The 57,671-nt window shown below is 67.9% G+C and carries 48 protein-coding genes, 1 pseudogene and 1 riboswitch (2 of these 50 cut by a window edge); of the genes and pseudogenes, 34 read left to right on the forward strand and 15 right to left on the reverse strand.

Annotated features, from left to right (window positions below; translation table 11 throughout):
* A protein-coding gene (mnmE, locus tag VEW47_03530) for a tRNA uridine-5-carboxymethylaminomethyl(34) synthesis GTPase MnmE (GenBank protein ID HYS04242.1) crosses the window boundary here: on the forward strand, positions 1 to 235 show its final stretch. 1,208 nt of this gene lie to the left of the window's left edge; only the last 235 of its 1,443 coding nucleotides appear in the window; its start codon lies beyond the left edge, outside the window; the stop codon is at positions 233 to 235.
* Complete coding sequence (gene mnmG / locus VEW47_03535) at positions 232 to 2,184, forward strand: tRNA uridine-5-carboxymethylaminomethyl(34) synthesis enzyme MnmG (protein ID HYS04243.1); 1,953 nt, start codon at positions 232 to 234, stop codon at positions 2,182 to 2,184. Before mnmE ends, mnmG begins: the two co-directional genes overlap by 4 nt.
* On the opposite strand, the gene VEW47_03540 is transcribed toward mnmG, so the two are convergent.
* On the reverse strand, positions 2,114 to 3,001 hold the full coding sequence (locus VEW47_03540) for a hypothetical protein (protein HYS04244.1): 888 nt from the start codon (positions 2,999 to 3,001) through the stop codon (positions 2,114 to 2,116). The two genes, mnmG and VEW47_03540, sit on opposite strands and share 71 nt — an antisense overlap.
* Positions 3,002 to 3,037: 36 nt before the next feature.
* Between VEW47_03540 and rsmG the strand changes: the two genes are divergently transcribed.
* The 4 genes from rsmG (at position 3,038) to VEW47_03560 (ending at position 5,976) form a co-directional block, all read left to right on the forward strand.
* A complete protein-coding gene (gene rsmG / locus VEW47_03545) occupies positions 3,038 to 3,682 on the forward strand; it encodes a 16S rRNA (guanine(527)-N(7))-methyltransferase RsmG (GenBank protein HYS04245.1) in 645 nt (214 codons plus the stop codon).
* Positions 3,683 to 3,862: 180 nt separating this feature from the next.
* A complete protein-coding gene (locus tag VEW47_03550; protein HYS04246.1) occupies positions 3,863 to 4,663 on the forward strand; it encodes a ParA family protein in 801 nt (266 codons plus the stop codon).
* Positions 4,617 to 5,483, forward strand: a complete 867-nt coding sequence (locus tag VEW47_03555; protein HYS04247.1) for a ParB/RepB/Spo0J family partition protein — start codon at positions 4,617 to 4,619, stop codon at positions 5,481 to 5,483. The genes VEW47_03550 and VEW47_03555 overlap by 47 nt, the downstream gene beginning before the upstream one ends.
* A gap of 46 nt (positions 5,484 to 5,529) precedes the next feature.
* Positions 5,530 to 5,976 (forward strand): polymer-forming cytoskeletal protein, encoded by a 447-nt coding sequence (locus VEW47_03560; protein HYS04248.1) that lies wholly within the window; start codon positions 5,530 to 5,532, stop codon positions 5,974 to 5,976.
* A 30-nt stretch (positions 5,977 to 6,006) separates the two neighbouring features.
* On the opposite strand, the gene VEW47_03565 is transcribed toward VEW47_03560, so the two are convergent.
* Positions 6,007 to 6,564 (reverse strand): PEGA domain-containing protein, encoded by a 558-nt coding sequence (locus VEW47_03565; GenBank protein ID HYS04249.1) that lies wholly within the window; start codon positions 6,562 to 6,564, stop codon positions 6,007 to 6,009.
* Positions 6,565 to 6,994: 430 nt separating this feature from the next.
* Here VEW47_03565 and atpH point away from each other — a divergent pair, with 430 nt between their 5' ends.
* The 13 genes from atpH to pdxA all read left to right on the forward strand — a co-directional run bounded on the left by atpH (position 6,995) and on the right by pdxA (position 21,500).
* Positions 6,995 to 7,576 (forward strand): ATP synthase F1 subunit delta, encoded by a 582-nt coding sequence (gene atpH / locus VEW47_03570; GenBank protein ID HYS04250.1) that lies wholly within the window; start codon positions 6,995 to 6,997, stop codon positions 7,574 to 7,576.
* Between the two features lie 40 nt (positions 7,577 to 7,616).
* Positions 7,617 to 9,143 (forward strand): F0F1 ATP synthase subunit alpha, encoded by a 1,527-nt coding sequence (atpA, locus tag VEW47_03575; GenBank protein HYS04251.1) that lies wholly within the window; start codon positions 7,617 to 7,619, stop codon positions 9,141 to 9,143.
* A gap of 20 nt (positions 9,144 to 9,163) precedes the next feature.
* Positions 9,164 to 10,066: an ATP synthase F1 subunit gamma gene (atpG, locus tag VEW47_03580; GenBank protein ID HYS04252.1), complete on the forward strand. Its 903-nt coding sequence runs from the start codon at positions 9,164 to 9,166 to the stop codon at positions 10,064 to 10,066.
* A 29-nt stretch (positions 10,067 to 10,095) separates the two neighbouring features.
* Positions 10,096 to 10,743: a PH domain-containing protein gene (locus VEW47_03585; GenBank protein HYS04253.1), complete on the forward strand. Its 648-nt coding sequence runs from the start codon at positions 10,096 to 10,098 to the stop codon at positions 10,741 to 10,743.
* Positions 10,744 to 10,756: 13 nt separating this feature from the next.
* Positions 10,757 to 12,172 carry a F0F1 ATP synthase subunit beta gene (gene atpD / locus VEW47_03590; GenBank protein ID HYS04254.1) on the forward strand — a complete coding sequence of 472 codons (1,416 nt, stop codon included), beginning with the start codon at positions 10,757 to 10,759 and terminating at the stop codon, positions 12,170 to 12,172.
* Between the two features lie 16 nt (positions 12,173 to 12,188).
* Entirely contained in the window at positions 12,189 to 12,611 is a 423-nt protein-coding gene (locus VEW47_03595) for a F0F1 ATP synthase subunit epsilon (protein ID HYS04255.1), read from the forward strand.
* Between the two features lie 54 nt (positions 12,612 to 12,665).
* Positions 12,666 to 13,454, forward strand: coding sequence for a dolichyl-phosphate beta-glucosyltransferase (locus tag VEW47_03600; protein HYS04256.1), 789 nt, complete (start codon positions 12,666 to 12,668; stop codon positions 13,452 to 13,454).
* A complete protein-coding gene (gene rfaE2, locus VEW47_03605) occupies positions 13,451 to 13,945 on the forward strand; it encodes a D-glycero-beta-D-manno-heptose 1-phosphate adenylyltransferase (protein HYS04257.1) in 495 nt (164 codons plus the stop codon). The genes VEW47_03600 and rfaE2 overlap by 4 nt, the downstream gene beginning before the upstream one ends.
* Before the next feature lie 46 nt (positions 13,946 to 13,991).
* On the forward strand, positions 13,992 to 17,582 hold the full coding sequence (mfd, locus tag VEW47_03610; GenBank protein ID HYS04258.1) for a transcription-repair coupling factor: 3,591 nt from the start codon (positions 13,992 to 13,994) through the stop codon (positions 17,580 to 17,582).
* Positions 17,579 to 18,610, forward strand: coding sequence for a peptidyl-prolyl cis-trans isomerase (locus tag VEW47_03615; GenBank protein ID HYS04259.1), 1,032 nt, complete (start codon positions 17,579 to 17,581; stop codon positions 18,608 to 18,610). Before mfd ends, VEW47_03615 begins: the two co-directional genes overlap by 4 nt.
* Positions 18,558 to 19,757 (forward strand): peptidylprolyl isomerase, encoded by a 1,200-nt coding sequence (locus tag VEW47_03620; protein HYS04260.1) that lies wholly within the window; start codon positions 18,558 to 18,560, stop codon positions 19,755 to 19,757. The genes VEW47_03615 and VEW47_03620 overlap by 53 nt, the downstream gene beginning before the upstream one ends.
* A 263-nt stretch (positions 19,758 to 20,020) precedes the next feature.
* Positions 20,021 to 20,413, forward strand: a complete 393-nt coding sequence (locus VEW47_03625; GenBank protein ID HYS04261.1) for a hypothetical protein — start codon at positions 20,021 to 20,023, stop codon at positions 20,411 to 20,413.
* Between the two features lie 37 nt (positions 20,414 to 20,450).
* A complete protein-coding gene (gene pdxA / locus VEW47_03630; GenBank protein HYS04262.1) occupies positions 20,451 to 21,500 on the forward strand; it encodes a 4-hydroxythreonine-4-phosphate dehydrogenase PdxA in 1,050 nt (349 codons plus the stop codon).
* Position 21,501: 1 nt separating this feature from the next.
* Here the strand turns inward: pdxA and VEW47_03635 are convergent, their stop codons facing one another.
* Together VEW47_03635 and VEW47_03640 are read right to left on the reverse strand one after the other, a co-directional pair.
* Positions 21,502 to 22,509 carry an inositol monophosphatase family protein gene (locus VEW47_03635; protein ID HYS04263.1) on the reverse strand — a complete coding sequence of 336 codons (1,008 nt, stop codon included), beginning with the start codon at positions 22,507 to 22,509 and terminating at the stop codon, positions 21,502 to 21,504.
* The gene (locus VEW47_03640) at positions 22,490 to 23,491 is read right to left on the reverse strand and encodes a tyrosine recombinase XerC (GenBank protein HYS04264.1); all 1,002 of its coding nucleotides are present in this window, start codon (positions 23,489 to 23,491) and stop codon (positions 22,490 to 22,492) included. The genes VEW47_03635 and VEW47_03640 overlap by 20 nt, the downstream gene beginning before the upstream one ends.
* 197 nt (positions 23,492 to 23,688) lie before the next feature.
* Between VEW47_03640 and VEW47_03645 the strand changes: the two genes are divergently transcribed.
* The 4 genes from VEW47_03645 to VEW47_03660 all read left to right on the forward strand — a co-directional run bounded on the left by VEW47_03645 (position 23,689) and on the right by VEW47_03660 (position 27,154).
* Entirely contained in the window at positions 23,689 to 25,305 is a 1,617-nt protein-coding gene (locus VEW47_03645) for a phosphoenolpyruvate carboxykinase (GenBank protein HYS04265.1), read from the forward strand.
* 113 nt (positions 25,306 to 25,418) lie between these two features.
* On the forward strand, positions 25,419 to 25,670 hold the full coding sequence (locus tag VEW47_03650) for a hypothetical protein (GenBank protein HYS04266.1): 252 nt from the start codon (positions 25,419 to 25,421) through the stop codon (positions 25,668 to 25,670).
* 135 nt (positions 25,671 to 25,805) lie between these two features.
* A complete protein-coding gene (locus VEW47_03655) occupies positions 25,806 to 26,366 on the forward strand; it encodes a DUF488 domain-containing protein (protein HYS04267.1) in 561 nt (186 codons plus the stop codon).
* Between the two features lie 35 nt (positions 26,367 to 26,401).
* Entirely contained in the window at positions 26,402 to 27,154 is a 753-nt protein-coding gene (locus VEW47_03660; protein ID HYS04268.1) for an HAD-IIA family hydrolase, read from the forward strand.
* Positions 27,155 to 27,190: 36 nt separating this feature from the next.
* On the opposite strand, the gene VEW47_03665 is transcribed toward VEW47_03660, so the two are convergent.
* From VEW47_03665 to trmFO, 4 genes are all read right to left on the reverse strand, one after another.
* Positions 27,191 to 27,784: a hypothetical protein gene (locus VEW47_03665; GenBank protein ID HYS04269.1), complete on the reverse strand. Its 594-nt coding sequence runs from the start codon at positions 27,782 to 27,784 to the stop codon at positions 27,191 to 27,193.
* Positions 27,768 to 29,543, reverse strand: coding sequence for a hypothetical protein (locus tag VEW47_03670; GenBank protein HYS04270.1), 1,776 nt, complete (start codon positions 29,541 to 29,543; stop codon positions 27,768 to 27,770). The genes VEW47_03665 and VEW47_03670 overlap by 17 nt, the downstream gene beginning before the upstream one ends.
* The gene (locus VEW47_03675; GenBank protein HYS04271.1) at positions 29,513 to 30,169 is read right to left on the reverse strand and encodes a HEAT repeat domain-containing protein; all 657 of its coding nucleotides are present in this window, start codon (positions 30,167 to 30,169) and stop codon (positions 29,513 to 29,515) included. Before VEW47_03675 ends, VEW47_03670 begins: the two co-directional genes overlap by 31 nt.
* 166 nt (positions 30,170 to 30,335) lie before the next feature.
* A complete protein-coding gene (trmFO, locus tag VEW47_03680; GenBank protein HYS04272.1) occupies positions 30,336 to 31,673 on the reverse strand; it encodes a methylenetetrahydrofolate--tRNA-(uracil(54)-C(5))-methyltransferase (FADH(2)-oxidizing) TrmFO in 1,338 nt (445 codons plus the stop codon).
* Positions 31,674 to 31,797: 124 nt separating this feature from the next.
* Between trmFO and VEW47_03685 the strand changes: the two genes are divergently transcribed.
* Complete coding sequence (locus tag VEW47_03685; protein HYS04273.1) at positions 31,798 to 32,520, forward strand: SDR family oxidoreductase; 723 nt, start codon at positions 31,798 to 31,800, stop codon at positions 32,518 to 32,520.
* A gap of 82 nt (positions 32,521 to 32,602) precedes the next feature.
* Positions 32,603 to 33,262, forward strand: a complete 660-nt coding sequence (locus VEW47_03690; GenBank protein HYS04274.1) for a hypothetical protein — start codon at positions 32,603 to 32,605, stop codon at positions 33,260 to 33,262.
* Between the two features lie 35 nt (positions 33,263 to 33,297).
* Here the strand turns inward: VEW47_03690 and topA are convergent, their stop codons facing one another.
* Both topA and dprA read right to left on the reverse strand, forming a co-directional pair.
* Complete coding sequence (gene topA / locus VEW47_03695; GenBank protein ID HYS04275.1) at positions 33,298 to 35,757, reverse strand: type I DNA topoisomerase; 2,460 nt, start codon at positions 35,755 to 35,757, stop codon at positions 33,298 to 33,300.
* Between the two features lie 67 nt (positions 35,758 to 35,824).
* Positions 35,825 to 36,952: a DNA-processing protein DprA gene (dprA, locus tag VEW47_03700; protein HYS04276.1), complete on the reverse strand. Its 1,128-nt coding sequence runs from the start codon at positions 36,950 to 36,952 to the stop codon at positions 35,825 to 35,827.
* Between the two features lie 236 nt (positions 36,953 to 37,188).
* Between dprA and VEW47_03705 the strand changes: the two genes are divergently transcribed.
* From VEW47_03705 to VEW47_03725, 5 genes are read left to right on the forward strand one after another with little or no spacing between them, the layout of a single operon-like run.
* The gene (locus tag VEW47_03705) at positions 37,189 to 40,023 is read left to right on the forward strand and encodes a tetratricopeptide repeat protein (protein HYS04277.1); all 2,835 of its coding nucleotides are present in this window, start codon (positions 37,189 to 37,191) and stop codon (positions 40,021 to 40,023) included.
* Positions 39,966 to 41,753, forward strand: coding sequence for a tetratricopeptide repeat protein (locus VEW47_03710; protein ID HYS04278.1), 1,788 nt, complete (start codon positions 39,966 to 39,968; stop codon positions 41,751 to 41,753). Before VEW47_03705 ends, VEW47_03710 begins: the two co-directional genes overlap by 58 nt.
* 31 nt (positions 41,754 to 41,784) lie before the next feature.
* Complete coding sequence (locus VEW47_03715) at positions 41,785 to 42,177, forward strand: response regulator (GenBank protein HYS04279.1); 393 nt, start codon at positions 41,785 to 41,787, stop codon at positions 42,175 to 42,177.
* A gap of 14 nt (positions 42,178 to 42,191) precedes the next feature.
* Entirely contained in the window at positions 42,192 to 43,436 is a 1,245-nt protein-coding gene (locus tag VEW47_03720; GenBank protein ID HYS04280.1) for a HEAT repeat domain-containing protein, read from the forward strand.
* On the forward strand, positions 43,433 to 44,872 hold the full coding sequence (locus VEW47_03725; protein HYS04281.1) for a glycosyltransferase: 1,440 nt from the start codon (positions 43,433 to 43,435) through the stop codon (positions 44,870 to 44,872). Before VEW47_03720 ends, VEW47_03725 begins: the two co-directional genes overlap by 4 nt.
* 1 nt (position 44,873) lies before the next feature.
* Here VEW47_03725 and VEW47_03730 read toward each other — a convergent pair whose 3' ends face one another.
* From VEW47_03730 to accD, 3 genes and pseudogenes are all read right to left on the reverse strand, one after another.
* Positions 44,874 to 46,226 (reverse strand): folylpolyglutamate synthase/dihydrofolate synthase family protein, encoded by a 1,353-nt coding sequence (locus tag VEW47_03730; protein HYS04282.1) that lies wholly within the window; start codon positions 46,224 to 46,226, stop codon positions 44,874 to 44,876.
* Between the two features lie 67 nt (positions 46,227 to 46,293).
* Positions 46,294 to 47,673, reverse strand: coding sequence for an MFS transporter (locus tag VEW47_03735; protein HYS04283.1), 1,380 nt, complete (start codon positions 47,671 to 47,673; stop codon positions 46,294 to 46,296).
* A 223-nt stretch (positions 47,674 to 47,896) separates the two neighbouring features.
* Positions 47,897 to 48,739: pseudogene (accD, locus tag VEW47_03740) on the reverse strand (acetyl-CoA carboxylase, carboxyltransferase subunit beta).
* Positions 48,740 to 49,178: 439 nt separating this feature from the next.
* Positions 49,179 to 49,253: riboswitch (cyclic di-GMP riboswitch) on the forward strand.
* Positions 49,254 to 49,297: 44 nt separating this feature from the next.
* On the opposite strand from accD, the gene VEW47_03745 reads away from it, so the two are divergent.
* The 4 genes from VEW47_03745 (at position 49,298) to VEW47_03760 (ending at position 56,145) form a co-directional block, all read left to right on the forward strand.
* Complete coding sequence (locus VEW47_03745) at positions 49,298 to 51,286, forward strand: S8 family peptidase (GenBank protein ID HYS04284.1); 1,989 nt, start codon at positions 49,298 to 49,300, stop codon at positions 51,284 to 51,286.
* Between the two features lie 28 nt (positions 51,287 to 51,314).
* Positions 51,315 to 52,028 carry a hypothetical protein gene (locus tag VEW47_03750; GenBank protein HYS04285.1) on the forward strand — a complete coding sequence of 238 codons (714 nt, stop codon included), beginning with the start codon at positions 51,315 to 51,317 and terminating at the stop codon, positions 52,026 to 52,028.
* A 421-nt stretch (positions 52,029 to 52,449) separates the two neighbouring features.
* Positions 52,450 to 54,720: an HD domain-containing phosphohydrolase gene (locus tag VEW47_03755; protein HYS04286.1), complete on the forward strand. Its 2,271-nt coding sequence runs from the start codon at positions 52,450 to 52,452 to the stop codon at positions 54,718 to 54,720.
* A gap of 120 nt (positions 54,721 to 54,840) precedes the next feature.
* Positions 54,841 to 56,145, forward strand: a complete 1,305-nt coding sequence (locus VEW47_03760) for an alkaline phosphatase (protein HYS04287.1) — start codon at positions 54,841 to 54,843, stop codon at positions 56,143 to 56,145.
* A gap of 46 nt (positions 56,146 to 56,191) precedes the next feature.
* Here the strand turns inward: VEW47_03760 and VEW47_03765 are convergent, their stop codons facing one another.
* Positions 56,192 to 57,055 carry a metal ABC transporter permease gene (locus VEW47_03765; protein HYS04288.1) on the reverse strand — a complete coding sequence of 288 codons (864 nt, stop codon included), beginning with the start codon at positions 57,053 to 57,055 and terminating at the stop codon, positions 56,192 to 56,194.
* Positions 57,052 to 57,671 carry the 3' portion of a metal ABC transporter substrate-binding protein gene (locus tag VEW47_03770; GenBank protein HYS04289.1) on the reverse strand. It continues 307 nt past the right edge of the window, so only the last 620 of its 927 coding nucleotides appear in the window; the start codon falls outside the window, past its right edge — the gene reads right to left on this strand; the stop codon is at positions 57,052 to 57,054. The genes VEW47_03765 and VEW47_03770 overlap by 4 nt, the downstream gene beginning before the upstream one ends.

Below are 57,671 nucleotides of genomic sequence, written 5' to 3' on the forward strand. Positions count from 1 at the left end.
AGGGGTCGTCGGGCGCGAGGAGACCTTCGTCACCAACGTGCGGCACCGCGATCTGCTGGTGCGGGCGGCCGCGGCGCTGGCGCGCGCCGAGGAGGGGGCACACCGCGGCGTGTCGGACGAGTGTCTCCTCCTGGACTGCCGCGAGGCGCTCGACCGGCTGGGGGAGATCACCGGGGAGGTCGGCATCGACGGGATCTACGAGCGCATCTTCCTGACATTCTGCATCGGCAAATGAGCGAGACCGGACGGGACCGTTTCGATGTCGTCGTCATCGGCGCCGGCCACGCCGGCTGCGAGGCGGCGCTCGCCGCGGCGCGCCTGGGGTGCGAAACGGCGCTCGTGACGCTCGATGCGGACGCCGTGGCGCGCATGTCGTGCAATCCGGCGATCGGGGGCCTGGCCAAGGGACACCTGGTACGCGAGATCGACGCGCTCGGCGGCGAGATGGGGCGCGCGATCGACGAGACCGGCATCCAGTTCCGCCTGCTCAATGCCAGTCGCGGCCCCGCCGTCCAGGCGCCGCGCGCCCAGGCCGACAAGGAGGCCTACTCGCAGAGGATGCGGCGCGTGGTCGCGACGACGGATCGACTCAGGCTGGTCGAGGGAGAGGTCGTCGACCTCCGTGTCGAGGACGGCATTCTGCGCGGTGTCGTCATGGCCGCCGGCCGGACGCTCGAGACCGGCTGCGCGGTGGTCACGACCGGCACGTTCCTGCGCGGTCTCCTGCATGTCGGTCTCGAGAACCGAGCGGGCGGCCGCGTGGGCGAGGGGGCCGCCGTCGGCCTGTCGGAAGCCCTGGCCAGGCTGGGCTTTCCGATGGGGCGGCTGAAGACCGGCACGCCGCCGAGGGTCCTGAGGAGCTCGGTCGATTTCGACGTCCTCGATCGGCAGCCGGGCGATCCGGAGCCGGTCCCGTTCTCCTTCGAGACCGACTCGATCACGACGACCCAGGTCGATTGCCACATCACCTTCACGAACCCTGGAACGCATGCCATCATCCGCGGGAGTCTCGACCGATCCCCTCTGTACACCGGGCGGATCACCTCGACCGGTCCGCGCTATTGCCCGTCGATCGAGGACAAGGTCGTGCGCTTCGCCGACCGCGACCGGCACCAGATCTTCGTCGAGCCGGAGGGACGCGATCATCCGTGGATCTACCTGAACGGCATCTCCACCAGTCTGCCGGCCGAGGTGCAGCTCGAGATCGTGCGCTCCATCCACGGCCTGGAGCATGCCGAGGTGGCGCGCGCCGGCTACGCCGTCGAGTACGACTTCGTGCAACCGACCGTGTGCCGGCACACGCTCGAGACGAAATCGGTGCGCGGCCTGTTCCTGGCGGGGCAGATCAACGGCACGACCGGGTACGAGGAGGCCGCGGCTCTCGGTCTGATGGCCGGGATCAACGCGGCCCTCCTGGTGCGGCGCGAACCGCCGCTCGTCCTGTCGCGCGGGGAGGCCTACATCGGGGTGCTGGTGGACGACCTGGTCCTGAAAGGGACCGCCGAGCCTTACCGGATGTTCACCTCGCGCGCCGAGTACAGGCTGCTGCTGGACATCGACAGCGCCGATCTGCGTCTCACGGGGCACGGCCGTCGCGTCGGCCTCGTCGGCGACGAGCGCTACGCCCGCTTCGAGGCGCGGCGCGACGGTGTGCGTTCGTTCGAGCGCCTGCTCGAGACACTCACCCTCACGCCGAAGGAGGAGACGCGACGGAGGGCGGAGGAGACGCTCGGTGTCCGCATCCTCGAGCCGACGACGCCGGCCCTTCTCCTCCGCCGCAGCGACGTGAGCATCGAGGCGATGGAGCGTTTCCTCGGTGACGCGGCCCCGCAGGGGCTGCGGCGGCGCGACCGTCTCTACGTCGCCAATCGCATGCGGTACGGCGGTTACATCGAAAGACAGCAGAAGGACCTGGAACGGCTCCGGCGGGAAGAGGGACGTTGCATCCCGTCCGGCTTCGAGTACGAAGGGATCCCCGGTCTGTCGCGCGAGGTGGTCGAGAAGCTGCAGCGCGCACGCCCGGCAACCCTGGCCCAGGCGGCCCGCATCTCGGGAGTCACGCCGGCCGCGCTCAGCCTGATCAATATCTATCTGGAGAAGGGGCGAAGGGCGGCTACTTGCGAGGCTGGAACAGGTCCTTCACGTCCACCCCGAAGAACTGATAGCCGCTGTACCTCAATATAGTCTGGCTCTCCCATTCCTCATCCCCCTGAAGATCGAGAGTGAAGCGGCGAACCTCGACCTGGTCGGGCAGGGAAATATCGTGTAATTCATTGAGAAAAGTGATGTTATACCTCGAGCCGCGGGGCTTCTTGCCCATCGGATAGATGAGGAAACGGGGGCCCTGGCGATAGGCCTTCAGCTCCTCCTTCAGCCTGTCGGTCTGGTTGCCCGGCTCGGCCTCGACCTTGAGAATGTTCGAATTCTCCGCATCCACCCAGATCCTGCCTCCCCATTCGTAGATCGTCTTTCCCGCAGTGAACGGCAAGGGGGCCGAGAACGCCAGGATGTACGCCTGGCGGAGCGAGAACCACTCCTCGCCGGCGTATTTGAATCGGAACAGGTGCTGGCGGTCCGGCGCGAACATCAGGGTCCAGGAGTAGGCGTCCGGGAAGTCGAAGTCCAGGCTCGCCTCGGCGACCGTCTTGCCGAGACGTCCGGTGTGGATCTGGCGGTACGGCCTGTAACGCTGCTCTTCTGCCTGGACGTACATGTAGTCGAAGCGCCGCTCGTTGCGCTGATCCTCGGTCGTGCGGATCGATTCGATGCACACGAAGCGCAGGGCGATCGCCTCGTAGGCGTGGGCCCTCTCACCGAGGCGCCGCAGGAGATCGTCGAGGTCGACCGTCGCGGGGACCTGCTCCGGTACCGACATGGGGGGCGTGCGGCCCGGTGCGGGCGCCGGCGTCCGCGAGGGGGCAGGCGCCGCGGCCCCGGCGGCGACCACGAGCGGGGACAACGAGACGAGGAGGACAAGACTGGCCGGACGACCGACGCGCATGCGCCCCTCCGGTGATGATGCTACCCTTCCGCGGGTATGGTAGCCGCATTCACCGAAACTCTCCTCAAAATTGCCCGCGCGGCGGGCCGGTCCCTGTCGGATCAGGAGCTGAGCCGATTCGAAGCCCACCATCGCCTCTTGAAAGCGTGGGGCCGGCGGATGAACCTGACCGGGCTCAAGGACGAATCGATGATCGCCAGGCGGCACTTCCTCGAGCCGATTGCCATCGCCGACCTCCTGGATGACGAGGGGAGGCTCGTCGATCTTGGATCAGGCAACGGGTTTCCGGCCGTGCCGCTCAAGGTCCTGCGCCCGGGGCTGGAGCTGGTCCTCGTCGAATCGTCGGAGAAGAAGTCGGCGTTCCTCTGGGCCGTCATCCGGGAACTCGGGCTGAGGGAGGCGCGCGTCGAAACGAGGCGCGTGCGACGCCTCGCCGACCTCGCGGATCTGCTTCCCTGCCGTTACCTCACCCTGCGCGCCGTCCGTGCGGACGATCTCCTGAAGGGGAAGGGGATCCGTATCCTCGTTCCGGGGGGCAAGGGTCTCTTCTTCGTGACGACGGACGAGGTGGAGCGCCTCCGACGGCACACGCCGTTCCAGGGGCTCCGGCTCTCGGAGACGAGACCCCTGCCTTCGGATCCTCGCTCTGTCCTCGCGATCTTCGAGCCCGGCCCGGCCTGAGGGCTCTCCCGGCAGGAGATCGTGGGGCGGATGCCGGGATGTTCCACGTGGAACATGCCGGGACCTGTCCACCCACGCTTGGGACCGGCGGCGATGTTCCACGTGGAACATCTCGAAGAGGCTCGTCGACCCGATCGACCGGTCCGGATCGCGTGGCGCGTGTGCTAACCTGCGCGCCACATGGGACGAATCATCGCCATCGCGAACCAGAAGGGGGGGGTCGGCAAGACCACGACCGCGGTGAGCCTGGCGGCCGCTCTGGCGATCGCCGAGCGCTCGACCCTTCTGGTGGACATGGATCCGCAGGCCTCCTCCACGAAGGCCCTGGGGTTGAAGCCGAACCCGGGGGGGGAGATGTACGGGGTCATGTCCGGCGAGGGAGGAATCGACCAGGTGCTGCTCCGCACGGAGCTCGAGTTCCTTTGGGTCGCTCCGGCCAGCCGGGACCTGGTCGGAATCGAAGTCGAGCTCATCAATGTCGCCGGTCGCGAGTTCCGCCTCAGGGAAGCGCTCGCACCGGTGCGCGACCGGTTTCAGTACATGCTGGTGGATTGTCCCCCGTCGCTCGGCCTTCTGACGATCAACGCCCTGGCCGCCGCCGACGGAATCCTGATTCCGGTTCAATGCGAGTACCTGGCGCTCGAAGGTGTCTCGGAGCTCGTGGAGACCCTCTACCGGATCCGGGCCTCGCTCAACCAGGGGCTCGAACTGGACGGTGTCCTGCTCACCATGTACGACGAGCGCACCAACCTGTCCCGTCAAGTGGTCGCGGACATACGCTCCTTCTTCAAGGAGAGGGTGTACCGGACCATCGTCCCGCGCAACGTCAGGCTGGGGGAAGCGCCCAGCTTCGGCAAACCGATCATGCTGTACGACATCCGGTCCAAGGGTTCGGAGTCGTACCTCAACCTCGCCCGCGAGGTCATCAGGCGCTATGAAAAGACAGGCACTCGGCAAAGGACTGAGCAGTCTCATCCCTGAGCCGGCCCAGCCGGCCGACGCCGGGCTGTTGATGCTCGACGTGAAGCGGATCCAGCCCAGCCGCTACCAGCCGCGCGTCGATTTCAGCGGCCTCGAGGGACTGGTCGACTCCATCCGCGAGAACGGCATCGTCCAGCCGATCATCGTGAGGCAGGAGGCGGACGGATACCGGCTCATCGCGGGGGAGCGCCGCTGGCGCGCCGCCCAGGTCGCGGGGATGGAGCGGATTCCGGCCATCGTCAGGAAGGTCGCGGACGACCGGCTTCTCGAAATCGCCCTGATCGAGAACATCCAGAGGAAAGAGCTGAACCCGATCGAGGAGGCGCGAGCCTACGAGGTTCTCCTGCACGACATGAAGCTGTCCCATGCCGACGTGGCAAGGCGCGTGGGGAGGGATCGCTCCTCAATATCCAACTCGTTGAGACTATTGAAGTTACCTAATAAAATCCAGAGCCTCGTGAGGGATGGAAGTGTCTCCCTGGGTCACGCGAAGGTGATCATGGCAATTTCCGACGCGGAGACACAAATTAAGGTCGCCGACGAGGTGGTCCAGAACCTTCTCTCGGTCCGCGAGACCGAGGAGAGGGTGGCCGGGCTGATCGACCGGAGCGGCAGGAAGGGGCGCAGGACGCCTCCGCTTCGAACCGCGGCCGTGGATCCGAACGTCGCGGCGGCCGCGGAAAGGCTGACGCGGGCGCTGGCCACGAAGGTGCGCATCGCGAGGAAAGGGAAGGGCGGCAGGATCGAGATCGACTTCTACAGCGACGACGAGCTGCAACGACTCTACGAGTTCCTGTTGACCGCGGAAAAGGGGCACTGAAAGGGCCCGCCGCAGGGGGGCGGAAGCGATGAAGGGAGGATTCGTCATGCCGTTCAGCAAGGACGCCTTGCTCAAGGACCACGTGGCCCAGGACGACATCAGCGGGTTCCTGGCGGAAGGGACGGAGATCCACGGGGAGATCCGCTTCAGGGATGTCCTGCGCGTCGACGGGAAGATCGGCGGCAAGATCATCTCGGAGAAGGAGCTGGTCGTAGGCGAGTCGGGCGAGGTCGAGGCGGACGTCGACGTCGGGGTGCTGTCCGTGAGCGGCAAGGTGAGCGGGACGATCCACGTCAAGGAGAAGCTGGAGATTCATCCGACCGGCCGGGTCGTCGGTGATATCACACTCGAGAAGCCGAACCTGGTGATCCACGAGGGGGGCGTGTTCGAGGGGAACATCGACATGAACGCCGGCAAGAAGAAGGATGTCCGCGACACGTCCTCCAAGGACGCGGACGTCGAGCCGATCAGGCGGCACGGCTCGACCAACTGATCGCCGGCGTCCGGGGACGCCGCGGCACCCTCAATCTGATTCCGAATCCGCCGGAGGCTCCTGGACCCGTTTCGAGGAACGGGGATCGAGTCCTTCTCCCTCACGCAGTTCGTAATGCACGCGGTAAGCCCTTCCTCCTTTCACCTCGAACTTCACGCGCAGCGTCTGGTAGCCGGGACGGCCAAGCTCCAGGGTGTGGGTCCCGGTCTTCAGCCACAAGGGGTACGCCCGCGAGTTGAAATCCCGCGCCTGGCCCACGTTCGTGCCGTCGACGATCACGTCCGCTTTCCGGGGGCTGACGTGCAGCTCCACCGGCGCAGCGTTGCGCGGCGGGAGCTGGGCGTAGCCGCCGTAGAACGGTGGACCGTACGCGTAGGAGATCCCCCAGCCGAAGCCGGAGTAGGGGTACCAGAAGGGGTCCCAGTAAAACGGACCTCCGAAGGCCGCCCGGAAGACAACCGCTCTCTGCCGAACGACCCCCGGACCCCGGACGGCGCCGCGGACGCCGGCCAGCGCCCGCGTGGTCCCGAAGAGCAGCAAGGAAGAGAGCGCCAGAGCCAGCGTCATGTGCTGTCGTGCGCGTCGCATCGCAACTTCTCCTTTCCAGTGCCGGGGGCGGCTGGAATCCCGTCTCGCGGCCTTGCCCGGCACACCTGCTTTACACCCTGATGGTTCAGCAACCGGCGTGCCAGGAGGCCGCGCCGATGCTGCATTCTATGGAAGCCGGCCCAGGCGCGAAACCGGCGGAAATTCGCGGATCCGCAGAGAGTGAAAGCGGCGCGCCGATCGCATCGCGGGGCGGGCGCGGGGTCGGTCGTGCCGGCCGTCCTCCGATGCGTACGGCCTGACCGGTCGAGCGCGTCGGAATGGCGCTGTCGCCGCTCTCCAGGCCGGCGCTAACCCTCGCCGTCGTTGACACTTCGCCGGGGCGTATGCTACTTTGCGCCGTTCCCGAAGCATTTGCCTCCGGCGTCCTTCAAGTCCCGGCCGCCGGTCCTTCCCTGTCGGGAGAGCACGAGTGCAGCCAGTCGCCGTCGCGAAGCGGTACGCGCGGGCCCTCGCGGACTACGCCGAAACGAAGCCCGGAGAGGCCGGCCGGTCCGGCAAGAAGGACACGTCCAGTCTGGAGCCGCTTCTGTCCGAGCTGGCTCTGGTCCGCCGCGTCCTGGACGGCGATCCGAAGTTCGCTCGTTTCTTCGCCGATCCCTCGATCGACCAGAAGGACAAGAAGGCGGCCCTGGAGGCCATGGCGCGGAAGGGGAAGCTGAGCGACGCCATGCGCAATTTCCTCCTCCTGCTCGTCACCAACCGGCGCCTCGGGGCGCTCGGAGAGATCGTGCGGGCCTTCGAACAGGAGAAGGACGAACGGCTGGGAATCGTGTCGGCGGAGACCACGACCGCGGTGCCGCTGTCGGCGGCCGAGCTCAGGCGGTTGCGGGAGGCGCTGGAGACGATGACCGGGCGAACCGTGAAGATCACACAGCGCGTCGACCCCGCCCTCCTGGGGGGCGCGCGCACGCGGATCGGGTCGAAGATCTACGACGGGACACTGAGGCGCAATCTCGAGGCCCTGCGCGAGAGGCTGGTCGGAACGCACTGAGACCGGTGCGCGGCCGGGAATTTCCTGAGGAGACAGCGACGTGGCCGAACTGAAGGCTGACGAAATCACCAGCGTCCTGAGGCAGCAGATCGAAGGGTTCAAGGCGGGCGTGGACGTCTCGGAAGAGGGGACGATCATCTCCGCCGGGGACGGCATCGCCCGCATCTACGGCCTGGAGAACTGCATGGCGGGGGAGCTCCTGAAGCTGCCCCACAACGTCTATGGCATGGCGCTGAACCTCGAGGAGGAATCGGTCGGCGCCGTGCTGTTCGGCGAGTTCTTCAAGGTCATGGAAGGGGACACCGTCAAGCGGACCAGGCGCATCATCGAGGTCCCGATCGGCGAGGCGCTGATCGGAAGGGTGGTCAATCCGCTGGGCCAGCCGCTGGACGGCAAGGGGCCGATTGCGACGACCCGGACCGGACCCCTGGAGCGGATAGCGCCCGGTGTCGTCGATCGCCAGCCGGTGAAGGAGCCGCTGCAGACCGGCATCAAGGCGATCGACGCGATGATCCCGATCGGCCGGGGACAGCGGGAGCTGATCATCGGCGACCGCCAGACCGGCAAGACCGCGATCGCCATCGACGCCATCCTCAACCAGAAGGACACCGGGGTCATCTGCATCTACGTGGCCATCGGCCAGAAGCGCTCCACCGTGGCGCAGGTGGTCAAGACGCTCCAGGAGGGCGGGGCGATGGCCTACAGCATCGTGGTGAGCGCCTCGGCCTCCGAGCCGGCCACCCTGCAGTACATCGCCCCCTACGCCGGCTGCGCCATGGGCGAGTACTTCCGCGACAACAAGAAGCACGCGCTCCTGATCTACGACGATCTCAGCAAGCATGCCGCCGCGTACCGCGAGATCTCGCTGCTCCTGCGCCGGCCGCCCGGGCGCGAGGCGTACCCGGGGGACGTCTTCTATCTGCACTCGCGCCTCCTGGAGCGCGCCGCCAAGCTGAGCGATGCCCTCGGCGGCGGCTCGCTGACCGCCCTGCCGGTCATCGAGACCCAGGCGGGGGACGTGTCGGCGTACATCCCGACCAACGTCATCTCGATCACGGACGGTCAGATCTACCTGGAGGGGGATCTGTTCTATTCCGGCATCCGTCCGGCGGTGAACGTCGGGATCTCGGTGAGCCGCGTCGGCGGCAACGCGCAGATCAAGGCGATGAAACAGGTCGCCGGCACGCTCCGCCTCGACATGGCGCAGTACCGCGAGCTGGCGGCATTCGCGCAGTTCGGGTCGGACCTCGACAAGGCGACACAGGCGCAGCTGGCGCGTGGGCAGCGGCTCACCGAGATCCTCAAGCAGCTGCAGTTCCGGCCGCTGCCGGTCGAGAAGCAGGTCATCGCCATCTTCGCCGGGATAAACGGCTACCTCGACGACCTGGAGCTGCCGAAGATCCGCGTCTTCGAGGAGGCCCTCTACAAGTTTCTCGACGGCGCCGGCCGTCCCGTGGGACGCAAGCTTCTCGAGAAGAAGACGATCGACGACGAGATGAAGGCGGAGCTGCGCAAGGCCCTGGACGACTTCAAGAGCGATTTCGCGGCCAGGGTGGCGGCCGCCTAGGGACACACTCCCAGCCAACCATGGCCAACGTCCGCGACTATCGCACCCGCATCCGGAGCGTCAAGAGCACGCAGCAGATCACGCGCGCCATGAAGATGGTGGCGGCGGCCAAGCTGCGCCGCGCGCAGGACCGCATCCTGGCGGCGAGGCCCTACGCCCGCAAGATGCTCGAGGTGCTGTCCTCCCTGGCGGCGCGCGCCAACCCCGAGAAGCATCCGCTGCTGGTGCGCCGCTCCGAGGGGAAGGTGCTGCTGGTCGTGGTCGCCGCCGACAAGGGTCTGTGCGGATCGTTCAACACGAACATCGTCAATCGGGCGCGCGCCGTCCTGGACGACCTGGCGGCTTCCTCCGGGCCGGCGGCCGGGACGATCCTGGTGGACATCATCGGTCGCAAGGCGCGCGACTGGTTCCGGCGGCGCCCGTACCCGGTGCGGCGCGTCCAGGTGGACCTGATCAGGGACGTGTCGCTCGAGGACACCCGGGGGATCGCCACCGACCTGATCGAGCAGTTCACGAGCGGGGCGATCGACTCCGTGCGGCTGGTGTACAACGAGTTCAAGTCGGTGATCCAGCAACGGGTCGTGGTGGAGCCGCTCCTGCCGATCCCGCGGGGCACGTTCGGCCCCGGGGCGTTCGAGGCGCCCGACGCGGCCGCCCCGGCCCTCGAGGACTACATCTACGAGCCGGATCAGGAGGCCCTGTTCGCGGCCCTCCTGCCGAAGCACGTGATGATCCAGGTGCACCGGGTGCTTCTGGAATCGGCGGCCGCGGAGCACGGCGCCCGCATGACGGCCATGGAGAACGCCACGCGCAACGCGGGCGAGATGATCGACTCGCTGACGCTGCAGATGAACAAGATCCGCCAGGCGTCGATCACCAAGGAGATCCTGGAGGTCGTGAGCGGCGCCGAGGCCCTGAGGTAGCGGTGGAGCTCAGTCCAAGGCGGGACGGGATGAGAACGCGCCTGAGACCGGGGGAGGATCTGGTGGCGGTCGTGCGCCGCCATGTCGTCGTCCTCGGTGGTCCGTTCGCCGTGGGGCTGTTCCTGTCCGGGTGTCTGATCGGGGCCTTCTTCGTCAGGAGGCCGTACGTTCGGCCGGCCGCCGCCGTCCTCCTTCTGCTCGCGGCGGCGTGGGGGCTGTGGCGCTGGCTCGAGTGGCGGGCGGACCTGTGGGCGGTCACGTCGCAGCGGGTGATCGACGAGTCGGGGGTCCTGACGGTGCGCGCCGTCGACAGCCCGCTCGACAAGATCAACGAGGTCACCAGCACGCAGTCGATCTGGGGGCGGATGCTCGGGTACGGAGACCTGAACATCCAGACGGCGGCGGAGGTCGGATCGACCACGATCGAGACGGTGGCCCGCCCGATGGAGCTCAAGGAGACGATCCTGGAGCAGCAGGAAAGGGCCCGCTACAACGTCGCGGCCCGTCAGGCCGCGCCGTTCGTGGCCGCGGCGGGAGGACAGGGGCGCGCGACGGTGCTGTCGGCGGCGGGTGCCGTGCCGGATGCGGCGAGGGACGACATGCGGGAGTGTCCGTATTGCGCGGAAACGATCAAGGCGCGGGCGAAGGTCTGCCGCTTCTGCGGCCGAAGCCTATGAGGAGAGATCGCGGATGAACGTCGGAAAGGTCGTGCAGATCATCGGTCCCGTCGTGGACATTCAGTTCACGGACGAGAACATTCCCCAGATCTATACCGCCGTGCGGATCACCAGCGAAGGGACCGAGGCGCCGGTCCCCGTCGACGTGACCGCCGAGGTGGAGCAGCACCTCGGCGAGGGGCGGGTGCGCTGCGTGGCCATGGAGCCGACCGACGGGATGGTGCGCGGCATGAAGGCGATCGATACGGGCGCCCCGATCATGGTTCCCGTCGGCAAGGAAACTCTCGGACGGGTGATCAACGTACTCGGGAAACCGGTGGACAAGATGGGTCCCGTCAACTCCAAGACGATGCTGCCGATCCATCGCGAGGCGCCGTCCTTCGAGGAGCAGAGCACGGAGCTGCAGATGTTCGAGACCGGGATCAAGGTCATCGATCTGCTCGAGCCGTACCTGAAGGGGGGCAAGACCGGCCTGTTCGGCGGCGCGGGGGTCGGCAAGACGGTCCTGATCCAGGAGCTGATCCACAACGTCGCCATGAAGCACGGCGGCGTGTCGGTCTTCGCCGGTGTCGGCGAGAGGACGCGCGAGGGGAACGATCTCTGGCTCGAGATGAAGGAGTCGGGCGTCATCAGCAAGACCGCGCTGGTCTACGGCCAGATGACCGAGCCGCCGGGCGCGCGTCTGCGTGTCGGGTTGACCGGTCTCACGGTCGCCGAGTATTTCCGCGACCTGGAGGGGCAGGACGTCCTGCTGTTCATCGACAACATCTTCCGCTTCACGCAGGCCGGCTCGGAGGTCTCGGCGCTCCTGGGCCGGATGCCGTCGGCGGTCGGGTACCAGCCGACGCTGGCCAGCGAGCTGGGCGAGCTGCAGGAGAGGATCACCTCCACCGTGAAGGGCTCGATCACCTCGGTGCAGGCGATCTACGTGCCCGCGGACGACTACACCGATCCGGCTCCCGCCACGACCTTCGCCCATCTCGACGCGTCGACCAACCTGTCCCGCAAGATCTCCGAGCTGGGTATCTACCCCGCCGTCGACCCCCTGGCCTCGACCTCGCGCATCCTCGATCCGCGCGTCGTCGGACAGGAGCACTACGACACGGCGCGCGGCGTGCAGGGGATCCTGCAGCGCTACAAGGACCTGCAGGACATCATCGCCATCCTCGGGATCGACGAGCTGTCGGAGGAGGACAAGATCATCGTGGCGCGGGCTCGGAAGATCCAGAAGTTCCTGTCGCAGCCGTTCTTCGTCGCGGAGCAGTTCACCGGGCTGAAGGGGAAATATGTGCCGATCGCCGAGAGCGTGCGCTCCTTCAGGGAAGTCCTCGAGGGGAAACACGACGATCTGCCGGAGCAGGCGTTCTATCTGGTCGGAGCGATCGACGAGGTGCGCGACAAGGCCGAAAAGATGAAGACGGCCGCCTAGGAAAAAACCGATGCCTCTGCCCGAATCGATCCACCTGGAAGTCGTGACGCCCGACAAGCGCGTGGTCAGCGAGGTCGTCGACGCGGTCGTCCTCCCCGGCAGCGAGGGGTCGCTCGGAGTCCTCCCCGGCCACACACCGTTGCTCACGACCCTGGGCATCGGCGAGCTGGCGTACAGTCGCGGCGGCGCGAAGGGATACGTGGCCATCGCCTGGGGGTTCGCCGAGGTCCTGCCGGACCGGGTCAGCGTGCTCGCGGAGATCGCCGAGCGTGCCGAGGGGATCGACCGCGAACGGGCCGCCCTGGCCCGCGACCGCGCCCTGAAGCGTCTGCGCGAGCGCGCGACGGACACCGATTTCGAGCGCGCGCAGGTCGCCCTGCAGAAGTCGATCATCCGCCTCCAGATCAGTCAGGGGATCGGGCCGAACGAGCCTTCCTGAGGCGCAGCCGGGTCCGTGCCCGGGCGGCCCCGCCCCGGCCCGCGAGGACGAAGCATGCAGGCGCCGCCGAGACTCTCGATCGTCATTCCCGCCTACAATGAACAGGCCCGGATCCTCGGAAGCCTGAAGGCGGCGGAGGCCTATCTCCTCAAGGCCGAGGAGGCGGCCGAGATCGTGGTCGTGGACGACGGCAGCGGGGACGGCACCGCCGAAATGGTGGAGCGCTTCGCGCGCGACCGGCCTCAGGGCGGGCCGGTCTCGGCCAGGCTCCTTCGCAACGGCCGAAACCGCGGCAAGGGGTACAGCATCAAGCACGGGGTCCTCATGGCCCTGGGGGACCTGGTACTGATCTCCGACGCCGATTTCTCGACGCCGATCGACGAACTGCCGGTCCTGAGGCAGGCGGTGGAGAACGAGGGATACGGCATCGCGATCGGCTCCCGCGGGCTCGAGGCGTCGCGCGTGGAGATCCACCAGGCCGCCTGGCGGGAGATGATGGGGCGCGGATTCAACGCCCTGGTGCGCCTCCTGACCGGCCTGCCGTTCAGGGACACGCAGTGCGGCTTCAAACTGGCGCGCCGGCAGGAGGTCCTGCCGCTGTTCCGCGCCGCGCGCGTCGAGCGCTTCGCCTGGGACGTGGAGATCCTGTACCTGGCCCGGAAGGCGGGCGTGCGGGTGCGCGAGGTGCCGGTGCTCTGGCGAAACGCCGCGGGGACGAAGGTCAACGCCCTCATCGACCCGTTCGACATGCTCAAGGACATCGCGCGGGTTCTCGTGCGCGACCGGCTCGGACGATATGGGCGGCTGGGCGCACGGCCGGAAGGCGGGGACGCGAGGACATGAAGAGGCGGGGCTCCCCGGCGAAGATCGTGAAGGCGCCACGCGCCGCGGCCCGGGTGCGTCTCCAGCAGAAGCGCGGTCGCGCGGTCGTCTTCACGAACGGCTGCTTCGACCTCCTGCACGCCGGCCACGTGGCCCTTCTCGAGGCGGCCCGCGGCCAGGGGGATTTCCTGGTCGTCGGCGTGAATACAGATCCCTCTGTTCGCCGCCTGAAGGGGAGGGGCCGGCCGATCGTCCCGCTCCGGGAGAGGATGGAGGTCCTCGCCGCCCTGCGTTCCGTCGATTGCGTCGTCCCGTTCGCTGAACCGACACCCGCGCGACTCGTCGCTCGGCTTCGTCCGGACGTCCTGGTCAAGGGCTCCGATTACCGCGTGCCGGAGATCGTCGGACGCGAAGTCGTCCTGGCCAGGGGCGGAAGAGTGGTGACGGTGCCGTTGCGGCGCGGCCGCTCGACCACCGATTTGATCCGCCGGGTGCTGCGTGCGGCCCGCTGATCCGGAAGGGGCCCCGACCGGACCACGGTTCCGGGAGGGTCTGTCTGTGAGCTCCGTCCTTCATTCGCTTCTCGATTTCGCGGCGCGCGACCGCGAGGTACGCCCCGTCATCGAAGAGATGGCCCGCGACGGCGGGCGCCGCGTCGCGCTGGCCGGATTGAACCCGGCGGCGGCCGCGGTCCTGGTCGCGGGGCTGGTGGATCGGTCGCCGACAGGGAAGATCCTCCTCCTCGTCCCCGGGGAGAAGGAGTCGGAGCAGTTCCGCGCCGACCTGGACTTCGCGTCGACCGCCCGGCGGGGCGGGGGGGCGCGGGTGCACCTGTTCCCCTCTCTCGAAGCCGACCCCTACCAGGAGCTGTCGCCTCACTTGATGGTGGCCTGCGAGCGGGAGCAGGCGCTGCGCGCCCTGCGCGATCCGGGACCGGCCATCGTCGTCGTTCCGACGCGCGCCCTGATCTCCCCTCTCGCACCCGCCGAGGTCTTCGACGCTCACCGCTACGAGCTCCACGAGGGGCGTCCGCTGCGGCCGGACGAACTCTCCGAATTCCTCCTGGAGGCCGGATACGTCCGGGTCGACCTGATCTCCGCCATGGGGGAGTTCTCGCGTCGCGGCGGGATCATCGACTTCCATGCCCCCGGCGGCGTGGCACCGGTGCGCGTGGAGTTCTGGGGTGAAGAAGTCGAATCGCTGCGCACCTTCGATCCGGCCACGCAGCGCTCGACCGGCCGGATCGGAAAGGCCTCCGTCCCTCCGGTGCGGGAGTACCCCTGGTCCAGGGCGGCGCTCGAGAAGCTGCGTGTCGTTCTGGAGTCGCGGCGGGCCTCACGCGGGACGAAGGCGCGGCGGCTCGCGGAGCACGACGACCTGGCGGCCCGCACCGAGACGCTCCAGGCCGGCGGGACATTCGCCGGCTTCGAGGCCTGTGTCCGGCTGGTGGAAGAGCGTCCCGCGTCGCTCTTCGATTACGCCCCGCGCGCCCTCCTGGTCTCCTGGGAGGAGAGCCAGGTGCTGTCCGACCTGGAATCGGTCTACGTCGAGATGCACGCCTCCTTCGACCTGTCGGAGGACTACGGCATGCCCCCTCCGGAGGACCTGCTCCTGCCGCGCGACGAGCTCGGCCCCAGGGCCCGGCAGGCGCGCCTTCGATTGTCGGAGCTGGCCCTCGAGGAGGGACACGAAAGGGTGGTGCGCGTCCCCTGCGCCCCGGCCCGCGCCTACAAGGGGCGCATCCAGGACCTTGCTTCCGACCTGAAGCAGGCCCCGCCCGCGACCACGACGGTGTTCCTCATGGAAAGCGCCGGCCGGATCGAGAGGCTCAGGGAGGTCCTGCGGGAGTACGACCTCCCCGCCGCGGTGCTGGTGGAGGGGGAGGCGCAGGAGGCGGCACACGCGGCCCCCGCCTCGTCGCTTTTGATCGTCCCCGGCCGCCTGTCGCAGGGGTTCGTGCTGCCGGGCGCGGATCTCAGCGTCCTGACCGAGCGCGAGGTGTTCGGCGAGCACGCCGAGCACGAGACCCGCAGGCGGAAGGTGGCCGCCTTCAGCCCCGATTTCCGCGACCTCAAGGTCGGCGATCTCGTCGTGCACGTCGACCACGGCATCGGGCGATACGCCGGGATCGCGCGCGTGGGAGAGGACGGGGCGTCCCGCGATTTCATGCTCCTGACCTACGAGGGGGGCGACCGCCTGTATGTCCCGGTCGACCGGCTGGATCTGGTGCAGCGTTACTCCGGCGTGGCGGGCCAGAGACCGCACCTGGACCGGCTCGGCGGTCCGGGATGGGAGCGCACGAAGAAGAAGGTCAGGAAGGCGATGCAGGAGATGGCGGGGGACCTCCTCGATCTCTACGCCGCGCGGGCCGCGGCGCGCGGCCATGCCTTCCCGGAGGACACCGCCTGGCAGAAGGAGTTCGAGGACGCCTTCCCCTACGAATTGACGCCCGACCAGGCGCGGGCGGTGACGGACGTCAAGGCGGACATGGAGAAGGAGGGGCCGATGGACCGCCTCATCTGCGGCGACGTCGGCTTCGGAAAGACCGAGGTGGCCATGCGCGCCGCGTTCAAGGCGGTCATGGACGGCAAGCAGGTGGCGGTCCTCTGCCCCACCACCGTCCTGGCGTTCCAGCACCTCAACACCTTCCGCGAGAGATTCTCGTCCTGGCCGGCGGTCATCGAGATGATCTCGCGCTTCCGCTCGCCGCGCGAGCAGAAGGCGATCCTGCAGGCGGTCGCGGCGCGCAAGGTGGACGTCCTGATCGGCACGCACCGGCTGCTGTCGAAGGACGTGAAGTTCCACGACCTCGGTCTTCTGGTCGTGGACGAGGAGCAGCGCTTCGGCGTGGCGCACAAGGAATCGATCAAGGCGATGAAGAAGGACGTGGACGTCCTGACCCTGACCGCCACGCCGATCCCGCGGACCCTGCAGATGTCCCTGGCCGGCATCCGCGACATGTCGGTCATCGAGACGCCGCCGGAGAACCGCCTGGCGATCCAGACCGCCATCGTTCCGTTCAGGGAAGGGGTGATCGCCGCCGCCATCCGCAGCGAGCTGAAGCGCGGCGGGCAGGTCTACCTCGTGCACAACCGCGTCGAATCGATCGGATCGATGGCGAACTTCATCCGGAGGCTTGTTCCGGAGGTCCGGCTGGGGGTGGCCCACGGCCAGATGAGCGAGGGGATGCTGGAGCGCACGATGCTCGCGTTTCTGTCCGGCGAGTTCGACGTCCTCCTGGCGACCACCATCATCGAGAACGGCCTGGACATCCCGCGGGTCAATACGATCATCGTCAACCGCGCCGACCGCTTCGGCCTGGCGCAGCTCTACCAGCTGCGCGGCCGCGTCGGCCGATCCGATCGCCGCGCCTACGCCTACCTCGTGGTCCCGGCGCGCAAGGCGCTGGCCGCGGTCGCCCGCCGCCGGCTGAAGGCGTTGCAGGAGTTCTCCGAGCTCGGTTCCGGATTCCGCATAGCCGCCATGGACCTCGAGATCCGCGGCGCGGGGAACCTCCTGGGGGCCGAGCAGAGCGGTCACATCGCCGCCGTCGGGTTCGAGATGTACTGCCGCCTCCTCGAGAGGACCGTGCAGGAGATGAAGGGGGAGACGGTCCGCCCCGAGGTCAAGGCGCAAATCAACCTGGCGGTGGACATCAAGATCCCGGAGGACTACATCCCCGACTTCAGCGAGAGGCTCGTCCTCTACAAGAAGATCTCCTCGGTGGCCGGCGAGGAGGAGCTGGCGCGCATCCGCGACGAGATCCGCGACATTTACGGAGAGATCCCGAGACCCGCCGAGAACCTCCTGGCCCTGGGGGCCGTGCGTCTCCTGGCCGACCACCTGCAGATCCGCGCCATCGACTACGCATCCGGGCGCGTCCAGATCCGGTTTTCGGAGGAGGCCACGACCCACCCGGACGTCCTGGTGAGTCTCGCCTCGAGCCGTCCCGGCGTCAGTCTCACCCCCGCCGGGGTCCTGCGCCTCGATCTGGACGGCGCCCTGGCCCCTCCCGGGACGATTCGGCCCGCCGTCGACCAGTGGCGCATCGCCGCGGTTCTCGACCTCTTGAAGTCGATCCGGACGGGTGATAGCATGCGGCCTGCTTCGCAGCCTACCGCTGTCGGGCCACCCGCCGAGGACAGGTGAGGAACCGGACGCCCCAGGAGAACGATCGAGCCCAGGTGCGCGGCCTGCGGCGATGTGCGTGCGCCGCGGCGGTTCTCCTCCTGCCGCTTTCCGCCTGCACCGGAAAGACCGGGTCGGCGCCCGAGGCGGGAGCCGCCTCGACACCGGCAACGACGCGCGCCCAGGCGATGCTCGACGCCCAGGTCATCGCCACCGTGGGGGGCGATCCCATGCCGCTCAAGGCGTTCGATCGCTACCTCGCCGACAACGCCGGCGACTCCGAGGACGACGACGCCGAGCAGAGCAACGCCATCAAGAGCCGCCTCCTCGACCAGATGCTCGAAGAGCAGCTCCTGCTGCGGGCCGCGAAGGGGCTCGGCGTCACGGTGTCCGAATCGGAGATCGACGACTACCTGAGCCAGATCGGCGTCAGCGAAGGAGAGGCCGAGGTCGCCGGTTCGGAAGGGAAGGAGGCCTTCCGGGACAAGGTCCGCCAGAGCCTCGTCCTCCAGAAGGTGAAGGACAAGGCGGTCCTCAGCAAGGTCGAAGTAACGCCGGGGGAGGTCGACGACTATCTCAAGAAGCAGCCCGAGACCGCCCGCGTTCCCCGTTCGGTTGTCCTGCGTCAGATCCTGATCGATGATAAGAGCCTGGCCGATAAGCTGTCCGCCCAGCTGGCGAAGGACCCTTCGAAGTTCGAGAGTCTGGCCCGGGACAACTCGGCGGCGCCGGACAAGGGGCAGGCCAGGGCCTTCGGCGAGGATGATCTGCCGGCCGAGATCAAGGAGGCCGCCTTCAAGCTGGAGCCGGGGCAGGTCAGCCCCGTCGTGGAATATGCCGGGATGTACCTCATTCTGCAGCAGGTGCGCACGATGGAGGCCAAGGATGCCGATCTCACGGACGTCCGCCGCCGCGCCCAGCTGGAGCTGTTCCGCAAGAAGGGGGAGCAGGCTCTCGAGCGCTACATCGCCGACCTCAAGAAGGACACGGAGATCCATGTCAATCGCGCCGTTCTTCCCTTCGACTACACGGGCGAGTACAGGAATTAGACCCCCCGCCGCCCGCCTGCTCCTCCTGGCCCTCGTTCCCATCCTCGGCGTCATGACAGAGGCGCGGGCCGCAATCGTGGAGGAGATCGTCGCCAAGGTGAACAACCGCATCATCAGCAAGAGCGAGTTCGAGGAGCGCAGCTCCTACATCCTGAAGCAGATCTACCAGCAGTATTCCGGCGCCGATCTCGACAAGCACCTCCAGGACGCGCGCGAGACGATGCTGGCCAACATGATCACCGAGCTCCTGCTGGTCGAGAGGTCCCAGACCCTCCTCGACCTCGACAAGGTGCGCAAGAACCTGGTGGATGATTTCCGCAAGCAGCAGAACATCGCGAGCGACGAGGATCTGGAGCGTCTCCTCAAGGAGCAGGGAATGACCCGCAAGGATCTGGAGGAGCAGCTCCTCCGCCTGGCGGTGCCGCAGGAGATCATCAATTACGAGGTGCGCCGGAAGATCAGCGTCAGCGATGCCGAGATCGGCCAGTACTACGATCGGCACCGGAAGGACTGGGAGACGTCGCCGACGGTCACCTTCAACGAGATCGTCCTGTTCTACGAGGATGCCAACCGGCCCGAAGTGGTGTCACGCGCCGAGGGCATCGTCCGCGAGGCGCGCGGCGGGACGGAGTTCGGCGAGCTGGTGCAGAAGTACTCCGAGGCCCCGAGCAAGGAGAGCGGCGGCTTTCTCGGTCCCCTGTCCGCCGCCGACCTCCACCCGACGATCGCGGAAACGGCCTTCAAGCTCCAGGTGGGCGACATCGGCGACGCGATCGACACCGGCCACTCGCTCCACATCATCCGGCTGGTGGGAAAGACGGACCGCGTGGTCAAGACCCACGACGAGGTCAAGGACACCATCGCGAAGGCGGTGCGCGAGGAGAAGTTCCGCCCGCGCTACGAGCGCTACATCAGGAAGCTGTGGAAGGAGAGCCAGATCGAGGTTCTGCCGAAATACGAGCAGTTTCTCACCTGGTCGCCGTTGAAGAGTGCGAAGGCGGGCGAGGAGAAGCTGCCGGTGGGCGCCCCAGGGGCGGAGCCGGAGGGTCCGGTCCCCTCCCCGGTCGGACCCGCGCCCGGGACGCAGGCGCCCGCCCCCCCACTCCCGGAGGCTCCGCCGGTGCCGGCCCCGTCACCGGCGCCATAGGCCGAGTTCCGTGCCGCCGCGCCGATGAGTCGCTGGAGGCTTGCGGGGATTCTTTGGAGTTGGCCTCCCGGCGATCCTGTGCTAGCATGACGTTCAGGTAAACGTCCCCAGGTCTCAACCAGCCGGAACGATCTTTTCGATTCTGGTGCGAGTTCTGTACCGGGCGCTCGGGGCCCCGGTCAGGATCCTCGGGAACCAGCCGTAACTCCAAGCCCGGAGCGTGGCGCGGGCGTGACCGCGCAGAACGTGAGGGATGAAGGACCATGCGTCGATCCGACTTCGGCAACCAGGACCAGCCGCAGGATGATTTCAGGCAGGGAGCCGACCAGGCGAATCGCAAGCTGATCAGGCCCAACTTGTCGGAGCTCAAGGACAGGCTGCAGCCGCGACAGCCAAGGCGCAAGCAGGTCCCCCCCGAGTCGACCAACGCGGAGGCCTTCTACTATCTCAAGCAGATGAACGCCCGCACTCCGATGATCGTCGTCCTCAAGGACGGCGAGGAGTTGCACGGCGTCATCGAGTGGTACGACCGCAGCTGCATCAAGGTCAACCGGGTGGGCGCTCCCAACCTGATGGTGATGAAGGACTGCATCAAGTACATGTACAAGGCCGAGGAGCGGGACGAGAGCCGGGCGTCGCGTTCCGACGGGATCTGAGCGTCTCTCGACGCAGGATTCCCGCCAGGCCTCCCAGATGAAGCCTGTCATCGCCGTGACCAGCGGCGACCCGTTCGGGGTGGGACCCGAAGTCGCGATCAAGGCAGCCACCGACGCGGCCGTACTGGCCGCCTGCCGGCCGCTCGTCATCGGCGACCGCGAGCACCTGCTGCGCGTGGCTCACGGGCTGCCAGGGGGCGTCGGCTCCGATCCGTCCACCTGGCCCGAGGTCTCCCGCTCGCCGCTCGGCTGGGGGTCGAAGCAGGGGGACGACATCCTGGTCGGTTCCTGGCCGTCCGGGCCGGCCTTCCACGACATGGCCGACCGGCCGGAGATTCCCCCGGCACCCGGACCGTCGGCCGCGGGAGGGCGCAGCGCGGTCATGTACGTCAAGCAGGCCGTGGCGCTCCTGCGCTCGGGCGCCGCGGCGGCGATGACGACGGCGCCGATCAGCAAGCAGGCGATGCACCTCGCGGGGTTGCGCTACCCCGGCCACACCGAGCTCCTGGCCACGCTCTGCGGTTTCGAGCCGGACGACGTCGCGATGATGTTCGTGACGCGCGATCTCAAGGTGGCCCTCCTGACGGTCCACCTCTCCCTGAGGGACGCCATCGCCTCGCTGTCGGCCGAGGCGGTCGTTTCGAGGCTGCGGCTCGTCGATTCGGAGCACCGCAGGCTTTTCGGCAAGGCACCGCGCATCGGTCTCTGCGCCCTCAACCCCCACGCCGGCGAGGCCGGTCTGTTCGGCGCCGAGGAGAGGGACCTCCTGGCCCCCGCGGTCGCGGTGTCCCGAAGCGCCGGCCTGGACGTGGCGGGGCCGTTTCCGGCCGACACGCTGTTCGTGCGCGCCGCGCGCGGCGAGTTCGACGTCGTCCTGGCCCTGCACCACGACCAGGCCACGATCGCGATCAAGGCGCGCTCGTTCGGCAGCGCCGTCAACCTGACGCTCGGCCTGCCGTTCGTGCGGACCTCGGTCGACCACGGCACGGCCTACGACATCGCGGGGCAAGGGACGGCCGATCACGGGAGCCTGGTGGAGGCGATCCTGCTGGCGGCGAGGCTGGCGGCGATTGCCCGAGCGGCGTGACTCAGGGGCGTTTCATCGACTCCCGCAGGACGCGCAGCATCGCGGGGTGGACGTTCAGGTTGGCGGCGACGATGTCGCCGTTCTTCAGAAAGTCGTCGCGCCCCTGGAAGTCGCTGACCGCTCCCCCCGCCTCGCGCACCAGGAGGCTGCCGGCCGCGACGTCCCACGGCGACAGCGACATCTCCCAGAAGCCGTCGTAGCGGCCGCAGGCGACGTAGGCGAGATTGAGCGCGGCCGAGCCGTCCCTCCTGATGCCGGACGAGCCGAGGATGAACGAGCGGAACGAGGCCAGGTAGTCGTCGAGGCGATCGAGCGATCGGAACGGGAAGCCGGTGACCAGGAGCGCCTGCGACAGCTTCTCGGCGGGGGCGACCGTGATCGGCCGGCCGTTCAGGAAGGCTCCCCCGCCCCGCGCAGCGGTGAACATCTCGTCCCGCACCGGGTCGTAGACGGCCGCGGCGCGCATCCCCTGCGGATCGGCGAGGCCGACCGAAACGCAGAACAAGGGGTAGCCGTGGATGAAGTTGGTCGTTCCGTCGAGGGGGTCGATGTACCAGCGGTAGCCGCTCGTCCCCTCGGACGGCGGTGACTCCTCCGCCACAATGGAGTGATCGGGGAAGCGGTCGCGGATCAGCGACACGATCGCCTCCTCGGCGCGGCGATCGACGATCGTGACGAAGTCGTTGCGCCCCTTCTCGTGGATCGGATAGGTGCCGCGCCTTCCCCAGTAGTCCAGGATCACCCGCGCGCCCGCGCGCGCGCAGTTGATGCAGGCGTTGAGATGGAAGTCGATGGTGGCGGGGGGGGCGCCCGGGTCCTGCAGGCGCCGCGGGCGGTTGCGCTCGACCGCCCGGCGGCGCGCCGCCGTCAGCGGAACCACGCGCCCGCCCTGCGTTTTCTTCCCCTTCCCATCGGCGGGCTTGGCGCGGGGCCAGCCGGCCGGCAGGCGGTTGCGACGCGCGCGCGGGCCGCGTCGCGCGGCCGCCCGGCTACGAGCCCTGCGGGCCATCGATCCTCCGCGGCGCCTTGCCGCTCTTCGCGCCGGTCACCGGCGCGGACGGGACGCCGCCCGAGTGCGGGTGGGAGCGCCGGTACACTTCGAGAAGCCGGCGCGTCGAGACCGCCGTGTATTTCTGAGTCGTCGACAGGGACGCGTGCCCCAGGAGCTCCTGGATCGAGCGGAGGTCGGCCCCCGCGTTGAGCATGTGGGTCGCGAACGAATGCCGCAGGGTGTGCGGCGAAACCCGCTTCAGGAGGGCGGCGCGGCGCAGCCGCTCGTTGAGGATCCGGCGCACGCTGCGATCGGTCAGCCGCCCGCCGCGCGCGTTCAGGAACAGCGCGTCGCGCGCCTCCGCGCGCCCCACGCGATCCTCCGGCACGAGCTTCGGCCGGGCTCTCAGATACGACCCCACGGCCAGGACCGATTTCGATCCGATCGGCACCAGGCGCTCCTTCCTCCCCTTTCCGAGCACGCGCAGCATCCCGTCCTTCGTCGCGCCGGACAACTCCAGGTCCCCCAGATCGGCGCCGACCAACTCGGCCACCCGCACGCCGCTGGCGTACAGGAGCTCGAGGATGGCCCGGTCGCGCAGGTCGCGCGGGCCGGTCCCGAACACGTTGTCCAGAAGGGATTCTACCTCAGCCTCGCTCAGGGCGTGGGGAAGCCGCTTCTCGAGCTTCGGTGTCGCGACCATCGCCGCCGGGTTCGCGGTCACGAGCCCCCGCCTGGCCAGGTGCCGGAACAGCGAGCGCAGCGAAGCGAGCTTGCGCGCGACCGTGGCGCGGCTGACGCCGCGCTCGTACAGATGGGAGAGGTACTCGCGGACGACATGGTGGTCGAGAGACAGAATGGCGTTGTCCCTCCCGGACACCAGGCCGGTCGAAAGAAACTCTCGGAACTCACTCAGGTCGGCGCGGTAGCAGCGCACCGTCTGGGGTGAGGCATTCAGGTTCTGCGCGAGGTGACGGAGGAACTCCTCCACGAGGTCCATTCCGGAAGGATTCTACTTGATCGCCGAGATGGACAACGCTTCCCCTTCCCCCGGATGCTGCATGCTGCGCCGCCGTCCCCCGACGCCGTGGATATTCAGCCAGACACCTTTCTTGACAGGCGGCGCCGGGGGGCGTAAATAGAGGGCTCCACCCACATGGGGGCGGCGCTCAGACACCCGTATAATGAGGGGGTTGCGTGAACGGACCGTCGAGAGGGGCGGATTCCGCCGTCGGTATCAAGAGCGGGGGTTCTCTTATCTCTTCCACCATCAATCTTCCTGTGAAGGCACGGTCGGTCGTGGCGCGACCCGCTCCCGAGGAGTTGCGCGTCCTGACGGAGCGGATGCCGAACTGCCTGAAGACCGGCCACGGGAATGTCAATGTCCAGACACGCGTGGTCGCGCGCAGCAAGGCCTCCACGTTCATCGTCACGGACGATGCCGCCGCCTACAGGGGGCAGCCGACGATCGCTGTCGACGAGGCGACCCGGATGGCCCGCGCGCAGGACGACTACATCCGCGGGCGGGACATGGTCGTCGTCGACGGCTACATCGGGAACGACCCGCGCCTGCGCACACCCGCCCGCCTGATCATCGAGAGCAGCAACGCCAACATTGCCGCCATGCAGCAGATCCTGTACTACCCGCTCGAGAGCGGCGACGAGAGCGGCTTCGAGCCCCAGGTCACTGTGATCTACACGCCGAACCTCGAGGCGAAGGGGTATCCGAACGACCGGTTGATCGCCGTCGACCTCGAGCGCCGCGTCACGCGCGTCTTCAACTCGGATTACTTCGGCGAGTCGAAGAAGGGCGGCCTCAGGATGTGGAACAAGCTGGTCTACGACCGGGGCGGCCTGGCGATGCACGCCGGGTGCAAGATCATCCCGGTCGGGGGGCGGAACCGCGCCGTCCTCATCATCGGCCTGTCGGGGACAGGCAAGACGACGACCACCTTCTCCAAGCAGAACGACTCGAAACCGGTGCAGGACGACTTCCTTGCGGTCATGCCGGACGGCAGCATCCACGCCACCGAGAACGGCTGCTTCGCGAAGACCTTCGGCCTGGCCGAGGAGACCGAGCCGGCCATCTACCGGGCGGTGCTGAAGCCGACCTCGTACCTCGAGAACGTCTCGCAGAAGGAGGGCACGCTCGACTTCTTCGACACGTCCTACACCCAGAACGGCCGAGCCGTGTTCAAGATGGCGGATATCGACGGGGCCGGCGACGCGCGCTCCATCAAGAAGGCGGACATCCTCCTGATCCTGAACCGCAACGAGGACGTCATCCCGGCCGTGGCGCGGCTGACGGGAGCGCAGGCGGCCGCCTACTTCATGCTGGGGGAGACCAAGGGGACGAGCGCCGGCGGAGTCGAGGAGGCCGGGCGGTTCCTGCGCATCCCGGGGACCAACCCGTTCTTCCCGCTCGACCACGGCCTGCAGGGGAACCGTTTGCTGCAAATCATGAAGGCCAACCCGATGGAGGTCTACCTTCTGAACACCGGGAGAGTCGGCGGCGGCGAGGGGGACGCGCGCAGTCTCAAAGTGAAAATTCGACACAGCAGCGCCATCGTCCAGGGGATCGCCGAGGGGACGATCCGGTGGGACCGCGACCCTGACTTCGGCTACGAGGTGGCGTCGAAGGTCCCGGGGATCGAAGGGGACGACGAGCGCCTGCTCCGCCCGCGCGAGATGTACGCGCAGCAGGGGCGCGCCGACGAGTACCGGCGCATCGTCGAGCGGCTGCGCGGCGAGCGTCGCGAGTACATGAAGTCGTTTCCGCTGCTCGACCGTGATATCGTCGAATCCGTGTCCTGAGCCCGCTTGGGACGATCGCGGCCGGAAATTCGTTTGACTCCCGCGGGCGAATCACTTAGCATGTCGGGCGTTTATCCAACCCCATGACGCGTGGGAGAAAGGTGAACCACACCATGACACATTCGAGGAAGCTCGTGGCCGGCTGCGCGGCCGTTCTCATCGTCCTGTCCGCCGTGGCGTGCGGCGGCCAGCCGGATCAGACCGCGGCTCCGGAACAGACGACGCAGGCCCCGGCCCAGCAGGCCGCTCCCGCCGACCAGGGCGCGGCTCCGGCCGCGGCCCCCGCCGAGGGCGCAGCGGCCCCGGCCGATGGCACCGCGCCGGCCCAGCAGCCACCGGCCCAGGGCGACCAGCCGCACAACTAGTTTCCGCGGCCTGAGCGCGTCGCTTCGAATGGACGCGGCGCCAGAATCAAGATGAAGGGGGATAAGGGTTTCACCTTGTCCCCCTTTTTCATTTCCGGGTCGCATCCACTCCCGGCCGGGTTATCCTGAAACGCGATGCCGCTCACGATCCTCACGGTCGGACATTCCAACCGGTCGCTCGACGCCTTCGTGGCCATCCTGAAGGCCCACGGAGTCGAGTGCCTGGCCGACGTCCGGACGATCCCGCGCTCGCGCCACAACCCGCAGTTCAACGCCGAGACGCTGCAGAAATCTCTGTCGATGGCCGGCATCGTCTACACCCGTCTGCCCCGTTTGGGGGGACTGCGCAAGCCGCGCAAGGACTCGCGCAATCTCGCCTGGCGCAACGACTCGTTCCGTGGCTACGCCGACTACATGGAGACGACCGAATTCGAGAAGGGGATCGCCGAGCTCCTGGCCCTCGCCCGGGATCGGCGCACGGCGATCCTGTGCGCCGAGGCGCTGTATTACCGCTGCCACCGGTCGCTCATCTCCGATGCGCTGGTGTGCCGCGGCGTCGAGACGGTCCACCTGATGGATCGCAGGAAGACCGCCGCACACCGGCTGACGCCGTTCGTGAAGATCGAGGACGGCAGGCCGACCTACCCGGCGGAGCAGGCGTCGCTTCCGCAGCCGGGCGCGGACTCCGAGGAATGAGTCCCGCGGTCGCCCCGACGGCTTGGATCCCCGGCGTGCGCGGCGTCCTGTTCGACGTGGATGGGACCCTGCTCGACAACGATCGGCCGATCCCGGGAGCGCCCGGGACGCTCGAGCGGCTGCGCGCCCGGGGGATCTCCTTCCGCCTGACGACCAATACCTCCCGACGGCCGAGATCGGCGATCGCAGCCGTCCTGCGTAGCGGCGGCTTCGCGGTCGAGGACCGGGAGATCCTCGCCCCATGCGTCCTGGCGCGCCGTCTCATCCTCGGGTCCGGGAGGACGCGCGTCGCGTTCCTGCTCCCGGCGGCGGCGCGCGAAGACTTCGAGGGCGTGGTCGAGGATGAGGAGCGCCCCGACTGGGTCGTCGTCGGGGACATCGGCCGTGACTTCACCTGGGAGCGTCTGAACCGGGCCTGTCGCTGGATTCAGGGCGGGGCGCGGCTTCTCGCCCTGCACAAGAACCGGGTCTGGGACAACGGGGTCGACGGCGTCGTCCTCGACGCCGGGCCGTTCGTGGTGGCGCTGGAGTACGCGACCGGCCGGCCCGCCGAGCTCGTGGGAAAGCCGGCCCGCCCCTTCTTCGATCTCGCCCTCGCCGATCTGGGTCTGCCGGCGGGCGAGGTGATGGTGGTCGGGGACGACCTCGAGGCCGATTGTCGCGGCGGTGCCGCGGCCGGCTGCCGCACGGTGCTGGTCCTCAGCGGCAAGACGGAGCGCGCGGACGCGGAAAGCGCGCCGATCCGCCCCGACCTGGTTCTCGACTCGGTTGCGGATTTGAGGGAATGACCCGCGCGGGCAGGCGGACGTCTCGATCGGGACTTTCTACAGAAGGTCGAGCACGCAGAGGTGATCGTAGAAGGCGTCGAAGTTCTGCTGGCCGGCGTCGGGGAACAGGCTCATGAGCTGACCGTAGACCTGGTGCAGCTTCTGGCTCGAGGACTTGAGGTACAGACCGCGCGAACGGTAGACCTCGCGGTTGTCCTTGCCGGCGGCTCCGACCGTGAGCGCCTCGTTCCAGGTCTCGAAGAAGGCGCGCTGGTCGCGGATGGCATTGACCAGGAGCCGCTGCACCTCGCGCAGCCGATCGGGGGCCGGCAGGCCATCGAGGATCGCGACCAGCGAGTCGACGCGTCCCCTGTATTCCTGCACGGCCTTCCCTTTACGACCCTCAGACTGGAACCAGGTCCAGGCCTGCATCTTCTCGACGATCGCGAGATCGACCAGCTCGAACAGGCGTGAGAGGTAGGCCGCCTCTTCCCGGGTGAAGCCCCGGGACGTCGGGTCGAGGCTGGCGTGGCGATGCTGCATCTCCTGGTACGCCTCCTCGACGGTCATCGCGGATACGGGAGCCGAGGCCAGGGCAGCCAGGCAGGCTACGGCCGCGAGCCCGGCCAGGCGATCAAGGATGGTCCGCATCGGTCCCCTCCTTCAGATTGCGGTCCGGAGGATGGTCACGTTCTTCGTGCAGGCTGCCGTAGATCGCCTCCCGGTACGAACGCTCCTTCTCGACGTCCCCGAGAAGGTGGTGAACGTCAGAAAGCTTCAGCATCAGGGCGGCGCCGGGCCGGCCGCGGCCGGCGCTCTCCTGGTAACGCGCCAGGGCCCGCGCGTAGTCCTTCTCGAGAAAGGCGGCGTCGCCGATCTTCTCGACCCAGGGGGCGGTGGGGAGGTTCATGCTGGCGAGGCGTGACGCCATGCGGGCGGCGTAGCGCCCGGCATCGGAATACGATCTCCGCGCGAGGAGGACGTGGTAGTACTCCTCGGGCAGGAGCGCCGCGTCGAGGCAGGAACGCCAGTCGGCCGGGTAGCGCGCTCTCACCCTGTCGACGAGCGGCAGATCCAGGTTCTTCGACAGGGCGACCAGGGCACACTCGAGGCGTGGATCGTCGGCGACGCGCGCGGCGGAGGCGCGCAGCGGCTGCTCGGCCGAATCGAGGTCCGAGCGCGCCAGGCCGATCGTCGCCAGGAGAAGCGGCAGGCGCGGGTCGTCCTTCCAGGCGGCGTGCAAACCGGCGAGGCGGACATCGGCCTCGTTCCAGCGGCCCAGGGCCGCCAGGGACAGGACGGCCGACGTCTCGAACAGGGTTCCGCCGGGGAGGAGCTCCTTCGCCTTCGAGAAGCGCTCGAGCGCCGTGTCGGCATCGCCGCTCAGGAGCGCCCCGCATCCCCCCTTCCACAACAGGACCGACTGCAGGGCGCGCACCGAGGCAGGCGACCCCCTGTCGGAGATCCGCGCCGGCCTCCCGTCGATCAAGTCCTCCAGGACCGGCAGGAGGCCGTCGCCCTTCAGAGCCTCGATCGCGTCGGCGCCGAGGCCGAAATCGGCCAGGTCGATCGCCGGGAGGCAGGACGGCTTCGAGCTCAGACTCGTCAGGCCGTCGCTCCAGGTGTCGAAGAACAGCTTGCGACGGCCCGGGGCGACGAACGGTGCCATCGGGATCGGCCGGTCGACGGTCAGCACGATATCGTCGACGAAATAGTCGACGTTGCTGGTGTCGTGACCGTTGTCGCCGATGAACGAGAACTTGTCGACGGGGGAGCCGGGCTCGTTGAATGCGTTCGGCTGGGTCTTCAGAGCGACGATCGGGTCGCTCCGCCCTTCTTCGCTGATCGCCAGGTCGTAGGTGCCGGCCGTCACGTCATACGCCAGATCGACCAGATACCACGCGAAGGGGCGGACCTGGATGAGCCGCATCGGGATGCTGTCCGAGTACTGGCAGAGCCAGCCGCCGCGCGTCTGCAGCCAGAACGCGATCCCCCCCTTCTTCATCGAGAACCATTCGGGACCGGCGAGGGCGACGTTGAGCTGCTCCCCCGGGTCGGCCACCAGGAGGGCGAAGTGGGCGTACAGGGTCCCCGAGTCGCGCAGCGGAAAGTATCCCTGCAGCTCGGGAAAGTTGCCGTCGCCCGCCACGTCCCGGATCTCCACCGAACGGTAGCCGCTGTACCGGAAGGCGCTCGACAGATGGACCCGGCCCTTGGCCTTCTCGAACACCGCGAACGTGTCGGGGCCGGCGGCCAGGGTGTCGTCGTCGAAGGAGTAGGTGACCAGGGTGCTGGACGCCGCCGGCGGGATCGGGGCTTCGGCCGCGCCGGTCGAAGGAGAGGCGGCCAACGTCAGGACGGCGGCGAGAGCGCCTGTCGCTAGAGGTGCGAGCGGTAGGTGTCGAGCCATCGCGTCCACTCCTGAAGCGCCGCCTCGCGAGCCTGCAGCGGTCCCGCGGGATCGAAATTCTTCGTCTGCCCCGTCTGGATCTGCAGCGCCTTCAGGGCGATCTCTCTAACCTGAAGCCTCTCGTCACTCAGGGCATCGATCAGCCTCTGATACAGGCGGAGCTTCTGGTCCTCGGTCAGGTGGATCTGATCGTTCGCCAGGGCACACGCCGCCTTGTCGCGGAACAGCGGGTTGCCGTCGTTGCGCATGTTGTCGACGAGCGTCTCGACCACGTCCGGGTCGTTGCTGACCCGCCCGAGGGCCCACTGGACCTGGAGCCGGAGGTTGGTGTCATCGGTGTGCACGTCGCGCATGAGGACGCGCTTGGCCTCCTCCGACCTCCATCCGAGGGAGTAGAGGGTCCAGGCGATGCTCGTGCGCCGCGTCTCATCGGAGCGCTCGTAGAGCGACGCGAGAACCGGCAGGACGCCGGGGCCGAGCGCCCGGAGCGCATCGACGTTCGGGCTGGGGAGGAGCAGCGCCGCGACCTGGCTCTCGCCCGGGGGCTGGGCCGCCGGGACGAGGGCCGGTGCCGCCGACACGGACAGAAACAGCGAGCCGGCGAGGATGTACCACACGCGAGTCATTCAGGCCCTCCGGGACGATCCCTTCGAATCTAGCGTCTTGAGATCGGGCGGGGCAAGGCGAAAAGCCGCACGGGGCGCGGCTTACAGGAACGTCATCGCGGGCGGTGAGGATTGGCGCAGGGGATGCCGCCTGGTACGGGCGCCTCTTGAAGATGATGGGGAGGGGCTACCTGGCGGGAGCGTCCGCCGGCACGGTCTGGCCGATGAACGCCTCGAGCTCGTCGAGGGCGCGGCGGACGAGCGCGGCCTTCTTCAGCTTCTTGTCGCGGATGTCGCGGTCGAGAGGCGGCAGGAGGCCGAAGGCGATGTTGGTCGGCTGGTAATGCGCCGCGTCGGCCGAGGAGATGTAGCGCGACAGGGCCCCGAGAGCGGTGGTCGCGGGGAAAATCAGGGGCGGCTGGTGCTCCGCCAGCCGGGCCGCGTTGACGCCGGCGATGAGGCCCGACGCCGCCGACTCGAGATACCCCTCGACGCCCGAAATCTGTCCCGCGAAGAACAGGTCGCGGCGGCGGCGCGCCTGGAAGGTCGGCAGGAGGATCGCCGGCGCGTTGATGTAGGAGTTGCGGTGCACCTGGCCCAGACGGGGAAACTCGGCGTGCTCGAGACCGGGGATCATCCGGAACACGCGGATCTGCTCGGGGAACCTGAGGTGGTTCTGGAAGCCGACCATCGAGTAGAAATCGGCCGCCAGGTTGTCCTGGCGCAGCTGCACCACCGCGTGCGGCTGGCGGCCGGTGCGCGGGTCGACGAGGCCGACCGGCTTCATCGGCCCGAACGCCAGGGTCTCCTTGCCCCGGCGCGCCATCTCCTCGATCGGCAGGCACCCCTCGAAGTAGACGATCTCCTTCTCGAACTCGTGCGTCGGCGCCTCGGCCGCCCCCAGCAGGGCGGCGTGGAAGCGGTCGTACTCATCCTCGCTGAGCGGGCAGTTGAGGTAGTCCTCGCCCCCCTTCCCGTAACGCGACGCCCGGAACACCTTCGACAGGTCGATCGTGTCGGCCTCGACGATCGGCGAGATGGCGTCGAAGAAGTAGAGGTATTCCCTGCCGGTGAACCGTGCGATCGCGGCGGCAATCGCCTCGCTGGCCAGGGGACCGGTGGCGACGATGCACAGCCCCTCCTCGGGGATGATCCGGACCTCCTCGCGCACGATCCGGACGTTCGGGAGCGCCTCGATCGCCTCGGTGACGCCGCGGGCGAAGCGCTCGCGGTCCACGGCCAGCGCACCGCCTGCGGGCACCCGGCAGGCGTCGGCCACCCGGATGATGAGCGAGTCGCAGCGACGCATCTCCTCCTTGAGGAGCCCTGACGCCGTGTCGAGGAGGTTCGATTTCAGGGAGTTCGAGCAGACGAGCTCGGCGAGGTCTCCCGTGGCGTGAACGGGGGTCGTCCGGACCGGACGCATCTCGTGCAGATCGACCTGGAGCCCGCGGCGGGCAGCCTGCCAGGCGGCCTCCGACCCGGCCAGGCCGCCGCCGATGATGAGGACACGAGTTGCGATCACGACTCCTTTCGATGATGCGCCAGACCTTAGCGTATGCCGCTGCGGGGCGTCAAGCAACGTCGCCGTGGAAGCGCCGTTCCGGCTGATACAATGCCGCATCGCTCTTTCGAGCAGAGGAGACGCCATGGCCGGCACGAAGAAGGTCGCCGTCGTCACAGGGGCCAACCGCGGCATCGGGTTCGAGACCTGCCGCCAGCTGGCGAAGCACGGGATGAAGGTCGTCCTGACGTCACGGGACAAGGAAAAGGGGGGTGCGGCGGCGGAGCGCCTGCGGAGCGAGGGGCTGGACGTCGACTTCCTGCCCCTCGATGTGAGCGACGACCTCAGCGTTCAGGAGTTCGCCCGTCAGATCAAGAAGACCTACGGTCGAGTCGATGTCCTGGTGAACAACGCCGGGATCATGATCGACGGCAAGATCAGGGACACGGAGGCGGGGACCGGCGTCATGCAGGCGAAAGTCGAGACGCTGCGCCTCACTATGGAGGTGAACGTCTACGGGGCGCTGCGCGTCACGCAGGCGCTCCTGCCGCTGATGCCGAAGGACGGCGCCCGCATCGTCAATGTGTCGTCCGGAATGGGACAGCTCAGCGACATGAACGGAGGCTGGCCCGGCTACCGGATCTCCAAGACCGGTCTGAACGCCCTGACGCGCATCTTCGCAGACGAGCTGAAACAGACCGGGATCAGGGTCAACTCGATCTGCCCCGGCTGGGTCAAGACCGACATGGGGGGCGCGGGGGCCACGCGCTCGCCGCAGCAGGGAGCGGACACGATCGTCTGGCTCGCGACGGCGCCCGACGTGCCGACCGGCGGCTTCTTCAGGGACCGCAAGCCGATTCCGTGGTGATCCGCCGCCGGGAACCCGCGCGCGTCTTGAATACGGGACCGGCCGCTCCTATATATTCCCTCGGCACAGTGGAGGCACCCGGATGCAGGCCGGCCTCAAAGTTCTCATCCTCGTCGTCCTTCTCCTGATCGTGAGCGCTCAGGTCAGCGTGTCCGGCCGCGCGACGGCGGGCGTCAAGTACGGCGACGCGGTCCCGGGCGTCGTCCGCCCGTCCGACCTGGAAAAAATCAAGCGCGCCCTGCGGCTCGACCGCTTCTCGATCATCGCCGCGGTCCGGCTGGGGGCGGAGGAAGGGCGCGAGGTGATCGTGTCCGAGCCGCTGCCCGACGGGACGCTGAAGAAAGTGAAGGATGCATGCGACGCCGGCGGCTTCTGTCCCGACCCGGTCGGCTTCGTGGCGTCCCGCGTGCGCATCGTCCTCCTCCAGGACAAGGACGTCCAGACGCTGGTCGTCCTGAAGGACCAGGTGCTGGGGACCGGCGGGAAGCTCGTCCGCCTGCGCGATCTGGGTGTCGAGGGGGAGATCCTGGGCTGGAACGGCCGCCCGGACGCCTCCGACGGCCACATCGCCCTGAGCCTGACACCGATCACGGAAAACGAAGGCGGCGTGGTCGCCGCCAGTCTCGATCCGCCGCTTCTCATCCGCTTCAACCCGGAAGCCGGGCGTTTCCAGGTCTTCGACTGCGTGGCGGGAGACGGAGGGGAGCCGGACTGCGCCTTCCTCGGTGAACTCGGGGACTGAGGTTCCGAAAGGCGGCGGTGGCCGCGCGGGTCAGGTCAGGAGTTGACGGCCTTCTTGTAGCCGCACCCTTCGTGATCGCAGAACAGGGTCGTGCCGTCCTTCTTGGTGATCTTCTCGAGGACGTACGGGTTGCCGCAGGATGGACAGCGCTCGGCGACGGGGCGGTACCAGGTCACGAAATCGCACTTGGGGTAGTTGTTGCAGCCGAAGAACACGCGGCCGCGGCGGGAGCGGCGCTCGACGATGCGACCGCCGCAGCCCTCGCGCGGGCAGTCGAGACCGACCTCCTTCAGCTTGATGTACTTGCACTCGGGATAGTTGGAGCAGGCGGTGAACTCACCGAAGCGGCCGTCCTTCACCGCCAGGGGCTTCCCGCACTGCGGGCAGGTCTCGTCGAGGATCCGGTCGGGCTTCTTGGTGATGGTGATCTTCCCTTCCTTGTCCATGGCGATCTTCTTCGTGTTGCGGCATTTCGGGTAGGCCGAGCAGGCGATGAACGGCCCGAAGCGCCCCTTGCGCAGGACCATCGGCGAGCCGCACTTCTCGCAGGTGCCATGGTCCTCGGGGATCGCGGGCGCTTCGGCGGCCGACCCCGCGACGCCCGGTTTGCCGCCGCCGTTGACCACCGTGGCGATCTCCTGCGTGTTCTTGCAGTCCGGATAGCCGGAGCAGGCCATGAAGCGCCCGTAGCGCCCCCACTTGATGACCATCGGCTTGCCGCACTTTTCGCAGGTGCGATCGGTCGGCTCCTCCATCTTCTTGATGTTTTCCATGTTCGCCGTCGCCGCCTTGAGGTCCTTGACGAACTGCTTGTGGAATCCCTTCAAGGCGTCGACGTAGTCGAGCCGGCCCTCTTCGATCTCGTCGAGCTCCTCCTCCATGCGGGCGGTGTACTTGACGTCCAGGATGTCCTCGAAGTGCTGCACGAGGAGATCGGTGACCGTCAGCCCGAGCTCGGTCGGGACAAACTTGCCGTCCTGCTTCTCGACGTAGTCGCGCGTCTGGATGGTGGACAGGATCGTGGCGTAGGTCGACGGGCGACCGATGCCGTTCTCCTCCAGCTCCTTCACCAGCGACGCCTCGGTGAAGCGGGGCGGCGGCTGGGTGAAGTGCTGCTTCGGATCGAGCTTCGTGAGCTTCAGGCGGTCCCCCTCGGCGAGCGGCGGCAGGGCGCGGTTCGCGTCGTCCTCGTCCTGGGCGTCCGGCGAGTCCTTCTTGCTCTTCTCGACGATGTCCTGGTACACGGCAAGATAGCCGGAGAACTTCATCGTCGATCCGGTGGCGCGGAACAGGCAGGGTCCCGCCCCGATGTCGGCCGTCGTCACGTCGAACACCGCAGACTTCATCTGCGAGGCGACGAAGCGGTTCCAGATCAGGCTGTAGAGCAGGAACTCGTCCTTCTGGACATACTTCTTGACGAGGTCGGGCGTGAGCTCCATGGAGGTCGGGCGGATCGCCTCGTGCGCTCCCTGCGTCATCTTGGCGGTCTTGTAATACCGCGGCTCCTCGGGCAGGAACTCCGGGCCGTGCGCCTTGACGATGTAGTCGCGCACCTCCTGCATGGCCTCGGGGGCGATGCGGGTCGAGTCGGTCCTCATGTAGGTGATGAGACCGACGGTCCCCTGATCGCCGAGGTCCATGCCTTCATACAGCCGCTGCGCCAGCGTCATGGTCTTGCGCACGGTGAATCCGAGCTTGCGCGAGGCGTCCTGCTGCAGCTTGGAGGTGATGAACGGCGGGACCGGGTTCTTCTTTTTCTCCTTGGCTTCGACCGACCGGACGACGAAGGTCGCCTTGTCGAGGGAGGCGACGACCGAGTCGGTCTCCTCCTTGGACTTCAGATCCGCCTTCTTGTCGTCGACCTTGAACAGCCTCGCCTCGAAAGGCGGCGGCTCCTTCGCCTCGAGGAGGGCGCCGAGCGTCCAGTACTCCTCCGGCTTGAACGCCAGGATCTCGCGCTCGCGCTCGACAACGATGCGCAGCGCAACCGACTGCACGCGCCCGGCCGACAGCCCCCGCCGGACCTTGTCCCACAGCAGCGGGCTGACCTTGTATCCCACCAGGCGGTCGAGGATGCGCCGCGCCTGCTGGGCGTCCACCCTGTTCGAGTCGATCTTCTGCGGCTCCTGGATGCCCTTCAGGACCGCCCGCTTGGTGATCTCGTTGAACATGACGCGGTACAGGTTCTTGTTGGTCTTCTTCAGGATCTCGGAGAGGTGCCAGCAGATCGCCTCGCCTTCGCGGTCGGGGTCGGGGGCCAAGAAGACCTTGTCGGCCGTCTCGGCCGCCTTCTTCAGATCGTCGATCACCTTCTTGCGTCCCGGCAGGATCTCGTAGGTCGGCTTGAAGTCGTGCTTCTCGTCCACGCCGAGACTCTTCTTCGGCAGATCGCGGACGTGTCCCATCGAGGCCTTCACGGTGAAGTTTCGGCCCAGGAATTTGTTGATCGTCTTCGCCTTGGCCGGGGACTCGACGATGACCAGCGACTTGCCCAAGTGCTCTCCTTGGCCCGTTTTCTGTCAGGACGCGGGCCGCGCTATCTTTTGAAAATATAGGCGACGGTCAAATTTTGCAAGCCGTCGACGTGAATCGTCGTCCCGGAAGCTGCCGCGCGAGGCCGCGCAGCTCCAGTTGGAGGAGCGTCGCCAGGAGCGGACCGGGCGCCAGCCCGCACGTCTCGGCCAGCCTCTCGATGCCGACGCCGCGTGTCGCCGGCAGACGGGAAAGAACCCGGCGCTCGTCGGGCGACAGTCCCGTCGAATCCCGCGCGCCGGCGTCCGGCGCGACCTCCTCCTCAGCCGTCGATCGTTCCGGGCGCGAGGCGACGACCGCCCGCGCCGCGTCCGCGATCTGCGGCGCCAGGTCCTCCAGCACGTCCGCCGCGGTCCGGCAGACGAGGGCACCGCCGCGCAGGAGACCGTTCGTCCCCTCGGCATTCGGCTCGTCCACGGCGCCGGGGACCGCGTATACCAGGCGCCCCTCGTCGGCCGCCAGCTCCGCGGTGATGAGAGACCCCGAGTCGCGCGCCGCCTCCACCACGACCGTGGCCCAGGACAAGGCCGCGATCACCCGGTTCCTCTCCGGGAAGTGACGCTTCAGGGGCGAGGCGCCGAATGGGAGCTCCGTCACAACGGCACCCGTGCGCGCGATCGATTCGGCGAGCCGCCGGTGCTCGACCGGATAGATCCGATCGAGACCCGAGCCCAGAACCGCGATCGTGCGCCCGCCCCCCTCCAGGGCGCCGGCGTGCGCGGCCGCGTCGATGCCTCGCGCCAGGCCGCTCACGACCGTGTACCCGGACGCCGACAGCGCCCGCCCGAGACCGCGTGCCGTCGCGAGGCCGTGGAGTGTCGCGCGGCGCGAACCGACGATGGCGATCGAGAGGACATCCTCGGGCCGCAGACCGCCCCACACGTACAGCAGCCAGGGCGGATCCGACGAAGCGCGCAGCATCGCCGGGTAGCGCTCGTCCTCGAGGGTCAGTACCGAGGCGCCATGGCTCCGCGCCCGGTGCAGCTCGGCGCGGGCCCCGGCCTCCCATCCTGGATGCAGCTCGGAGGTCAAAGGTTCCAGGAACGAAGACCAGCCGGCGCCTCCGCGTCCGGCCCCGGCGAAAATCCGCTGCCGCCTGCCGGGGCTGGCGGCGAAGTGCATGTTCAGTGCGGCCCAGAGCAGGGCCGAGCGGGACACGGAGCCTCGCAGCCGACGCGGGAAGGGCAGGACACTACCAGCGGCGGGCCGCGCTTGTCAAGGCAAGGGGAGTTGGGATATAAGAGGCCGCCGACTCGAAAGCGGCGGGAAAGCGCGGGAAACACGGCGCTTGAGTCACCGCGACCTTCCCCATCCAGCCGATCCGGTCAGAGAGAAATCACGGGAGTCCGACCGTCCTGCCGTCCGCGCGTTCGTCGCTTCGACTCGGGGCCCCCGTGCTCTGCGCCGCCCTCGGCGTCCTCGCGCCCTTCATGGGCCCGGACCGCCCGCCCGGAGGGACGACCAGCCCGGCCCCTCCTCCGGAGCGCTCCCTGTATGACGAGGCGGTCCGCCTTTACTCCGCCGGACGCTTCCAGGAGGCGTTGCAGGTGATCCACCGCGCGGCGGGAACGGGCGTGGAGACGACAGCGCTCCGCTCGCTCGCCGGCTGGTGCTGCCTCCGATCGGGAGCGGTTCGGCGGGCCGAGGCCGAGTTCCGCGCGGCGCTGCGGATCGACTCCGAGGCGGTCGATCCCCACGTCGGCCTGGGGTACGCGCGCCTGCGCGGAGGTTCACCGGCCGAAGCGGAAGGAGAATTCCGTTTCGCGCTGCGCGGGGAGGCCCGGAATCTCGACGCGCTGAAAGGACTCGGTCTCGCGCTCCGCGACCAGAAGAAGTACGCTGAAGCGGCGGAGGCGTTCAGTGACGCGCTGCGGCAGGAACCGGGCGATTCCGAGTCCAGGCATCTGCTCGGGCAGGTCCTCGCAGCGGCGGGCGCGTCGACGGAGTCGCGACCCCGCGGGCCCTCGAGCGAGACGCCGATGAATGTCGTCGCCCGGGCGCGGGACGGCCGGTTCTTCGTCCGCGACAGCGGACGCTTCCGGCCGCTGTTCGTGAAGGGAGTCAACATGGGGGTGGCGCTTCCGGGACGCTTCCCCGCGGAATTCCCGCAGGACGAGGCGACCTACGGCTCCTTTCTCTCGGACGTGTCCGGGATGGGGGCGAACGCGGTTCGTCTCTACACCCTCCTGCCACCGGCGTTCTACGCCGCGCTCGACCGGCACAACCGCGGGTCCGGAACGGGCGGGATCTGGCTCCTGCAGGGCGTGTGGACCGAGCCGCCGGCGGGGGACGACTACGACGGAGAGGCCTTCGTCCGGGAATTCAGGGACGAGATCCGCCGCGTGATAGACGCCGTGCACGGCAACCTCGACCTCGGGCCGCGGCCGGGGCACGCACAGGGCGCGTACCGCGCGGATGTCTCGGCGCGCGTGCTCGGCTACGTGCTGGGGCGCGAGTGGGAGCCCCAGTCGGTGGCGACGTACGACGGCTGGTTCGCGAAAGGCGGCAGGGAGTCGTTCGCCGGGCCCTATTTCACGGCCCGCATCGAATACGGCGCCACGCCGTTCGAGCTGTGGCTGGCCCGCACCATGGACTTCGCCGTGCAGTACGAGACCGACACCTACCGCCAGCAGCGGCCGGTGTCGTTCGTGAACTGGCCCACGCTCGATCCCCTGCGTCATCCGACCGAATCGACCGCCGCGGAGGAGGCCGCCCTGGTCCGCAAAATGGGTGACGCGGAGGCCGCGGGGATGATCGAGGCCTACGACGAGTGCGAGGACTGCGTTTCCGTGGATGCGGCGCACATCGTGCCGACCGGGAGGGCGCAGGGCGGGAGCTTCGCCACCTACCACGCCTATCCTTATTATCCCGACTTCATGAATCTCGACCCCGGTTATGGCCAAGCGCGCGACTCGCGGGGTCCGAGCAATTACATCGGCTACCTGCGCGACCTCAAGACGCACCACGGCGCCCAGCCGGTGCTGATCGGCGAGACCGGCGTCCCGAGCAGCCGCGGGGTCTCGCACCTGCAGCCGCAGGGGTGGAACCACGGCGGCCACAGCGAGCGCGAGCAGGGGGAGATCGACGCCCGGCTGATGATGGACATCGACGAGGCGGGTCTCGCGGGGGGCGTCCTGTTCGCTCTCGTGGACGAGTGGTTCAAGAGAAACTGGCTGGTGCTTGATTTCGAGACGCCCGCCGAGCGCAAGCCGCTGTGGCTGAACGTCCTGGATCCGGAGGAGGGGTACGGGATCCTCGCCGCCAGGCCGGGTCAGGCTGGATTCCGGGTGATCATCGACGGCAGGCCTTCCGACTGGACCGGCGTCGCACCGCTTCTGTCCCGGCGGGAGGGGGGGCCGGAGCGATCGTTCAAGGACGGCTACGATCGCGCGCGGACGCTGCGGGGAATCGAGGTGACCTCGGACGAGGCCTACCTCTACATCCGGCTCGACGTGGACCGCCTCGACAGCGACGGGGACGGCCTCCCCGACTGGGGCAAGGCGGCCTACCTGATCGGCATCGACACCTATGACGGTCGCCTGGGAGACCACCGGCTGCCGATCACCGACCCGGCGTCGTCGCCCGCCGGCCTCGAGTTCTGCGTCGTCCTCGACGGCCGGGACACCTCCCGTCTTCTGGTCGATGCCCCCTACGACATCCAGTCGAACCGCCACCGCCGCCCCTTCGCCTCGGTCGAGAATACCGACGGCCGCTTCGTGGAGATGAAGGTCGAGACGAACCGAAGGCGTGTCGGGCGCGACGGCACCGTCTACCCGGCGCGTCAATCGAGCCGCTCGCCGCTCCTCCACGCCTCGATGGATCCTCGCGATCGCGACTATTCGACCCTGGCCGACTGGCGCGTGGGAGTCGCAGAGAACCTGATCGAGATCCGCCTGGCCTGGGGGCTTTTGAACGTGACCGATCCGTCCTCGCGCTGCGTCCTGCACGACGATCCGGGGAATCTCCGCAAGGTCGGGTGCATCGAAACCGCGGGATTCCGTTTCTACGCAGTGGCGGTCAAGCCCGGAGGCACCCCCTTTGGACCGACCCCGTTCGACGCGCGCCTGGCCGACCGGCTGCCGCGGGGAGACCTCGCGAAGCCGTCCGATCTGCCGATGTACACGTGGCGGGGCTGGGACCAGCCCGCCTCGCGTATCGAGAAGAAAGAGACGTGGCCGATCCTGAAGCGGGCGTTCGAGTCGCTTCCGAAGCGGAACCCGGCGCCGTGATCCGCATCCCTCCGGCCACGCTCGCCCTGATCGCTCTCGCCGCGGCGCCGGCCGCCGGGTCTCCCGTCCGGGCGGCAACACCGGCCGCCGCCGCGCACGAGTCTCCCGCAGCACCGGCCCCGGGCGACGCGGCCGCGCGTCCCCTGGCCGAGATGATCAAGGAGGCCGACGCCGCGTTCGCACGTGAAGACTTCGGAACGGCCAGGACCCTCTACGAGCAGGTGACCCGGCTGCAGCCGGACAACGTCCGCGCCGTGCACCGGCTCGCGCTCCTGCAGTCGTGGGACGACGAACTCGAAGCGTCGGCGGCCAACTACCGCCGCGCCCTGGCCCTGGCGCCGGACGACTTCGACATCCGGCTCGGGCTCGCCCGTGTGCTGTCCTGGAGGCACGACTACGACGAATCGATCGCGCTGTACCGGGCGCTGCGAGAGACACATCCCGACGATGCGCGCGTCCTCCTCGGCCTGGGGAACTGTCTCTCGTGGGCCGGCCGCTACTCCGAGGCCGAGGCCGTCTTCAAGGACATGGAGGATCGCCGGATCGAGCCGGTCCAGGCGCACGCGGGCCGGGCGCGCCTGCGCGGCTGGCAGGGGAACCTGGACGAGGCGGAGCATTTCTGGCGCGACGTCCTGCGCGCCGATCCCGGCAACCTCGACGCGCGCATCGGCATGGCGTACGTGCACCACTGGCAGGGTCTCGACCGCACGGCGCGCGAGCAGGCCGACAACATCGTCCTCGACCATCCGGAGAGCAAGGACGCGAAGGAGCTGAAGGAGACGATCCGCCGGACCCTCCGCCCGCACGCCGACGCGGACACCTTCCGGTACGGCGACACCGACTCCAACCGGGTGGACGGTGCTGTGGCGTCGTGCACGTTCATGGCCGAGCCGCAGACGTCCATCCGCATCGCCTACTCGACGTACGACGCCTCGTTCCGCTGCAAGGACGGGCGGTTCTGCGACGAGCCGGGTCTCGCCGTCGGCGACGCGATCGACACGCGGGCGCAGTCGCTCTCGGGCACGCTGACGTCGCGCGTGATCCGGCCGCTGACCTTCAACGCCCGCCTGGGCGCGGTCCGCGAGGAGACCTTCGGCGGAGGGGCGCGCCTGGTCGGAACGCTCGGCGGCTACCTGCGCTGGCAGGTCGGGCCGCGGTTCGCCGTGGGAACGAGCGGGGGGCGCGAGGCGTTCCTCGACACCGCTCCCCTCATCGACCGCGGCATCCGAACGACCGACGCGAACGCGCGCGTGGAGTTCCGCTACCGGCCCGCGTGGCTCCTGTCGGGGAGCGCCGGAGCCGCGTCGTTCTCCGACGGCAACGCGCGCCGCACCGCGGGCGCCGCGCTCGAGTGGCGTCTGCCCGTGTCCCATCCGTGGGTCTCGGGCACCTTCGACGTGCGCTACCGCGGATTCAACGCCGACGAGGACAACGGCTACTTCGACCCGCTGCGCTACGACTCGGAGCTCCTGACCGTGGCGGTCCGGGACGACTGCCGCGACGGGAGGTTCTACTGGCATCTGGAGGGAACTTACGGGCGGCAGGCCTTCACGCTCGGTGCCGTCAAGCGTGACGACGCGGTGAGCGGCGGCAACGCCCTGGCGGGGATCAACTTCGCGAACGGGAGGGCGGCCTTCGAGGCGTCGTACGCGCGCAGCGACTACGCCCTGAACGTCGCGCAGGGATTCACGTACAGCCGGACGGGGTTCTACTTCCGGTTCCGGTTCTAAGACGCGAAGGGACGGAACGGGGGCCGACGGAATGGCGACGGCGGTGCCGGGCCGGGAACGGATCCTGATCGCGGACGGCGACCCGCTGGCGAGGCGCTTCGTGGGCGCGCTTTTGGCGAACAACGGCTATGAGGTGCACCTCGCCGAGGACGGCGACTCGGTTCTTCGGAGCGCCGTCTCGCTGAAGCCCCGTCTCCTGGTCATCGACCTCGTTCTCCCGGGCAAGGACGGCTTCGAGGTGCTGCACGCCCTGAAGGGGGAGCCGGCCACGGCCCGGCTTCCGGTGCTGATCCTTTCGGTGAAGGACCGCGAGGAGGACGTCGTCAAGGCTCTCAGCCTCGGAGCGGAGGACTACGTGAGCAGGCCGTTCAGCACGCGGGAGCTTCTGGCCCGCATCCGCAAGATCCTGGAAAGAACCGGGTAGCCGCGGTGGAGCCGATGCGTCTCCTGATGGTCCGGGTCGTCGAGGGAGTCGGCGGGTTCCTCCTCCTGCTCACCGTGGCCATCGTCATCAACAAGGCGCTGCGGGAGATGGGGGAGAGGCTCGACCGGCGCAGGCGCGCCCTGCTCGAGCCCCTGGTGTTCGAGTACCTCGGTGCGGCCACGTCCAGGCCGCTCCGTGACGTCCTGCCGGAACCGCCGTCGCGGCGCGATCGGCGTCTGCTGGAGCGGATCCTCCTGGAATCGGCGCGTCTCGTGAAGGGAAGCACCCAGGAGCGGATCACCGCCGCCTTCGAGGGGCAGGGCGCGGTGCGCGAGGCGATCCGCGCCCTGGAAAGCGCCCGCTGGTGGAAGCGCGCCGACGCCGCCGAAAAGCTGGGCCTGATGCGAAGCAAGGCGGCCGTCGAACCGCTCGTCCAGCGGATGAACGATCCGGAGCCGGAAGTCCGCATCCGCGCGGCGCGCGCCCTGGGTCTCATCCGGGGCAGGACCTCGATCCGCCCGCTCGTCGGCGCCCTGGCCGATCCCAGCCGCTGGTCGGCCATCCGTGTCGCCGAGATTCTGATCAGCGTGGGCAGCGAGGCCGTGGACGAGCTGCTCGCGGCCTTCGACACCCTGCCGCAGAACGGCCGTGTCTCGGCCCTCGACGTGCTGGGCCGCATCCGGGGTCTGCGTGCCCTCGGGCTGATGAAGAGCTGCCTCCTCGATCCGCACCCCGACATCCGGGCGCGCGCGGCGCACGGGCTCGGCCTCATCGGCGACCCGGGAACCACACCGGATCTGGTCGCGGCGCTCCAGGACCAGGAGTGGCCGGTACGCGCCATGGCCGCCAAGTCGCTCGGCAGGCTCGGGGACCCGTCGGCCATCCTCCCCCTGCGGGAGGCGATGAAGGACCGCCGGTGGTGGGTACGCTACAACTCCGGTGAAGCGCTGCGCCACATGGGGAACGCGGGTCTCGAGGCGCTCACCGACATGCTGAGCTCGGACGATCCGTACGCCCGTCACATGGCCGTGGCGCAGCTCGAGGAGGGGCGGGTCATCGACCAGTTCGTCGCCGAATTGACCTCGAGCGACAGCCCCACGCGCGCCGCGGCCATCCGATTCATCGACAAGGTCACCGCGGCGGCGCGCATCGACGAGCGCACGCGGCAGGCGGCCACGAGCGCTCAGGAGGGCGTGCGCCAGGCCCTGTCCCATATCCTCAGGGCGCCCGCGCCGCCCGGAGGCGGAGGCGTTCGATGACCTGGATCTCGATCCTGACCCTCACCGTCCTCGGGTTCAACCGCTGGGTGATCTACTACTTCGGACTCCTCAACGGCATCTATCTCCTGCTCTTTCTGGTGTCGTTCGTCGAAGTGATGCGTTTCGTCAAGCGGACGTTCTTCTCCGATTACGAGCAGATCCTCCGGTCCGACATGACCTGGCCGATCTCGATGATCGTCCCGGCCTTCAACGAGGCGCGTTCCATCGTCGAGACCGTGCGCTCGCTTCTGGGAGTGAACTACGGTCAGTTCGAGGTCGTCATCGTGAACGACGGTTCGACCGACGGGACCCTCGAGCGCCTCATCGAGACGTTCGAGCTGAAGCGCACCGACCGGATCTACCACCGCACCCTGCCGACCGGCCCGGTGCGCGGGATCTACTGGTCGCTCGAATACGCCAACCTGATCGTCGTGGACAAGGAATGGAGCGGGAAGGCGGAGGCGCTGAACACCGGCATCAACGTGTCCCGCTACCCCCTGTTCTGCTCCGTCGACGCCGACTCGATCATCGAGGACAACGCGCTCCTCCGCGTCGTCAAGCCGTTCATGGAGCATCCTCAGGAAATGGTCGCGGCGGGAGGCATCGTGCGCATCGTGAACGGCTGCGAGGTGCGCGAGGGGCGCGTGCTGCGGATCGGCCTGCCGAAGAAGGCCCTGCCCGTCTTCCAGGTCGTGGAGTATCTCCGCGCGTTCCTCGGGGGGCGCATCGGCTGGAGCAGCCTGAGGTCCCTGCTGATCATCTCCGGCGCCTTCGGGCTGTACCGTAAGTCGGAGGTCATCGCCGCGGGCGGTTACGACTCGTGGTCCGAGACCGAGGACCTCGAGCTGGTGCTGAAGCTCCACGAGCACATGCGCAGGAGCGGACGGAAGTACCGCATCGTCTTCGTCCCCGACCCGGTCTGCTGGACCGAGGTCCCGAGCACCTTCCGGGTGCTGGCGCGCCAGCGCAACCGTTGGCATCGGGGCATGCTGCAGAGCCTCTGGCGCCACAGGCGGATGATCCTGAACCCGGAGCACGGCGCCATCGGCATGCTCGGACTCCCCTATTTTCTGCTGTTCGAGACCCTCGGCCCCTTCGTCGAGATCCTCGGCTACGTCATGGTCGCCCTGTCCTTCTGGCTCGGAGTCCTGAATCTCGATTTCTTCGTGCTCTTCCTCATCTTCGCCATCTTCTTCGGCGTCTTCCTGTCCGTCGCCGCCGTCCTGCTGGAAGAGATCTCCTTCAGGCGCTATCCCGGCTGGGAGCATCTCGCCCGGCTGGTCCTCTACGGTGTCCTCGAGAACCTCGGCTACCGCCAGAGCCTCGCGCTGTTCAAGGTGAAGGCGTTCTGGGACTTCCTGCGCGGCCACCGCAAGGCCTGGGGGCGGATGGAGCGGGAGGGGTTCCGGGCGGCCGGGGAAAGACCCGCGGCCTGACCTAGCCCGCCAGGATCCTCTTGACCTCTCCCACGAGGTAGAGGGAGCCGCTGACGACGACGAGAGCCCCGGGGGAAGCCTCGTCGAGGGCGAGCCGCACAGCCCCTTCGACCGACGGTGCGTGCCTGGTGTCGGAGTGCCGCTCGGCCGCCAGACGCGACAGCGTCCCCGGTGCCTCGCCGCGAGGGACGGGAAGCCCCGTGACGACCACCGTCTGCGCCAGCGGACACAGGATGTCGAGCATCTCGGCCACGGGCTTGTCCTTCATCGCCGCGAACACGAGGGTCGCCGGGCGGCCGGACTGGTACTCCTCCAGGTACGCCGCGAGAGTCGCGCAGCCGGCCGGGTTGTGGGCCCCGTCGAGGAGGAGATCGGGATGGGCGCGTATGAGCTCGAGCCGGCCAGGCCAGACGGCGTCGCGGAGGCCGGCCGCGATCGTCCCGGGGTCGATGCCCCGGACCCCGGCGGCGGCGAGCCGCTCGGCGACTAGGACGGCGGTCACTGCGTTCTCGACTTGATGAACCCCGCGCAGCGACAGGTGGAGCTCGGGATAGCGGCCGCCCGAGGGCGTGACCAGGGAGAATACGGGAGGATCGGGAAAACGGATCGGGCGGGCGGGGCGAGGGCCCGCGCCCCCGCGCCGCGCGGCTCCCCGGGTCGCATCTTCGAGGGGTCGGATCTCGCAGTCGAGGGTCGACGCCAGGTGGGCCCCGACTCGCCTGGCCTCGCCTCGAATCACTTCGAGCGCCGCGGTCTCCTGTCTCGAAACGGCAGCCGGTACGCCCGGCCGGAGGATGCCCGCCTTCTGGTAGGCGATTTCCCCGAGCGTCCCGCCGAGCCACTGGGTGTGGTCCATGGCGATCTGCGTGACGGCGCAGACCAGGGGAGTGACGACGTTGGTGGCGTCGAACCGGCCCCCCATCCCCACCTCGAGCACGACGATCGGCACCTTCCGCGCGCGGAAATGCAGGAAGGCGAGCGCGGTCGTGGCCTCGAAGTAGGTCGGCGGGTCGTTCCGCAGCAGGCGATCGGCCGCGATCACATCGCGCAGCTCGGAGGTGAGGGCGGCCAGCTCGGATGCGGCGATCGGCGCCTCTCCCACGACGATCCGCTCTTCGAACCGAACCAGGTGCGGCGAGGTGTAGACACCGGGCGCGTGCCCCGCCTGCCTCAGGATCGAGGCCACGTCGGCCGCGACGGAGCCCTTGCCGTTCGTGCCGGCGATCAGCACGGAAGGGTACGTCGCCTGCGGGTCACCCAGGCGGTCGAGAAGCCTCCGGATCCGGTCCAGACCCGGACGAATGCCCAGGACCTCGAGGGAATCGAGGTAGGCGAGCGCTTCCTCGTAGGTCACGATACCCCGCATCGGCGAAGACCCTGAAGATCGTCCCCGCCGGAGAAGAGTATGCGCCCGGATCGATTCATTCCGGATCGGGGTGGACACGCCCCTGGCGCGAGATCTCCTCGAGCGTCCGGCCGCGCGTCTCCTCGCCGAAGAAGACGACCGAAAGAGACCCCGCCGCCAGGACCGCGGCGAACATGACGAAGACGGAGGTGAAGCCGCCGCCTCCGCCCGCCATCAGCCTGCCGACGGCGAGCGGGGCCAGGAGGCCTCCGATGCGGCCGAAGGCGGCGGCAAACCCGGTCCCGGTGCCGCGCAGCCAAGTCGGATAGAGCTCGGGAGTGTAGCCGTACGTCACGCCCCAGGCCCCCAGGTTGAAGAACGACAGGAGGCAGCCCCAGAGGATGAGATCAGTCTCGGCGCGGGCGCTGCCGAAGAAGAACGAGCCGAGGGCGCAGAGAAGCATGAACGGAATGAGAGTCGCCTTGCGGCCGATTTTCTCGACCAGCCAGGCGGCGGTGAAATAGCCCGGGATCTGCGCCAGCGTGATGATGAGAGTGAACCGGAACGACGTGGCTAGCGGAAATCCCTGCCCGGCCAGCAGGGTCGGCAGCCATGTGAAGATGCCGTAGTACGAGTAGGCCATCGTGAACCAGAGGAGCCACAGCATGACGGTGCGGCGCGCCAGATCCCCGCAAAAAAGGTCGCGCAGGCGGGGCGTCCGGCGCACCGTCGGGGCGGAGTCGGAGTCCGGCTGGAGGGGGGATCCCGCCGGGATACCGCTCTCCGCTTCGATCGATCGGATGACCGTCTCCGCCTGATCCAGCCGGCCGCAGGACGACAGATAGCGTGGAGATTCGGGAAGGGCGCGGCGGAGCACGATCAGATACAGAGCCGGCAGAGCCCCGATGAAAAACGCGAGACGCCAAGGGAATCCGTGCCCGGTCATCTCGGCCCTGCGGGCCAGGATCTCGGCAATGATCGCGGCGGCGGCCCACCCGAAGGCCCAGAATGATTCGAGGAGCACGACGAGCCGGCCGCGGTGCTTCGCGGGGGCGAACTCGCTGACGAGGGCGGCCGCGACCGGCAGCTCCCCCCCCAGGCCGAATCCGACCAGGAAGCGGAGGACGAGCAGGGACCAGAATCCCTGCGCCAGGGCGCACAATCCGGTGGCGATGCTGAACACCAGGAGGGTCGTCTGGAATACCGTCTTGCGGCCGAAGCGGTCGGCGAGGCTCCCGGCCACCGCCCCTCCGACGAACATGCCGGCGAGCCCCGCACTGTTGAGGAACGCGACGCGGTCGGGGGACAGGTGCCATTCCGACTTGAGGCGCGCCACGACGAACGACATGAGCCCGCCGTCCATGGAGTCGAACAGCCAGCCGAGTCCGCTCAAAAGGAGCAGCCGGTAATGAAAACCGGAGAGAGGGAGGCGGTCCAGCCGATCGGCGACCCTCATGCGGGGGAGGGAACGCCTAGCTGACTTCGGGCGACGGGGTGATCTTGGCGCGGGCGGCGATCGGCGTGGGGAACGGCAGAGGCTCGCGCGTCCGCCCCGGCGGGCCGGAGGCGACGCTTCCCGACCCGCTCGCGGCTGCGCCCGGGGCGGTTCCAGAGCCGGCGGTGGACACGGGGGCGGTCGCGGCCGAGGGGGCCGCGGCGGCGAGAGCCTCCGTGTTGTACATGAAATTCAGACAACGGATGAGAACGCCGCGCATCTCGCGCCGCTCGACGATGAAATCGAGCATCCCCTTCTCCACCAGGAACTCCGAGCGCTGAAACTCGTCGGGGAGCTTCTCCCGGATCGTCTGTTCGATGACCCGGGGCCCCGCGAATCCGATGAGCGCCTTCGGCTCGGCAATATTGATGTCTCCGAGCATGGCGAACGAAGCGGTCACGCCGCCGGTCGTCGGATCGGTCAGGATCGAGATGTAGGGGACGCCGGCCTCGTGCAGCTTCCCGAGCGCGGCGCTGATCTTGGCCATTTGCATCAAGGAGAGGGCCCCCTCCTGCATCCGCGCCCCGCCTGAGCAGGAGATCACCACGAGGGGAATGCGTTCGTCGAGGGCACGCTCCACGGAGCGGGTGACCTTCTCACCGACCGCCGAGCCCATCGACCCGCCCATGAAGCCGTACTCCATCACCGACATCATCACCTGGTGACCGCCGATAGCACCCCTGGCGTTGATGATGGCGTCATTGAGGCCGGTCTTCTCGCGATATTCTCGCAGGCGGTCCTTGTAGGGCTTCAGATCCCTGAACTTGAGGGGGTCGACCGAGTAGATGTCGGTATCGACCTCCTGGTAGCGCGCGTCGTCGAAAAGTGCGGAGAGCCGCTCCCGTGCCGAGATGCGGAAATGGTAATTGCACTTGGGGCAGACGTTGGCGTTCCGGAGGACTTCCTTCTTATAGATGATTTCCTTGCAGCCGTTGCACTTGACCCACAGCCCCTCGGGGACCTGGATGCGCTTGTGCTCGACCGGCTGCTTGGGCTTCCTGATCTTTTTGAACCACGCGATTTCCATCTCGTCACATCCCTCGAGGCGGGGGGCCGCGGCCAGAGAATGCCGTGGATCATATCGCCACCGGCAGACACGGTCAAGAACTGCCTTCCTGGACCGGCCGGTGGGCTCGAGCATACTTTGACGCCCCCTGACTGAACAGGCGCGGTACACCTATGGGACATGACCGGACGACGGCTGTACACGATTAACAAGACCATTATTATCAACAGTATAGATAGTCATCATCGCTTTTTATGGCGGTCTTCTGTTCGAAGCGTGTGCATTCGCTGGTCACGAGGGAATGGTCCGTAGATCTTCAGAGTGAACCATACACGTCGAGTTCAATACTCTGATCATGGCTGGTAACTATCACAAAATAAATTTGATATCCAGAATACGACAGGCTTGTACAAGGGTGTTCATGGGTGGTGGCACCCCCCTTGCTCTAGTACGGGCGACCAGTCGTGAAGGCCAAACCATCCGCGAGGGTGGGACGGAAAGCCGCGGGTCTCTCGGAGACAGCCGGGTTGCCAGCTGGACGGCCCAAACCGTTCGGTTGTCGGTCAGGAGGCAGGCACCATGTCGAGAGATGCCCGGACTGTCCGCAACCAGGAAAATGGCCAAGCGTTCTGGGGCAATCTCTTCCGCGGCGCCACTCTGGCCCTGGCCACGGCTCTTGCCCTCGCACTGTCGTTCTCTCCTGTGCTTGCCGCGAAGGGCGGCAAGGCAGGAGTCGCTTCGGACCTGCAGGAGAAGGTGCAGAAGGAGTCCCCCTCCAACAGCGTCCGCGTTCTCGTCAACCTGAACGGCGGCGACCCTCTTGCCGTCGCCGGCAAGATCAAGGAGTTGGGCGGGAGGGTCCGCAGGCACTTCCGTAACGTCGGCGTGATGGTCGTGGATCTGCCGCTCGGGGCGGTGGACTCTCTCGCGCAGATCGAAGGTCTCGATTACGTCGCCCCTGATCGTCCTGTCACGGGTCTGGCGAGCCAGCTCGAAACGACGACCGGCGCGGCGCTTGCCTATGGTGGAACCACCAGCCTCTGGAATTTCTCCGGCATCGATGGTTCCGGCGTGGGCGTGGCGGTCCTCGACTCGGGAATCGACCCGTCCCATGTCGATCTCCGGGACGAAACCAAGGGAATACGGCGGGTCGTGTTCTCCTGGGACTTCACCGGCCGCGGCAGCCTGGACGACCCCTACGGCCATGGCACGCACATCGCCGGGATCATCGCGGGCGACGGCAGCGCCTCGTACACGGCCGGCCGCGACTACACCGGCATGGCGCCGGGCGCGAGCCTGATCAACTTCAAGGTCCTGGACGAGAGGGGTCACGGCTACATCAGCAGCGTCGTGGCCGCCATCGACCAGGCGATCTCGCTCCGGAACGTCTACAACATCAAGGTCATCAATCTGTCGCTGGCGGCCCCCCCGATCGATTCGTACGTCAACGACCCGATGTGCCGCGCGGTGGAGCGCGCCGCCAGGGCCGGCATCGTCGTGGTGGCCGCGGCCGGAAACTTCGGACAGGACTCGAACGGCAACAAGGTCTACGGAGGCATCACCTCCCCCGGCATCTCGCCGTCGGCGATCACGGTCGGCGCGACCTTGACGCGCGGCACCGACATCCGGTCGGATGACATCGTCGCACCGTACTCCTCGCGCGGCCCCACGCTGTCGCACACGACCGACCCCGTCTCGGGCCAGGTCGTGTACGACGATCTCGCGAAGCCGGATCTGGTCGCCCCCGGCACGCGCATCGTGTCGCTCGAGCGCAGCAGCAACTACCTTGTGGCGAGCTATCCGGTCCTGCATGTCGACACGGGGAACAACGTCAACAACAAGAGCCGCTACATGGTCCTGACCGGCACCTCGATGGCCACCGGCGTGGTCTCGGGAGCCGTGGCGCTGATGGCGCAGGCGAACCCCGGTCTGACTCCGAACCAGGTCAAGGCGATCCTGATGTACTCGGCCCAGATCATGGACGGTCCGGACCTCTTCGAGCAGGGTGCCGGAATGCTCAACGTGGACGGCGCCGTCCGGCTGGCGAAGTCGATGAGCCGTTACGCGTACGCCCTCCCGGCCGGCGCGACGCTCATGCCAGCGGGGCTGCCGACGCCGCAGAGCATCATCGCCGGCGAGACCTGCCTGTGGAGCCAGAGCCTGATCTGGGGTGGCGGAATGCTCCGCGGCGATGCGGCGCTGTCGAACCAGCAGCTCGCCTACGCGCAGTCGCTCATCTGGGGGATCGGTCGCTTTGATTCGTGGGGACTGGGCGTCACGTACTACGACGGTCTGTACTCCGATTCGTACGTCGTGTCCGGCAGTAACAACCAGTGGAATTACGTCACCTGGAGCGACGGCACACCCACCTCGAGCGGACTCATCTGGAACGAGCGCCTGTACGGCTCGGGTCTCATCTGGGGAAACCAGCTCATCTCGAACGACTTCTTCAATGTCGGACCGACAAGCCTGATCTGGGGTATCGCCGGCTATGGCGGCTACGACATGGGCCTCATCTGGACGCTGCGAGACTGCGGTCTCATCTGGGGGAACGCCGATGCCTGGTAAGGCGATGGACACCCGGAGAGACGACGATATGAAAGGCAACGTCTTCATCGGTGTGGTGGCGGCAGCCGGCGCGGCGGTCCTCGGCCAGAGCCTCTATCATCTGGTCACAGGCGGGTTCGAAACGAAGGACCTGGCCTGGCTGGGGATCGCGCTCCTGACGCTTCTGGTCGGCCGGCTCTCCGTCAAGCTGCCGCTGCCACACTGCCGGGTGTCGTTCTCGGACGCCTTCATCTTTCTCTCGGTGATGGTTTTCGGAGGCGATCTGGCGACGCTGACCGCGGCCCTCGACGGCTTCGCCTCCTCCAGCCGCGCGAAGGGGGAACTGCACAAGAGGGTCTTCAATATCGCGGGCATGGCCCTGTCGATCAACCTGGCGGCGCGCGTGTTCGGTGCGCTGGCTCCTCAAGAGGGGCTGTGGGCGGCGCGCATGACCCTCGCGAATCTCCTTCTGCCGGTCGCGGCGCTGGCCCTGGCACAGTACGCTCTCAACACGGCTCTGGTGTCGGGCGTCGTGGCGCTCAAGGAACACCAGTCGGTCGTGGCGATCTGGCAGGAATCTTCGCCCTGGGCCGGCACGGCCTATCTGGCCGGCTCGGTTGCCGCCGCCATAGTTTTCCTTGTCGTCCGGGAGCTGGGGGTCGTTTCCACCTTCGCGATTCTCCCGTTCCCGGGTATCCTGTACCTTACCTACCGCGCCTGTCTGGATCGGCTGGTGAGGACGAAAGGGGGGATGACCCTCTAGGCGAATGTGCTGAGTTGTTGAGCTGACACGCAGGCGACCCCTGCGGATGCCGGCCCCGTGGCAGCGGGGCCGGCTCTTTTTTTGGAAGCCGGCCGTGTCTGGAGTGGTTCCCGCGAGCGCTGGCCGGATGAACCCTGTGTGCAGAATCCGCACAAACACATGAACGCGTGGCGCTGGCTGGACACGTCCCGCAAACGGCAAATCTCCTCATCGCAACAGTTGAGCGGCCGTCGGCGGACCGCCGTTGCGGCGTGTACGGGAAGACCTCAGGAGAAGTGGAGATTCTCATCGCAGGCCGCGACAGGCGATCATCATTTCATCCATATACGGTGCCGCTAACCGGCGTGTCCTCATCATTTGGGTACGGCCGGCCGGGGCCAGGGAAGGTGGGACGAGCCGTGGCACGCCCGTTGCGATGGTAATGAGTCCGACGGCGCTCCGTCCGGCTCCTTCCCCCCCCGGGCAGGCCGGTGGACGCCGCAGGGGTACCGAGCCGGCCGGACCGTCCGGAGAGGCGGTCCGGCCGGCGCACGCCACGGAGCAGCACAAGGAGAACATGCAGATCAGCGGACCGGGAGGAAGGCTCTATCTCATGGCCGTGGCGGCGGCCGGAGCGGCCCTGGCGGGGACCGCCGCGGCGGCGATGTCGCTCCTCCTGATCGGGCAGATCGGGATCGTTTCAAGCGTGATGGTCCCTCCAATCCTGCTGCTCGCGGTCCTGGTCTATCGCTCGTACAAGCGGCAGGTTACGGAAAATCTGAAGCGGCTCGACGACCTGATGCAGGTGCATCTCTCCACCATCGAGGCGCTGGCTCTGGCAATCGATGCGAAGGACCCGCATACGCAGGGACACACCCGACGCGTGCAGTCGTACGCGCTCGAGCTCGCGCGGAGGCTGCGCATCGCCCGGCAGGACTACGAAGCGGTGCGCGCGGCGTCGCTCTTGCACGACATCGGCAAGCTCGCCATCCCCGACCACCTGCTGAACAAGCCCGGGAAGCTCTCGGACATCGAGTACCAGAAGGTGAAGGCGCATCCGGCGGTGGCTGCGGACATCCTGGCGAACGTGCACTTTCCCTATCCCGTCCTGCCGGCTGTGCGGCATCACCACGAGCGCTGGGACGGGTCGGGTTACCCCGACGGCCTGCGCGGAGAGGAGATCCCGCTCGCGGCGCGGATCCTCGCCGTCGCCGACTCGTTCGAGGCGCTGACCTCGGACCGCGCCTGGCGCGGGCGCAAATCTCCCGAAGAAGCGTGCAGCCTGATCGAGGCCTGGTCGGGGATCCAGTTCGACCCTGCGGTGGTGACCGTGCTGCGCTCGCACCTCCCCGAGGTGATCGGCGCCGTCAGCGCGGCTCCGGACCCGCCGCGGAACGCCGCCGCCGCGGCGCGGGCGCACCTCGAGGAGGCGCTGGCGCGTCTTGACTCGACCGGTATCTGGAACGGGACCCCTCCGGTTGCGGCGGATCCGGGCGGATTCGGCGACAGCCTGCACCGCAGCATCGGTGCTGAGGGAACCCGGGTGCCCCAGGTCCCCGGCGGACCGGCGGGTACGTCTCCGCCCGCCGAGGGGCAGACGAGCGTCTGGCTGGAGAGGGACACGACCGGCGCCATCGTCGGTCGCCAGACCTCGGTCCTGAGCAGCATCTCGTCGGCGCACAGGGAGGTCTACGCGCTCTATGAGATCGCCCAGACCCTCGGATCGTCGCTGCGCCTTTCGGAAGTCCTGGACCTGGTGGCGACGAAGATCGGCCAGCTGGTGCCGTACCGCACCTGCGTCATTTATCTCCTGGAGGACGACGGCGAGAGCCTGTCGGCGCGCTTCGTGTCCGGCGCGAACCTCGAGCACCTGCGCGGACGATCCGTGCGCCTCGGAGAGGGGATCACCGGATGGGCCGCGAGCCAGAGGAGCAACCGGTTCTCCAACAGCCCCGACCTCGATTTGTCGGGGGCCGAGGTCGACCTCTCGGAGTACTCGACCGTCGCCGCCTTTCCGCTGATCCACGACGGCAAGGTCCTGGGGGTCATCACGCTGCACTTCCCGAAGGCGGTCCCCTGCCTGGACGATCACATCCGGATGATGGACATCATCGCCAAGCTCGCGGCCGCCGCCATCTTCAACGGCACCATCTTCGCCGAGACGCAGGAGTCGGCGCTCACGGACATCCTGACCAACCTGCCGAACTCGCGTTACCTGCGTCAGATCTTCGAGCAGGAGAAGGTGCGCTGCCAGCAGGCCGGCCAGCCGATGGCCCTCCTCGAAGCCGATCTCGACAGCTTCAAGGCGATCAACGACCGCTACGGCCACAGCGTCGGAGATCGCTACCTTGCCGAAGTCAGCCGCGTCCTCAAGAGCCACCTGCGCGAGCGCGACATCCTGGTGCGTCTGTCGGGTGACGAGTTCGCGGCCCTTCTCCCCATGACCGGCTTCGCGCAGGCCGCGCTTTTGGCCGAGCGCCTGCAGCAGTCGGTCGACCTGTTCACGCTGCGTCTCGAGGAGGGGAAGGTGGCGCGCTCCGGTCTTTCGATCGGCATCGCCCTCTACCCGATGGACGGCGAGGGGTTCGAGGACCTCCTGGTGCGCGCCGATCACAACATGTACCAGAACAAGGCGACCCGCAAGAACGCGCGCCTCGAGCGCGCCCCCAACATCGTCCCATTCCCGATCAAGAATCCGGGCAAGGCAGGCTAGGAAACCACCCGCCCGCGTCGACCTTCCCCTCCAAACGCCTGCGCCGCCGGCCGTGCTACCCTCTCACGCCGTTCCGCCCGGTGTCGCTCTCCGTGCGCGGAATCGAAGAAGGAGGTGCGGTTGACCGTCTTCCGGAGGCTCGCCGGGCTCGCGATCGTCGCGTTCGCCGTGCTCGCTCTTCATTGCGCTGGGCCGGCGGTCGGCCGGTCGGCGTCCGCCGACCGGAGCGCCGTTCTGTTCATCGGCGATGGCATGGGACCGGCGTACGTGACGGTGACGCGTGTGGCGCGCGGCGGGCCGGGAAGCCGGCTGCGGATCGACGCGCTTCCCTACACGGCGCTGTCGCTGACGCACTCCGCCGACAGCCCGGTCACCGACTCGGCGGCGGCCGCCAGCGCCATGGCGTGTGGCCAGAAGACGGTGAACGGGGTCCTGTGCGAAGACGGGACTGCGATCTACCAGAAACGGGACGGCAGGAGGCTCGAGCCGATCGCCGTGTGGGCCCGCAAGCGCGGACTGCGCGTCGGCCTGGTCACCACGACCACGGTGACGCACGCCACGCCGGCTGCGTTCTACGCCAACGCGCGGGATCGGGACGACGAGGGGGGGATCGCGAAACAGACGATCGGCTCCGGCTTCGATGTCATCCTGGGCGGCGGCCGGAAGTTCTTCCCGCAGGACCTGAGGGCGGAGGCTCAAAAGGAGGGGTGGACGATCGTCGAGACGGCCGAGGCGCTCCGCGCCATCGGCGACCTCGGCTCGCACGTGCTCGGTCTGTTCGCTGAAAGCCATCTTCCCTACCAGCCGGAGATCGAGGCGGCGAGGAAGAAGGGGACGGACGCGGGGGAACCGTCAGCCGCCCGGACGGCGCCGACGCTCCCGGAGATGTCGCGCTTCGCCATCGACATCCTCAAGGCGAGCGGCCGGCCGTTCTTCCTGATGGTGGAGGGGGGGCGCATCGATCACGCCGGGCACGACAACTGGGCCCGTACCCTCGTCGACGAGACCGCCGCTTTCGACGAGGCGATAGGCTACGCCATCGACACGCTCGATCCGAAGACGACCCTCGTCCTGGTCACGGCCGATCACGAGACAGGCGGCCTGGCGTTGAACGGCTACCCGGACGAGAAGGACGGGATCTGGTCGACCTACCGCGATCCTCAGGCCGGGAGAGGGGACGAGCCGTACCCGGTGGTGACCTTCACGAGCGGTCCCGGGACGAAGAGGCAGACGGAGAAGCCGCCGCACGGATCGGACGACCCCCGACCCTCCGGAATCTCCCTCGGCAGCGCCGCGCACACAGGAGTGGACGTCGCGCTTTACGCCTGGGGCGCGGGGGCGGAGCGTGTGCACGGGACGCTCGAAAACACCGCGATCTACACGATCCTGAAGGACCACCTCGAAGGGCGGACGCCGAGGCCCTGAGCCGGACGGCCCCGGCAAGTGCCATGCCGCGAACGCCGCGCGAGCCCTACGACGCGGCCCGCACGGTCGACTCCTCCCGTACGTGGTTCGTGGCCCGCCGGAACGCGGTTCTGTACGCCGCGAGCAGGAGGAGGCTCGCGCCGAAGGTCCCGACGATCGTGGCCCCCGTCGGAAGATCGAGAAGGAACGAGAAAGAGACTCCCGCCGCAGAAACGAGAGTGCCCATGGTCCAGCCGATGGCGAGACGCGGTCCCAGCCGTTCGGCGAACAGCATGGCGGCCACCGAGGGAACGATGAGGAAGCAGAAGACGAGCAGCACGCCCGCGATGGCCACGGAGGAAGTCACCACGAAGCCGAACGAAACATAGAACAGGAAATCCCAGAACTTGACGTTCCAGCCGCGCTTCTCGGCCTCCGCCTCGTTCATCGAGATGAGCAGGAACCGGTCGCGGAAGATGTAATGGAACACGCCGACCAGCGAGTAGAGGACGGCGGTCTTGAAGAGCTCCGGCCAGGTGACCGACAGGATGTTTCCGACCAGCATCTCCTTCAGGTGCTCGGTCTCCTGGGTCGCCTTGGACATCAGCAGGATCGCGACGGCCGCCGAGACGGCATAGACGATGCCGATGATCGCTTCCTGCGGTATCCGCGTCTTGCGATGCACGCGCGAGACCGCGAAGATCGCGGCGCCGAGGAAAGTGAACCCCAGCGAGAACAGGTAGGCCTCGCCGGCGTGCAGGTCGTAACCGGCCAGATAGGCCACGGTGGTCCCGAGAGCGGCGATCTGCGCAAGCGACAGGTCGACGAAGATCACGCCGCGCTCCACGACGTGCACGCCGAGGTAGGCGTGAATCCCGGTCAGGATCAGGCTGGCGACAAAAGCCGGCAGGAGGATCTCGAAGATGCTCATGCCTTGGCCTTCATGGCGGCGACGAACGCGCCGATGTTGGAATCGAAGAGCGCGAAGTAGTCCTTGATTTCCGGCAGCCCCCCCACCGAGGGATAGAAGTTGAGCACGGTGGCGCCGGACTTCTCCCCGATGAACTTGGGAGTCTTGAGATCGAAGTACGGCTCGACGAGAATCACCGGGATCTTGTCGGTCATGATCAGATTGATGATCTCCAGTGTGTGCGAAGGGGTGGGCGGGATGCCGGGCTTCGGCTCGACGTGTCCGGCGATGACGAGACCGAAGCGGCGCGCGAAGTTCGGCCACGAATCGTGGAAGGTCACGATCTTGGCCCCGTTATACGGCGCCATCTTTGCGGTCCACTCTTTTTCCTTCTCCGTGAGCCTGCCCTCGAAGGCCGCGAGGTTGGCCGCATAGGCCTCCCGGCCGGCCGGATCGAGCTCCGTCAGCTTCGCGGCGATCGACCTCGCGATGACGCGGCCGTTCTCGGGGTCCGTCCAGTAGTGCGGGTTCCCGTAGGGATGAACGTCCCCCATCGCCCGGGTCACCTGCTGCACGGGGCGGTTCAGGATTTCACAGCCGGTCGACGCGTCGAGGTAACCGGGCGATCCGGGATGGA

The organism is Candidatus Dormiibacterota bacterium, assembly GCA_035635555.1.
GTDB lineage: Bacteria > Acidobacteriota > Polarisedimenticolia > Gp22-AA2 > Gp22-AA2 > Gp22-AA3.

Excerpts from the sequence above, each read along its gene's own strand:
- VEW47_03635 (HYS04263.1), bottom strand. The coding sequence starts at position 22,509 with ATGGCCCGCAGGGCTCGTAGCCGGGCGGCCGCGCGACGCGGCCCGCGC.
- VEW47_03565 (HYS04249.1), bottom strand. The coding sequence starts at position 6,564 with ATGCGACGCGCACGACAGCACATGACGCTGGCTCTGGCGCTCTCTTCC.
- VEW47_03640 (HYS04264.1), bottom strand. The coding sequence starts at position 23,491 with ATGGACCTCGTGGAGGAGTTCCTCCGTCACCTCGCGCAGAACCTGAAT.
- VEW47_03550 (HYS04246.1), top strand. The coding sequence starts at position 3,863 with ATGGGACGAATCATCGCCATCGCGAACCAGAAGGGGGGGGTCGGCAAG.
- VEW47_03650 (HYS04266.1), top strand. The coding sequence starts at position 25,419 with ATGACACATTCGAGGAAGCTCGTGGCCGGCTGCGCGGCCGTTCTCATC.
- VEW47_03555 (HYS04247.1), top strand. The coding sequence starts at position 4,617 with ATGAAAAGACAGGCACTCGGCAAAGGACTGAGCAGTCTCATCCCTGAG.
- VEW47_03725 (HYS04281.1), top strand. The coding sequence starts at position 43,433 with ATGACCTGGATCTCGATCCTGACCCTCACCGTCCTCGGGTTCAACCGC.
- VEW47_03750 (HYS04285.1), top strand. The coding sequence starts at position 51,315 with ATGAAAGGCAACGTCTTCATCGGTGTGGTGGCGGCAGCCGGCGCGGCG.
- VEW47_03665 (HYS04269.1), bottom strand. The coding sequence starts at position 27,784 with ATGCGGACCATCCTTGATCGCCTGGCCGGGCTCGCGGCCGTAGCCTGC.
- VEW47_03715 (HYS04279.1), top strand. The coding sequence starts at position 41,785 with ATGGCGACGGCGGTGCCGGGCCGGGAACGGATCCTGATCGCGGACGGC.
- atpD (HYS04254.1), top strand. The coding sequence starts at position 10,757 with ATGAACGTCGGAAAGGTCGTGCAGATCATCGGTCCCGTCGTGGACATT.
- VEW47_03655 (HYS04267.1), top strand. The coding sequence starts at position 25,806 with ATGCCGCTCACGATCCTCACGGTCGGACATTCCAACCGGTCGCTCGAC.
- VEW47_03755 (HYS04286.1), top strand. The coding sequence starts at position 52,450 with ATGAGTCCGACGGCGCTCCGTCCGGCTCCTTCCCCCCCCGGGCAGGCC.
- mnmG (HYS04243.1), top strand. The coding sequence starts at position 232 with ATGAGCGAGACCGGACGGGACCGTTTCGATGTCGTCGTCATCGGCGCC.
- VEW47_03585 (HYS04253.1), top strand. The coding sequence starts at position 10,096 with ATGAGAACGCGCCTGAGACCGGGGGAGGATCTGGTGGCGGTCGTGCGC.
- VEW47_03670 (HYS04270.1), bottom strand. The coding sequence starts at position 29,543 with ATGGCTCGACACCTACCGCTCGCACCTCTAGCGACAGGCGCTCTCGCC.
- rfaE2 (HYS04257.1), top strand. The coding sequence starts at position 13,451 with ATGAAGAGGCGGGGCTCCCCGGCGAAGATCGTGAAGGCGCCACGCGCC.
- VEW47_03735 (HYS04283.1), bottom strand. The coding sequence starts at position 47,673 with ATGAGGGTCGCCGATCGGCTGGACCGCCTCCCTCTCTCCGGTTTTCAT.
- VEW47_03720 (HYS04280.1), top strand. The coding sequence starts at position 42,192 with ATGCGTCTCCTGATGGTCCGGGTCGTCGAGGGAGTCGGCGGGTTCCTC.
- VEW47_03675 (HYS04271.1), bottom strand. The coding sequence starts at position 30,169 with ATGACTCGCGTGTGGTACATCCTCGCCGGCTCGCTGTTTCTGTCCGTG.
- VEW47_03540 (HYS04244.1), bottom strand. The coding sequence starts at position 3,001 with ATGCGCGTCGGTCGTCCGGCCAGTCTTGTCCTCCTCGTCTCGTTGTCC.
- VEW47_03690 (HYS04274.1), top strand. The coding sequence starts at position 32,603 with ATGCAGGCCGGCCTCAAAGTTCTCATCCTCGTCGTCCTTCTCCTGATC.
- VEW47_03765 (HYS04288.1), bottom strand. The coding sequence starts at position 57,055 with ATGAGCATCTTCGAGATCCTCCTGCCGGCTTTTGTCGCCAGCCTGATC.
- VEW47_03620 (HYS04260.1), top strand. The coding sequence starts at position 18,558 with ATGTCAATCGCGCCGTTCTTCCCTTCGACTACACGGGCGAGTACAGGA.
- VEW47_03625 (HYS04261.1), top strand. The coding sequence starts at position 20,021 with ATGCGTCGATCCGACTTCGGCAACCAGGACCAGCCGCAGGATGATTTC.
- VEW47_03560 (HYS04248.1), top strand. The coding sequence starts at position 5,530 with ATGCCGTTCAGCAAGGACGCCTTGCTCAAGGACCACGTGGCCCAGGAC.
- rsmG (HYS04245.1), top strand. The coding sequence starts at position 3,038 with ATGGTAGCCGCATTCACCGAAACTCTCCTCAAAATTGCCCGCGCGGCG.
- VEW47_03600 (HYS04256.1), top strand. The coding sequence starts at position 12,666 with ATGCAGGCGCCGCCGAGACTCTCGATCGTCATTCCCGCCTACAATGAA.
- pdxA (HYS04262.1), top strand. The coding sequence starts at position 20,451 with ATGAAGCCTGTCATCGCCGTGACCAGCGGCGACCCGTTCGGGGTGGGA.
- atpG (HYS04252.1), top strand. The coding sequence starts at position 9,164 with ATGGCCAACGTCCGCGACTATCGCACCCGCATCCGGAGCGTCAAGAGC.
- VEW47_03685 (HYS04273.1), top strand. The coding sequence starts at position 31,798 with ATGGCCGGCACGAAGAAGGTCGCCGTCGTCACAGGGGCCAACCGCGGC.
- VEW47_03745 (HYS04284.1), top strand. The coding sequence starts at position 49,298 with ATGTCGAGAGATGCCCGGACTGTCCGCAACCAGGAAAATGGCCAAGCG.